At 57.6% G+C, this 57,671-nt stretch carries 47 protein-coding genes and 2 pseudogenes (2 of these 49 running past the window's edge); 23 read left to right on the top strand and 26 right to left on the bottom strand.

What is annotated here, in order from left to right; genetic code table 11:
* The 3 genes from ACOYW2_RS12470 to ACOYW2_RS12460 all read right to left on the bottom strand — a co-directional run.
* Positions 1-845, bottom strand: the 5' portion of a protein-coding gene (locus ACOYW2_RS12470) for a transporter (protein WP_482771023.1). 238 nt of this gene lie to the left of the window's left edge; the window shows 845 of its 1,083 coding nt (coding positions 1-845); its start codon is at positions 843-845; its stop codon lies beyond the left edge, outside the window.
* A 94-nt stretch (positions 846-939) separates the two neighbouring features.
* Positions 940-1,689, bottom strand: coding sequence for a C39 family peptidase (locus tag ACOYW2_RS12465; protein ID WP_482416066.1), 750 nt, complete (start codon positions 1,687-1,689; stop codon positions 940-942).
* Between the two features lie 716 nt (positions 1,690-2,405).
* On the bottom strand, positions 2,406-2,999 hold the full coding sequence (locus tag ACOYW2_RS12460; RefSeq protein ID WP_482770613.1) for a hypothetical protein: 594 nt from the start codon (positions 2,997-2,999) through the stop codon (positions 2,406-2,408).
* Between the two features lie 378 nt (positions 3,000-3,377).
* Here ACOYW2_RS12460 and ACOYW2_RS12455 point away from each other — a divergent pair, with 378 nt between their 5' ends.
* On the top strand, positions 3,378-3,935 hold the full coding sequence (locus ACOYW2_RS12455) for a DUF6160 family protein (protein ID WP_482770612.1): 558 nt from the start codon (positions 3,378-3,380) through the stop codon (positions 3,933-3,935).
* Positions 3,936-4,279: 344 nt separating this feature from the next.
* On the opposite strand, the gene cuyB is transcribed toward ACOYW2_RS12455, so the two are convergent.
* Positions 4,280-4,978, bottom strand: coding sequence for a cysteate racemase (gene cuyB / locus ACOYW2_RS12450; protein WP_482770611.1), 699 nt, complete (start codon positions 4,976-4,978; stop codon positions 4,280-4,282).
* Positions 4,979-5,405: 427 nt separating this feature from the next.
* On the bottom strand, positions 5,406-5,843 hold the full coding sequence (locus ACOYW2_RS12445) for a universal stress protein (RefSeq protein WP_482770610.1): 438 nt from the start codon (positions 5,841-5,843) through the stop codon (positions 5,406-5,408).
* A 571-nt stretch (positions 5,844-6,414) separates the two neighbouring features.
* Here ACOYW2_RS12445 and ACOYW2_RS12440 point away from each other — a divergent pair.
* Positions 6,415-6,615, top strand: a complete 201-nt coding sequence (locus ACOYW2_RS12440) for a cold-shock protein (RefSeq protein ID WP_180141557.1) — start codon at positions 6,415-6,417, stop codon at positions 6,613-6,615.
* A gap of 201 nt (positions 6,616-6,816) precedes the next feature.
* Positions 6,817-7,047 carry a hypothetical protein gene (locus ACOYW2_RS12435; protein ID WP_482416070.1) on the top strand — a complete coding sequence of 77 codons (231 nt, stop codon included), beginning with the start codon at positions 6,817-6,819 and terminating at the stop codon, positions 7,045-7,047.
* Between the two features lie 38 nt (positions 7,048-7,085).
* Here ACOYW2_RS12435 and ACOYW2_RS12430 read toward each other — a convergent pair whose 3' ends face one another.
* From ACOYW2_RS12430 to ACOYW2_RS12415, 4 genes are all read right to left on the bottom strand, one after another.
* Entirely contained in the window at positions 7,086-7,604 is a 519-nt protein-coding gene (locus tag ACOYW2_RS12430; RefSeq protein WP_482770609.1) for a hypothetical protein, read from the bottom strand.
* A gap of 110 nt (positions 7,605-7,714) precedes the next feature.
* A complete protein-coding gene (locus ACOYW2_RS12425) occupies positions 7,715-8,653 on the bottom strand; it encodes a DUF2156 domain-containing protein (RefSeq protein WP_482770608.1) in 939 nt (312 codons plus the stop codon).
* A gap of 115 nt (positions 8,654-8,768) precedes the next feature.
* The gene (locus ACOYW2_RS12420) at positions 8,769-9,194 is read right to left on the bottom strand and encodes a GNAT family N-acetyltransferase (protein WP_482770607.1); all 426 of its coding nucleotides are present in this window, start codon (positions 9,192-9,194) and stop codon (positions 8,769-8,771) included.
* Positions 9,195-9,209: 15 nt separating this feature from the next.
* Positions 9,210-10,124: a GGDEF domain-containing protein gene (locus ACOYW2_RS12415; protein WP_482416074.1), complete on the bottom strand. Its 915-nt coding sequence runs from the start codon at positions 10,122-10,124 to the stop codon at positions 9,210-9,212.
* 485 nt (positions 10,125-10,609) lie between these two features.
* On the opposite strand from ACOYW2_RS12415, the gene lepA reads away from it, so the two are divergent.
* Positions 10,610-12,442 carry a translation elongation factor 4 gene (gene lepA, locus ACOYW2_RS12410; RefSeq protein WP_482770606.1) on the top strand — a complete coding sequence of 611 codons (1,833 nt, stop codon included), beginning with the start codon at positions 10,610-10,612 and terminating at the stop codon, positions 12,440-12,442.
* Between the two features lie 258 nt (positions 12,443-12,700).
* Here the strand turns inward: lepA and ACOYW2_RS12405 are convergent, their stop codons facing one another.
* Positions 12,701-13,432 (bottom strand): RNA methyltransferase, encoded by a 732-nt coding sequence (locus ACOYW2_RS12405; RefSeq protein ID WP_482423184.1) that lies wholly within the window; start codon positions 13,430-13,432, stop codon positions 12,701-12,703.
* A 122-nt stretch (positions 13,433-13,554) separates the two neighbouring features.
* Positions 13,555-13,968: pseudogene (gene ndk / locus ACOYW2_RS12400) on the bottom strand (nucleoside-diphosphate kinase).
* Between the two features lie 438 nt (positions 13,969-14,406).
* Here ndk and ACOYW2_RS12395 point away from each other — a divergent pair.
* The gene (locus ACOYW2_RS12395; RefSeq protein WP_180141533.1) at positions 14,407-14,604 is read left to right on the top strand and encodes a hypothetical protein; all 198 of its coding nucleotides are present in this window, start codon (positions 14,407-14,409) and stop codon (positions 14,602-14,604) included.
* Between the two features lie 326 nt (positions 14,605-14,930).
* On the opposite strand, the gene ACOYW2_RS12390 is transcribed toward ACOYW2_RS12395, so the two are convergent.
* The 8 genes from ACOYW2_RS12390 to ACOYW2_RS12355 all read right to left on the bottom strand — a co-directional run bounded on the left by ACOYW2_RS12390 (position 14,931) and on the right by ACOYW2_RS12355 (position 24,842).
* A complete protein-coding gene (locus ACOYW2_RS12390) occupies positions 14,931-15,389 on the bottom strand; it encodes an ATP-binding protein (RefSeq protein ID WP_482423181.1) in 459 nt (152 codons plus the stop codon).
* Positions 15,332-15,709 (bottom strand): nucleotide-binding protein, encoded by a 378-nt coding sequence (locus tag ACOYW2_RS12385; RefSeq protein ID WP_482770605.1) that lies wholly within the window; start codon positions 15,707-15,709, stop codon positions 15,332-15,334. The genes ACOYW2_RS12390 and ACOYW2_RS12385 overlap by 58 nt, the downstream gene beginning before the upstream one ends.
* 217 nt (positions 15,710-15,926) lie before the next feature.
* Positions 15,927-16,244 carry a hypothetical protein gene (locus ACOYW2_RS12380; protein ID WP_482770604.1) on the bottom strand — a complete coding sequence of 106 codons (318 nt, stop codon included), beginning with the start codon at positions 16,242-16,244 and terminating at the stop codon, positions 15,927-15,929.
* Positions 16,245-16,408: 164 nt separating this feature from the next.
* The gene (locus ACOYW2_RS12375; RefSeq protein ID WP_180141527.1) at positions 16,409-17,296 is read right to left on the bottom strand and encodes a dihydropteroate synthase; all 888 of its coding nucleotides are present in this window, start codon (positions 17,294-17,296) and stop codon (positions 16,409-16,411) included.
* Between the two features lie 117 nt (positions 17,297-17,413).
* Positions 17,414-18,766, bottom strand: coding sequence for an acetyl-CoA decarbonylase/synthase complex subunit gamma (acsC, locus tag ACOYW2_RS12370; protein WP_482770603.1), 1,353 nt, complete (start codon positions 18,764-18,766; stop codon positions 17,414-17,416).
* Between the two features lie 99 nt (positions 18,767-18,865).
* The gene (gene acsB / locus ACOYW2_RS12365; RefSeq protein WP_482416082.1) at positions 18,866-21,079 is read right to left on the bottom strand and encodes an acetyl-CoA decarbonylase/synthase complex subunit alpha/beta; all 2,214 of its coding nucleotides are present in this window, start codon (positions 21,077-21,079) and stop codon (positions 18,866-18,868) included.
* Between the two features lie 81 nt (positions 21,080-21,160).
* A complete protein-coding gene (cooS, locus tag ACOYW2_RS12360) occupies positions 21,161-23,179 on the bottom strand; it encodes an anaerobic carbon-monoxide dehydrogenase catalytic subunit (protein ID WP_482423177.1) in 2,019 nt (672 codons plus the stop codon).
* Positions 23,180-23,270: 91 nt separating this feature from the next.
* Positions 23,271-24,842 (bottom strand): acetyl-CoA decarbonylase/synthase complex subunit delta, encoded by a 1,572-nt coding sequence (locus ACOYW2_RS12355; RefSeq protein WP_482770602.1) that lies wholly within the window; start codon positions 24,840-24,842, stop codon positions 23,271-23,273.
* A gap of 963 nt (positions 24,843-25,805) precedes the next feature.
* On the opposite strand from ACOYW2_RS12355, the gene ACOYW2_RS12350 reads away from it, so the two are divergent.
* The 6 genes from ACOYW2_RS12350 to panB all read left to right on the top strand — a co-directional run bounded on the left by ACOYW2_RS12350 (position 25,806) and on the right by panB (position 33,067).
* Positions 25,806-27,581, top strand: coding sequence for a formate--tetrahydrofolate ligase (locus tag ACOYW2_RS12350; RefSeq protein WP_180141517.1), 1,776 nt, complete (start codon positions 25,806-25,808; stop codon positions 27,579-27,581).
* Between the two features lie 215 nt (positions 27,582-27,796).
* Positions 27,797-29,611: an ASKHA domain-containing protein gene (locus tag ACOYW2_RS12345; RefSeq protein ID WP_482770601.1), complete on the top strand. Its 1,815-nt coding sequence runs from the start codon at positions 27,797-27,799 to the stop codon at positions 29,609-29,611.
* On the top strand, positions 29,611-29,748 hold the full coding sequence (locus ACOYW2_RS12340) for a hypothetical protein (RefSeq protein ID WP_482423174.1): 138 nt from the start codon (positions 29,611-29,613) through the stop codon (positions 29,746-29,748). Before ACOYW2_RS12345 ends, ACOYW2_RS12340 begins: the two co-directional genes overlap by 1 nt.
* A gap of 111 nt (positions 29,749-29,859) precedes the next feature.
* Complete coding sequence (locus tag ACOYW2_RS12335; RefSeq protein ID WP_482770600.1) at positions 29,860-30,549, top strand: ATP-binding protein; 690 nt, start codon at positions 29,860-29,862, stop codon at positions 30,547-30,549.
* A 288-nt stretch (positions 30,550-30,837) separates the two neighbouring features.
* Positions 30,838-32,253, top strand: coding sequence for an FAD-dependent thymidylate synthase (gene thyX / locus ACOYW2_RS12330; RefSeq protein WP_482770599.1), 1,416 nt, complete (start codon positions 30,838-30,840; stop codon positions 32,251-32,253).
* Positions 32,254-32,275: 22 nt separating this feature from the next.
* Positions 32,276-33,067, top strand: coding sequence for a 3-methyl-2-oxobutanoate hydroxymethyltransferase (panB, locus tag ACOYW2_RS12325; protein ID WP_482416089.1), 792 nt, complete (start codon positions 32,276-32,278; stop codon positions 33,065-33,067).
* Positions 33,068-33,468: 401 nt separating this feature from the next.
* Here panB and ACOYW2_RS12320 read toward each other — a convergent pair whose 3' ends face one another.
* Genes ACOYW2_RS12320 through ACOYW2_RS12305 form a run of 4 tightly spaced genes read right to left on the bottom strand, consistent with a single transcriptional unit; the run spans position 33,469 to position 36,623 of the window.
* Complete coding sequence (locus tag ACOYW2_RS12320; RefSeq protein ID WP_482770598.1) at positions 33,469-33,699, bottom strand: hypothetical protein; 231 nt, start codon at positions 33,697-33,699, stop codon at positions 33,469-33,471.
* A gap of 33 nt (positions 33,700-33,732) precedes the next feature.
* Entirely contained in the window at positions 33,733-34,566 is an 834-nt protein-coding gene (locus ACOYW2_RS12315; RefSeq protein ID WP_482770597.1) for a lipid-A-disaccharide synthase, read from the bottom strand.
* 48 nt (positions 34,567-34,614) lie between these two features.
* On the bottom strand, positions 34,615-35,544 hold the full coding sequence (locus ACOYW2_RS12310) for a Gfo/Idh/MocA family protein (RefSeq protein WP_482770596.1): 930 nt from the start codon (positions 35,542-35,544) through the stop codon (positions 34,615-34,617).
* A complete protein-coding gene (locus tag ACOYW2_RS12305) occupies positions 35,541-36,623 on the bottom strand; it encodes a DegT/DnrJ/EryC1/StrS family aminotransferase (protein WP_482770595.1) in 1,083 nt (360 codons plus the stop codon). Before ACOYW2_RS12305 ends, ACOYW2_RS12310 begins: the two co-directional genes overlap by 4 nt.
* A gap of 562 nt (positions 36,624-37,185) precedes the next feature.
* Here ACOYW2_RS12305 and ACOYW2_RS12300 point away from each other — a divergent pair.
* Positions 37,186-37,851, top strand: coding sequence for a TetR/AcrR family transcriptional regulator (locus ACOYW2_RS12300; protein ID WP_482423167.1), 666 nt, complete (start codon positions 37,186-37,188; stop codon positions 37,849-37,851).
* A gap of 103 nt (positions 37,852-37,954) precedes the next feature.
* The gene (locus ACOYW2_RS12295) at positions 37,955-39,037 is read left to right on the top strand and encodes a 4Fe-4S dicluster-binding protein (protein WP_482770594.1); all 1,083 of its coding nucleotides are present in this window, start codon (positions 37,955-37,957) and stop codon (positions 39,035-39,037) included.
* 157 nt (positions 39,038-39,194) lie between these two features.
* On the opposite strand, the gene ACOYW2_RS12290 is transcribed toward ACOYW2_RS12295, so the two are convergent.
* A complete protein-coding gene (locus tag ACOYW2_RS12290; RefSeq protein ID WP_482770593.1) occupies positions 39,195-39,623 on the bottom strand; it encodes a hypothetical protein in 429 nt (142 codons plus the stop codon).
* 329 nt (positions 39,624-39,952) lie between these two features.
* Between ACOYW2_RS12290 and ACOYW2_RS12285 the strand changes: the two genes are divergently transcribed.
* From ACOYW2_RS12285 to ACOYW2_RS12260, 6 genes and pseudogenes are all read left to right on the top strand, one after another.
* Positions 39,953-41,701, top strand: coding sequence for a hypothetical protein (locus ACOYW2_RS12285; protein WP_482770592.1), 1,749 nt, complete (start codon positions 39,953-39,955; stop codon positions 41,699-41,701).
* Between the two features lie 248 nt (positions 41,702-41,949).
* Positions 41,950-44,613, top strand: a complete 2,664-nt coding sequence (locus ACOYW2_RS12280; protein WP_482770591.1) for a valine--tRNA ligase — start codon at positions 41,950-41,952, stop codon at positions 44,611-44,613.
* Positions 44,614-44,818: 205 nt separating this feature from the next.
* On the top strand, positions 44,819-45,565 hold the full coding sequence (gene nadC, locus ACOYW2_RS12275; RefSeq protein WP_482770590.1) for a carboxylating nicotinate-nucleotide diphosphorylase: 747 nt from the start codon (positions 44,819-44,821) through the stop codon (positions 45,563-45,565).
* Positions 45,566-46,102: 537 nt separating this feature from the next.
* Entirely contained in the window at positions 46,103-46,609 is a 507-nt protein-coding gene (locus ACOYW2_RS12270) for a hypothetical protein (RefSeq protein WP_482423161.1), read from the top strand.
* Positions 46,610-46,846: 237 nt separating this feature from the next.
* Positions 46,847-47,647, top strand: coding sequence for a pseudouridine synthase (locus ACOYW2_RS12265; protein ID WP_482770589.1), 801 nt, complete (start codon positions 46,847-46,849; stop codon positions 47,645-47,647).
* Positions 47,592-48,665 (top strand): annotated as a pseudogene (locus tag ACOYW2_RS12260) (DUF933 domain-containing protein). Before ACOYW2_RS12265 ends, ACOYW2_RS12260 begins: the two are co-directional and overlap by 56 nt.
* Before the next feature lie 200 nt (positions 48,666-48,865).
* Here ACOYW2_RS12260 and ACOYW2_RS12255 read toward each other — a convergent pair.
* Both ACOYW2_RS12255 and ACOYW2_RS12250 read right to left on the bottom strand, forming a co-directional pair.
* Positions 48,866-49,339, bottom strand: coding sequence for a hypothetical protein (locus tag ACOYW2_RS12255; protein WP_482770588.1), 474 nt, complete (start codon positions 49,337-49,339; stop codon positions 48,866-48,868).
* A 557-nt stretch (positions 49,340-49,896) separates the two neighbouring features.
* Positions 49,897-51,501, bottom strand: coding sequence for a B12-binding domain-containing radical SAM protein (locus tag ACOYW2_RS12250; protein ID WP_482770587.1), 1,605 nt, complete (start codon positions 51,499-51,501; stop codon positions 49,897-49,899).
* Between the two features lie 324 nt (positions 51,502-51,825).
* Here ACOYW2_RS12250 and ACOYW2_RS12245 point away from each other — a divergent pair, with 324 nt between their 5' ends.
* The 4 genes from ACOYW2_RS12245 to ACOYW2_RS12230 form a co-directional block, all read left to right on the top strand.
* Positions 51,826-52,824 (top strand): fumarylacetoacetate hydrolase family protein, encoded by a 999-nt coding sequence (locus tag ACOYW2_RS12245; RefSeq protein WP_482770586.1) that lies wholly within the window; start codon positions 51,826-51,828, stop codon positions 52,822-52,824.
* A gap of 244 nt (positions 52,825-53,068) precedes the next feature.
* Positions 53,069-53,794, top strand: a complete 726-nt coding sequence (locus ACOYW2_RS12240) for a DUF2760 domain-containing protein (RefSeq protein ID WP_482770585.1) — start codon at positions 53,069-53,071, stop codon at positions 53,792-53,794.
* Positions 53,795-53,802: 8 nt separating this feature from the next.
* Complete coding sequence (locus ACOYW2_RS12235; RefSeq protein WP_482770584.1) at positions 53,803-55,617, top strand: Hsp70 family protein; 1,815 nt, start codon at positions 53,803-53,805, stop codon at positions 55,615-55,617.
* A protein-coding gene (locus ACOYW2_RS12230; RefSeq protein ID WP_482770583.1) for an Hsp70 family protein crosses the window boundary here: on the top strand, positions 55,601-57,671 show its 5' portion. Its footprint extends 704 nt past the window's final position; only the first 2,071 of its 2,775 coding nucleotides appear in the window; the start codon lies at positions 55,601-55,603; the stop codon falls past the right edge of the window. Before ACOYW2_RS12235 ends, ACOYW2_RS12230 begins: the two co-directional genes overlap by 17 nt.

Below are 57,671 nucleotides of genomic sequence, written 5' to 3'. Positions count from 1 at the left end.
GAGAGGGCATAGGCGATACCCAGGGAGCCGCCGAAGGTATCGCCAGGAGAGACCTCTTTAAGGGCCGTAGCCCCGTTGGGGCCGTTGCGGGTCTGGTTGAGGTCTGTCACGTCATGGGCGTAGCGGTAGGAGAGGCTGCCGAAGGCCATGATGGGGTCGATGGGTTTGCTGATGGAGAGCTCCGCAAGAACGGAGTAATATCCCGAGCCGGTGGACAGAGCGTTGTCCACATCGATTTCGTAGGGGCTGGTGCCGGAGGGCACGATGAGGGAGGTGTTGAGAATGTATGAAGCGCGGCCTGTGGATGTGGGCAGGGGCTGCCACTGGAGCCCGAAGCTGATGTCTCCGATGTCGGTGGCGTTGCGTTCCGATGCGGTGGATTGCTGGTCCCATTTGTAGACAAAGGGAATGGCTCCGTTGACGGTGAGGTTGTTTTTCAGGCCGTACTGCACGCTCACGCTGCTGTAAAGGGTGTGGTTGTTGGTGGTAGGGGTGATTGTTGTTGGTCTGCGACATTCGAGGATATCCGTGGAGTTGAAGGCGTAGCTGGCCCCGTAAGTGACCCCCAGGGAGCCCTCCCGGCGAAGGATATACTCCAGGCCGATGGCCGTGAGGATCCGTTCGGTCTCTTCGGCCTTCTCCTCTGTGGTGGCTTCGAGTTGTTCGCGGACCTGAGCCGCCTGCTTCATGGCAGCCATCTCTTTTTTCAGCTGTTCAAGCTCGGTGGCAATGGATTCGAGGGCTGCCTGATCCGTACCTGCTGCCTCCTCCGCCCAGGTCAACGCCGGGAGAATAAGGATTCCCATGGCCACGATCCATGTAAGCAGTATGCCGGCTCTTCTCATCAAAACCGCCTCCTTCATCAGGGGTGAACACGCTGGGGTCGTTGGGGGAAACAAACCTGCCTGCCGTTCTGGGTTAATATCACATTGGAATCGATTAATTTTTGAAGTAGAGCGTGTCTCCACTGGACTGGTTGAGCTCCCGCTGGATATCGAGCTGTCGTTCCACCTTGTCCTGTTCGAACAGTGCAAAGCGGGTGATCTCTTCATCGATGAACCGCAGGTCATCCCGGATCAGGGCCAAATTGCCCAGTGGCCGGGAGTCTTTGTCCGATACGATGAACATGACGTTCTTGAACCAGATGTTTTTGAATTGGGGGACGGTGTAGCTGCTGTGACCGCGCCAGGGATCCGCAACAAAGACGTGGCCCCTGTGGATCCCCTTGACCACCACGAAGTGGCGGTACCCGAAGAATTTGATGGGCACGATACAGGGCCAGTATTCGGCGGAAGCCAAATCCTCGATGGATGCCGTGTAGCCGTTTGCTTCATAGCCCAGCACCGTGACGAATTTTTTCATGTCCAGAAGGGAAAAAGCCCGGCGTTCCTTGATGCGTTTGACATCTCCGTATTTCAACAGGCCCCAGATGACCTGTTGCTCGGTAAACTGCTCGCCGAAGTGAAATTTCAGCAGGGTCGCAAGGGCTGCGGATCCACAACTGTAATCGTAATTCTGTTTGACAATCCGTCGTTTTTCGATCTCCGTAATGGACTCCACGGGGTGGCTGATACCGAACTGGGGTCTCTCCAGATCGAGAACCGTCACCTGGTTTTCCGGGGTCTTGGCCAGGGGATGGTAGATGGTGAAAAAACCGACACCGATAAGAAAAGCAGCAAGAATATGCATGCGTCCATCCTTGGGAATTTAAATTTGCAGTGGGGGGCGAGCCTGGCCTGATTCCATTATCGTAACGGAGTCTGTTGTTCTGAATGGCTGCATTCCACCCCATCGGACTGTTTTGTGATATGAGTATTCAGTTTTTAAGACTCGTGATTAAATAGATAAACAATGTTTCTATCAAGCGGAAAAAAAACTGTAAAGCATTATTTACAGTGTCCTGAGCCCGGTTGTGGGTAGATGAATAGTCCGCGGCACAGTCGTCAAAAGGATTTCGATATCACAAACGGGCAGGCTCAGTGATGTCCGTGGCTGGGAGAGGTTCTGTAGTTGCGTCTCCCCGTGGTCAATATCAAAGTGCTATCCTGTTTGTGGGCCTTCGCCGGTATGGTTTGCCCGGGAGTTTCAGGGTTACTGGGTCGTGGTGATGACAACGGTTCCACCTTCAACCAGCGTTTCCCCTGAGAAATAAAGGGTCCCCAAGGTCCCCGAGTAATCCCCGGGTGCTCCTCCGATATCCCCTGCGTTGAGACCGGCCGAATTATTGGACAGCTTAACGGTGTAAGCACCACTGTTTCGTGTAATAAGGCGGTTGATGTCAACCTGTATGAAGCTCGTATCTGCGGGGATGGTTGTAAACACGCGCCATTGGGTCGTATCGCCTTCTCCGTGGGGGATCATGAGATACAGGGGCCGTTCGCCGGTTCGGGCAACCGTCTGGGCCGTTATCCCGGATAGGCACGGAATGAGGTTTCAGTGGTGATATCGCTTTCCGTATAGGTATTCCCCTGGTAGCTGAGAAGGGTGTCTCCGTTGGGGGGGGGGGCTTCCATATGTGCTTTTGATACACGGATGGTTTTGTAGCGTGAGCCGTCCTCAAACGTGGAAGGGACGATAAACTGACCGAAAAAGGTTCCGTGGAGGTGGACATAGGTTCCGGTGTCTTCTTCAAGGTAGAAGATATTTCCCACCTCAACATCCCCGTTGAAATCTTCGGCTTCGATGCCGAGGCGCTCATTTGCCTCAACACCCAAAAAGTCGAGAATAACGGTGTTTGTGTTGTCGCCGTTCAGGGTGGACGGGGTAAGGGTGGGTTTGGGCTGGAGGGGGTGAAGGGTATCGTCTTCGGGGTAAACCTCCGTGGCAACGATGTAGGCTGTTTCACGTGCCTCGTTGGATTGCTGAGCGGTTGCCTGGCCTGTGATACTCTCCATGGCATGGTTGGTGAGGGTCTCCATGGCAGACGGTACGGAGGCGCCCGTCAGGGCAACGGTGGCCCATAAAAATATAAAAAAGATCCGCAGAACTCGATATGCCATGCATCTCCCCCCGTGATGTGCATACGATACGTGGTGCTGGGTTTGTTGGTGTCTATAAACAACGTTTATAGTATGAAAGAAACGTTACCAGATGCCTAAATGCGGGTCAAGGGAAACTTGAATCAGCCCATTTGACAGGTAGCTATCTATAAACACTGAAAAAATGTGTTGACAGTCAGGGTGGGGTGGAGGATAACTGTTTTACGTAGGTGAACGTTGTTTATTTTAAAGTACGTCGAAATATCAAGGTGTTTATGGCCTGTGTCCGGCAGATTCCCTGTCGGGCTCTTATGTGCAGGAGCCGGGCCACACGGGAATCCGTCACAGCTGATGGGCGGATTTTTGGCAACTAACCTAAATTTTGAGGAGGGTGATTGAATGAAGAAGATTCTTTTGGTGGCTGTGTTGGTACTGCTCCCCCTGTCTGCCTTTGCAGACCTGAAAACCATGGATGCCGAGGCCCTGGATGAGATCACGGCACAGGAAGGGGTAAAGATTGAAATTGGCGGAGCTTCAGACTCTGGCTTTGCAGGTGTTGATGCTGCCATGAAAATTACCAAGTCAAATGCTTCTTCGGCATGGCAGAACGGTGATGCAGGTGACGCTACCGCAGGTGCCATTCTGATGGTTGAGGGATTGTCCCAGGAAATTTTCGTTCAAGGTGAAATCAGTATCCTTGCCGAAACGGATGCGACAGATAACAGTTACGTTCAGATTCAGATCGGTAAAGAAAATACCGCTTCAGGGAGTGACCCCTCGAATGAAGACGCCCTTGATATCGTTCAAACGGCCAAGGCTACGAAAATATACATTCAAAATCAAGCCATTACAGGCGGTAAGATAGTCGGGGAAGCCGGGCATTGCCTTGGTACCAGTTATGCTGCCGGTGGGTTGACAACGGTCCTTGGAAACATCAAGATTTCTGCACTTCCGTAAATATCCTTCCTGAGTGTATTGATTGCGATAAAGCCCTGCCGATTGGCGGGGCTTTTTTCGTCCTTTTGATAAAGAAATGATTCGTTCGTCTTATCGTCGGAGGTTTCCCCGTTAAACCTGATGACTCACAATGCACGGTAACGTCATCCAAATGCTTCGAAGCCTGTGAATCATTCTCAAGTGGAGCCTGGTCCTGATACAGGGTGTTGTTCCTTGCCTTCAATATTTTGCACGGGTGAAGCTCGTCAGCAAATGTGTCGGGCGAGGAACGAGCCCCGGAGCATTTGCGAACCTGGGGTGCAGGGGCTGAAGCCCCTGCCCGGCGGAGGCTGATTTTTGATGATTTAAATCGTGTGCTTTCCAGCAAAGCGGATGGCGGCCTCTGCGATGACGGTCAAAGGGTCCACAAAGGGGCCGGAGAATCCGTAGAGTTTCTGTGCCACGGAGAGTTCGGTGCAGCCCAGGACAAAGCAGGTGGCGCCTTGGGCTTTGAGGGCGGCAACAGCCTCCATGAATCCGTCGATGGGAACGGTTTCCCCAGCCTTGATGCCGTAGATAAGGTCGGTGACGTGCTGTTGCATGGCGGGGTCGGGCATCAGGGGAGTGAGGCCGTTGGCGGAAAGGGCTTTGGTGTAGACCCCGGCCTTGCAGGTGCCCTCGGTGGCAAGGACGCCCACGTGTCGGGTGTCGGGGTAGTGGGTGCCGATGTAGGAGGCGGTTTCGTTGACCATATGGAGAAAGGGAATGGAGATCCCTTTGGTGATGTCCTCGTAGAAGTAGTGGGCGGTGTTGCAGGGCATGATGAGGAAGTCGGCGCCCATGGCTTCCAGGTGGGTCGCGGTGGCGGTTAATTCCGGGCGCGGGTCTTCGCCGCCTGCCACGATGTGGGCGGTTCGGTCCGGGATCCCGGGGTTGCTGTCGATGAGGACACGGATGTGGTCCTGATCCTTGGATACGCGGGTGAGGGTGGCGACTTTCTCAAAGAGCATGGCGGTGGCCAGCGGGCCCATGCCGCCGACAATTCCTAACGTTTTCGAAGACATCTGTTGCTGCAACTCCTGTAATCGGTTTTGTATAAGCAAAAAAGCCTTTGCCGACGAGGGTGGAAACACCACTGCCTGCCTGAGGGCTTAGGTCGGCAATCTTCTTTTTGGCATCTTATACACCAGATGTGGTGAGGTTGCATGGAAAATTGTCATTCATGGGGAAGGCCCTTGGGGGGCACCGGGGGTGGTTGTCTTTTCCGAACGGGTTTGGGGGATCGGCGGGCGCATGGGAATGGGCGGCGGAAAAGGCAATCGCGCCGTTGTTCACAACCATACCTCTGGGGGGGACCCGGGGCACCTGGCTTTGTCCGTGATGGCACACCCTGCCGCGCACCCCTCCCGGGCGAAGCCCGGGAGGAAGGTGTGGGCCTTCACGTCATGGCACACTGCTGATGACGGGTCCTAAATCTGTACGCCCCCTGTTTCAGGTGGAGATGACCTCCACGGGTACGGACGCCATGCGCTTTACTTTTTCCAGGGTGGGCTCACCGATATCCGGGATATGGGGCTCGTGGCCTGCCATGACCACCATGTCCATGCCCTCTTTGTCGATGAGCTTCAGGATCTCGTCTGCGGGTTCACCCACGGCGGTGTGCCGGGTGAACAGGGCGCATCCGTCCAGGTATTTGGAGCAGAGCTGGTTGAGCCGCTTGGCTGCGGACTCCTCCTCCCGTTTGGTGAGGCGCTTGACGTGCTGTTCGTCGTACTCACCGTACCAGGGCTCATGCCGGGCGATGTCCGGAATGACATAAAGAATGTGGACATCGGCTTTTTTTTCACGGATCAGGTTGGCGATATAGGGGAGAGCTTTTTTTGCACGCCGTGAAAAGTCTGTGGGCCAGAGAACTTTGGGGTTGTTCATATGTTACCTTCCTCGGGCAGATGCGACGGCACCGCCCTTGTCTGTGAAAGGGTGTGGTTTTGGTGGGGTTGCACGGGGTGCGGATTGTGGTGGGGTGGGGAGGGCATGGGGATGAATGAAGGGTGCAACCGGATTATTAAGATTATACCACAATGTGGTATGGACGTGCTCTTTTTTTCCCGTTTTGTGCAGGGACAGGCGGTGGGGATGCGAAGACCGGCCGGTGGCGCCTGTTTGCCTTGCCTGCATGGGGTGCGGTACCCGGTGGTACCCCCATGGGGGAGGAAATAGGTACAGCAAGTCGAATGATTTCTATGGCGCACAGACTTTCCGGTGATTGCGGGATGTTTTTAGATTGATTTGCAGGCAAGAGTATGAGAGAGTTTCAGTAAGATGTGTGTGTGTAGCACGGATCAAATCTTTTAAGACTTCCCGTTTTAAGTGGGCAACGTGGCCTGCGCAAGGGGGGAGTTGTTGCGCTCTCAGGAAAAAGAAAAACGTGTCATCGTGACATCTACCTTAGGAATGAGAATGCATGAAAACACTAGAACAATGATGAGGAGATCGTCACATGGCAAACGGTATTGTAAAATGGTTCAATGAGCAGAAGGGTTATGGCTTTATCGAGCAGGAAAACGGACCCGATGTTTTCGTTCACCATTCAGGTATCAATGCAACCGGCTTCAAAACCCTCAACGAAGGCGACCGAGTGACCTTCGATGTTGAGCAGGGTCAGAAAGGTCCTGCAGCTGTGAACGTTACCGTTCAGTAGCACCAGCTTTTCATACGGCTTTTACAGAGCGCGGCTTCCCGACCCAGGGAGGCCGCGCTTTTTTTTTGCTTTTTTCCTTCTGGCATGTTGCTTGCGGTGTTTGCTATATATAGACATCATGGGCACGGATGGGGTCATCCTCTCGGATTCCCCCGGACGCTGTCTGCGGATTTGCCAGCGTACCCGACGACGGAGGACACCATGCTGATTTCCGAACCGACGTTTGTCCAGATTGCCGATGCCATCGAAAACGGGGTACGTATCGAACTGGGAACCACGGCACATGACAACTCCCTTGCGCGGGCATACCACGAAACCGAGCTTATTGCCGAGTGCAAGGGCTCCTACACGGACCTCAACGAGGTGTTAACCGAGCTGGACAACCTGCTTTACGATTGGAACGCAGCCATCCAGGCGGACAGGATCGATTAGAACGCATTCATGGGGTGTGTCAGGGAGTTCCCGGAGCCTTACCACCGCTCTGCGTGACGTTTGTCCTGCTCGGTGGGTTGGGGGGGATGGGAGGTGGGTCGGATATCGGTCCAGGCGACCATCACGTACTCCTTTTCCGCCCGATAGAGCCTCTGGAAGAGCTGGTCCAGAAAGGTGGCCATGTCGCGGGGGGAGACCTTGGGGCCTGAAAGGGTAAAGTGGTCGTGTCGCTTCCAGTGGGTGAGGACGAACCCGTCCGGGAGGTGGATCCCGATGGTCTTCAGGCGTTCTGCCGGAGAGAAGGGCGGGCTGTAACGAACCATGAGGTGGGTTGTGGTGTCGCCCGGGACAAGGCGAACAAAGGGGCCCTGGACATGCTCCAAGGAAAAGCAGGCCGCAAGATCAATATGGTGCCGGTAGCTCATGAGGATCCAGGTCACCAGGGAGACGGGATCCGGAAACTCCGGCGTTGAACTGACCCCGGAGAGGAGGTCCTCCCGGTGTTCACGGGCGAAGAGTCTTCTCAGCCAGCGTTTGATTGTGGGGACGATGGGCATGGTTCCAACTCTCCAAAGTGGCGGAGACGATGTGTTTGTCCGGCATCCGTTCGGGATGCCGGGGTCCTTTTCTTATGTATACCAGAGCCTTGCCCGTCGGTCGCCCATTTTTATGGGTTGAGCTCCAACGTATAGGATTTAAACCGAAGATGGGGGTGGTAGGAACGCTTGGCATGGCGCAGGCCGGGGTCATCCATATCGCACTCCTTGTTGATGAGGGGGGTGTCCGGGAAGAGCATGCGGGCGCATTGCCGGTCGAAGAATTGATACAGCCCTTTGATCCCCGGGTCCGCCTTCTCAAAGTTGAAGTCGGCCATGTCACTGGTGAGGTCCGTTGCCATGCCGAAGGCTTTGACTTCCCCGTCCACCCTTAGGAGGATGCCCCGGAGCCCCTGGAGAGAGTCCATGAGATCCAGGCCATGGGTACAGGCCACCTTTTCGCCCAGGCCATCCTCATCGGTGTGAGCTTCCGGGGGCTTAAGGCTCCACCAGTAGGCCAGGAAGGCCTTGCACTCGTCCCGGTTTTCTTCGGTGATGGCCTCCACCTTCACCCGTCCTTTTTCCACATACTCCCGTAAAAACTGGTTGATGAGGTTTCTTTTCTTGCTGAATTTGTTGCCCTTGAGTTCGGCGAGGTCCTCTTTTTGATAGACGTAATCCTCGTAGTCGGTCTGCTCCTTGACGGTGAAGAGTCGTTCCACGGCATCCCGGCCCCAGGTTTCCAGGTACGCTTCATGGACAAAGCTGATGCGGGGGATTCCATGGGTACGGCAAAGGGCTGCGAGCCGTTCCGGACCCCAGTCGATGCCGTTTGGGACCGGCAGGATCAGATAGTCCTGATCGGGCTTTGCGGGAAAGAGGCGGGCGACGATGACGTCGCTTTTATCCACGGCAAAGGCCGGGTAATAGACGTGGGTCTTCCAGATGATGAGGGCGCCAAGGGAGTACCCGCACAGGGGATTGGACTGACCGTTGAAGTAGGGAAAGAGGTCGGCGTGGTGTTCGGGAAGAAGCGGCGCCATGCCGCACTGGTCGTGTCGTTTTGTCATGATTGAGTCTTGCCGTGTGATGGGAGGTGGTGGGTTAAAGGGCGCGGTCCATGCTGAGACGGAGCGGCGTCCGGCGGCCAAAGGTCCGAGGGACTGTTTCCATGAACTGTCCGGGTCAGGTGCAGGTTGTATCGAACCGGTACATGGGAACCGCCCCTTCAAGGGCGGCAAAGCCGAATTTCCGGTAGAGGGGCGGGGAGCCGTTTTCCCCGATGAGCCCGATCCATGTGATGCCGTCCTGCTCAAGGCGCCTGAGGATCATTTGAACGATGCGCCGCGCGATTCCCCGGAGCCTGTGGCTCTCCACCACGGTGATGTCGTGGAGGTAGGCGTCCCCCACGCCGTCGCTCAGGGCCCTTCCGATGCCGATGATGTGCCCGTCGTCCCAGGCTGCAACGTAGCAGTGGCTTCCCTGGATTACCCGGTCGATTCGCGCGGGGTCGGAGACAGACTCCGGCCACCAGTTCTGGCGATGGTAGATGCCTAAAATTCGGTTTTTTTCCTCGGAAGTGGGGTGCGTGAGAAAGTCGACGGTAATCATCCTGATCCAGCGTGTCTATTCGGTGTTGTCTTTGTTTAAAAGGGAGATGAGATCTTTTCCCCGTGCCTTGGAAAGGTACATGGCCCGGTCTGTCCTGCGGACAAACTCTTTCAGGGGTTCCCCCGAGGCGTATTCGGTGAGGCCGATGCTGAGCGTCGTGATGACGGGTTCAGGGGCCGACACCGGAGAAAAAGAGCTGTCCCGCATGGCTTTCTGGATCCGTTCTGCGACCACCAGCCCTTCGTTGACAGTGGTCTCCGGTAAAATGATGGTGAACTCCTCCCCGCCGAAACGGTAGCCGGAGTCCATGGTTCGCAGGCATTCCCGGATCACTTTGCCCAGGTTGACCAGAATGCGGTCCCCCTCAAGGTGTCCATAGGTATCGTTGAAAATTTTGAAATTGTCAATATCGAGGAGCATCAGGGACAGGGGCCGGTTGTACCGGTTGAAGCGATCGATCTCTTTTTCGAGCTGGTTGTAGAAATAACGCAGGTTGAAGAGTCGCGTAAGGGGGTCGGTGACGGCCATGCGTTTTAGCCGGTTGAGCATCTCGTTGCGCTCACAGGTCAGGCGCCGTTCGTGGAGCACCCGCTTGATGCGCAGAAGAAGCTCCTCAAAGCGGACCGGTTTGAACACAAAATCACTGGCCCCCTTGTTGATGGCCTCCTCATAGGAGTAGCCAGTGCTGTACCCGGTGAGGATGATGACGTCGGTGGCAAAATTTTTCTTGATGGTATCGGTGAGTTCAAACCCGTTGGTCCCCTTGAGAGGGATATCGGTGATGACGATGTCCAGGGGAGATATTTCAAGGTGGGTCAGGGCTTCGCTTGCCGAGGCAAAGGCGATGACATCAAAGCCTGCAAGGGTAAGGTAATCGGCAACGGAGTCCCGAACGCTTTTGTCCTCATCGACGATGGCTATAGAACTCATGGCAACCCTTGTTGTCGGGGTGAGTGGTTGGCATCATCTGCAGCTCTGATGCCTTGAATTATGGGTGCACTCGACGCGTGAAATATCCGGGTTCGGTTCACAGGGGCCGTCCGGGCCTGACTGGCCGGGACACCATGGACGACGTGTGATGTGATAGATTATGCATATCCCCCGGTGCGTAGAAAATGATCCGGGGGAGGAACCCATGGAAAGGTCCGGTTTGCAGGCCTTTGGGTGACGCGACCTTGCGGGGGGGTGACCCATGGCTTGACAGGGCAAAAGCCGATTTGATAGATAATGATGTTTTTATTTGAAAACTATAGCGGTTCGGTTTGCTTATGTCAACCGTATACACCGTCACTTTTCTTTTATATATCTGAAATTTCACAGTATTCACGCGTCGGGCTTGGTGGCTTTTCCCCATGGGGAGATAGCCGGGCGAGCCTGTCTGTGAAGAATCGCTCAGGAGCATCAGTCGAAACGGCATGAAACATATTCGTAACTTCAGCATCATCGCCCACATTGACCATGGAAAATCCACGTTGTCGGATCGCCTGATTCAGGAGACCGGCATCATTTCCGATCGCGACTTCAAAGATCAGATCCTGGATACCATGGACATCGAACGGGAGAGGGGAATTACCATCAAGAGCCAGACCGTTTCCCTTCCCTACACCGCCAAGGACGGGAAGGAGTACGTGCTGAACCTCATCGACACCCCCGGGCACGTGGATTTCACCTATGAGGTTTCACGGGCCCTGGCTTCCTGCGAAGGTGCCCTGCTCATTGTGGACGCCAGCCAGGGCGTGGAGGCCCAGACCCTGGCCAACCTCTACCTCGCACTGGAACATGACCTGGAGATCATCCCCATCATCAACAAGATCGACCTGCCCAGTGCGGAGATCGAGTGGGTCAAAGGGCAGATCGAAGAGGACCTCGGCCTGGATTCCGAGACAGCCATTCTAACCTCGGCCAAGAACGGTATCGGCATTGCCGACGTGCTTGAAGGGGCCGTGGAGATGCTCCCGGCGCCGGAAGGGGACCCGGACGCCCCCTTGAAGGCCCTGATCTTCGACTCCCATTACGATCCTTACCGGGGCACCATTGTGCATTTCCGAGTCATCGACGGCAAAATCAAGGCCGGTGACAACATCAAGTTCATGAGCAACGATGCCTCCTATAAAGTGGAAGAAGTGGGCGTGTTCCAGATCGTGCGGGTGCCCAGAAAAGAGCTCTCCGCAGGGGAGGTGGGGTACCTTATCGCCGGGATCAAGACCGTGAGCGACACCCGCTGCGGTGACACCATCACCCACGTCAAGGGTGGCTGCCCGGAACCGGTGGCAGGCTTCAAGGACCCCACACCCGTGGTGTTCTCCTCCATCTACCCCGTGGCCTCCGACGACTACGAAGAGCTCACCGTGGCCATGGAGAAACTCCAGCTCAACGACGCGTCCCTGATTTACGAGAAAGATTCGTCCGCGGCCCTCGGCTTCGGGTTCCGTTGCGGGTTTCTGGGCCTGTTGCATCTGGAGGTGGTCCAGGAACGCCTGGAGCGCGAGTACGGCCTCTCCCTTATCCTGACGGCCCCTTCGGTTCAGTACGAAGTGGAGTTCAACACCGGTGAGGTGGAGATCATCGACAACCCTGCCCTCTACCCGGACCCCACCACCATCAGCCGCACCAGTGAGCCCTTCATCAAAGCGTCCATCATTGTGCCGGAACGGTACATGGGGGCGGTGATGAAGCTGTGCCTGGATCGTCGCGGCATCAGTGTCAACTACCAGTACCTCACCAACGGCCGCATGGATATGATCTTCGAGCTGCCCCTGGCCGAGGTGGTCTACGACTTTTACGACAAGCTCAAGAGCATCACCCAGGGTTACGGGTCCTTTGACTACGAGATCATCGGGTACAAGGAGACCGACCTGGTGAAGCTTGATTTCCTCATCAACGGTGAGAAGGTGGACGCCCTTTCCCAGCTGGTCCACAAGGACATCCCGCAGGGCCGGGTGGCCTGTGAAAAGCTGAAGGAGGAGATCCCCCGCCAGATGTTCAAGGTGGCCATCCAGGGGGCCATCGGCGCCAAGATTGTCTCCCGGGAGACCATCTCCGCCTACCGCAAAGACGTCACCGCCAAGTGCTACGGCGGGGACATCAGCCGAAAACGAAAGCTTCTGGAAAAGCAGAAAAAGGGCAAGAAGCGCATGAAGATGGTTGACAGGTGCGTCCGCTTGTTGCCGTGCTCAAGTCCGACGATTAAAAGCGATGCCTTCTGGTTCGCAAATGCTCCGGGGCCAAAGCCCCTGCACATTTGCTGACGGGCTTCGCCCGTAAGTAACAGCTTTTCTCTTGTAAAAGGCGACGCATAACGACAAAGGGCCATGATTCCGCAAAGAATCATGGCCCTTTTTTTAATCAATAGTGTGCGCAACGGCTTGCTTTCCGGGCAAGGCCATGCAATCCAGCCCTTAGCCCTTAGCCCTTAGCCCTTAGCCCTTAGCCCTTAGCCCTTAGCCCTTAGCCCTTAGCCCTTAGCCCTTAGCCCTTAGCCCTTAGCCCTTAGTCCTTAAGCCCTTTCATCCCCTCAATTTTTTCAGGGTTTTCCCGATGAAATCCAGAACCAGGGCGGTATCACCCGCACGGAGTCCGGCCCTGGACAAGAGGTTGCGGAAGCGGGCCGGCCAGTGATCCGGGTTTTCCGGGTTGTGGAGCTCAATGGCCATGAGGAGCTCTTCAATGGCCTCATGCACCTTGCCGACCTCCTGTTTGTTGGCCAGGCGCAGAGCGCTTTTTTCTCCTGTGGGCTGTCTTCTGGAGAGCTCGTAGCAGAGGATCATGACGGACTGGGCCAGGTTGATGGAGGAGAAGTCCATGGTGGGGATGGAGACGAGGGCATCAGCCAGGCGGAGTTCGTCGTTGGTCAGGCCCTTGTCTTCGGAGCCGAAGAGGATGGCCACCTTGTCGTCCGGAGAGAGGCCGCCCACACGTTCCACCAGGCTCTGGGGGGTGATGAGGCCCTGGCGTTTTTTTCCCTTCCGCGTGGTGGTGGCGGCCACGAAGGTAAAGGGCTTGAGGGCATCATCCAGGTTGTCGTGGACGGTGAGGGTGTCGATGATGCCCGCCGCGTGGTGGGTGGCGGTTTTCCGCATGCGCTCCTGGTCCGGCTCCAGGGGATTAACAAGGATCAGCTCGGAAAAGCCCATGTTCATCATGGCTCGGGCAGCAGATCCGATGTTTTCCGGGTAGCGGGGCCGCACCAGGACGATCGGGACTACTTCAAGCCGGGTTGGGATGGGGGCGTTGCTCATGGTCGTGTCTGACATCTCCTGACTGGGTCGGAAAATAAGGGCTATGCCCTAAAAAAACGAGAGCACCGGAATCGTCGGTGCTCTCGAAGGTTTTTTTGTCGGCGGGGGAAAATATGCTTTAATCAGGCCATGATGTCAAGGGATGAGAAGAAGTAGGCGATTTCCGTTTTTGCCGTCTCCGGCGCGTCGGAGCCGTGGACCACGTTGCTTTCGATGGATGATGCAAAATCTTTTCGGATGGTTCCCTCTTCGGCCTCTTCATAATTGGTAGCCCCCATGATCTTTCGGTTCAGGGCGATGGCATCTGGCCCCTCAAGGACCATCACCACCACGGGGCCGGAGCACATGAAGTCGGTGAGGCTGTCGAAGAAGGGGCGCTCCTTGTGGACGGCGTAAAATCCCTGGGCCTCCTGCTTCGTCATCTGCAGCATGTGCATCGACTAACGGTCAAGCCCAGGATCAAAGCGCCGGATCACGTCTCCTATGATGTTTTTTCTGACACCGTCGGGTTTGATGATGGATAGCGTCTGTTCCATTGGGATGAATGCTCCTTGGGTTGTGTGGTTGGTGAGGGAATATGACAATGCCGGAGGCCTGTCTTGTCTCCGTCCGTTTTATCCTGTTGATATCTATGGCCTTGGGATGACAACCTGATGACGCCGGGCCGGGCCTTTGAGGCTGCCGTTGCCGATGCGGCACAACGGTGTAACGGTATTGATGAAACCACATGGGGGATGGGTTTTCCATAGCTTTTCTTTATTGACAAGGGTAAATCGAATGTTTACATTGTGCCAAGCCCGATAGACGAAACGAAAGTTTCATTTTTCTTATATATTTACAGCTTCTATGGAGGTCCCATGTTAGAGGTGACTGCGGCTGCAACGCAACAGATTGCAGAATATTTCAAGGGCAGGGAAGTGATGCCCATTCGTATTTTTCTCAACTCCGGTGGCTGAGGGGGCCCCTCCCTTGCCATGGCTCTGGATGAGTCTAAAGACACCGATGAAAAATTTGAAGTGGATGGTTATGTCTACATCGTAGACAAAGAGTTCCTGGCCCAGGCCCAGCCCATCAAGGTCGATTTCCTTGAAGTGGGTTTTAAAGTGACCTCAAGCCTCAAGCTTGAGTCCGCTTGCGGCAGCTGCAGCTCCACCGGCTCCTGCTGCTCCTAATCGCGTTTGCCCGCCATGGCGGGTGACCTGATTACGAAGACGTCCATAACGCCCCCTTTCTTTTTCGAAAGAAAGGGGGCGTTTTTTTTGTGTGTAACTATTCAGCTTATGCCTCCGGCGGCCCTGCCGGGGGCTAAACGTTTGCCTGATTTTATAAAGGCGGGTTTAACAAACAGGTTTTAAAGAATCTTTTTGAGTGAATTTTTACTTTAAAGGCGGATGTGATTTGACCCGAGGAACGAGGGGCAAAACACATCCGCAACCTGCTTTCAAGGTGGTACACCTTGCCGCCGGAGGCTGTTTTTTAGCGGAATAGTTACGTTTTTTTATGCCAGGGCAATGAGCTTTCTGGCGATATCCATAAGGGCCTCGGGGGCGGTTTCAATGCGTTCGTAAGGACGCTCCCCGGAGCGGTCGGAGTCCGCCACTTCATCGAGTTCCGGCACAAACCCCAGGATCTCGAAATCACTTAAGCTCTCCTCGATCATCTTTCGATCCTCATCGGTGCGGATCCTGTTGCCGATGATCATGACCCGTTTGATGCCCAGCTCCTCGGCCAGTTTGCGGATCTGAAGGGCCGCCACCCGGCTTCTCTTGCCGGGGTTCACCACGGTGACCAGGGCGTTCACCGATGAGGTGGTCGCCCGGCCCAGGTGCTCTACTCCGGCCTCCATGTCCATGACCACCACCTCGTCGCGCTGAAGCACCAGGTGCATCATCAGGGCTTTCAGGATGGTGCTCTCCGGGCAGATGCAGCCGGATCCGCCCTTTTGAACCGTTCCCATAGCGAGCGGCTTGCCGAGCGCCAGTCCCGTTCCAGGGAAAACCGGTCGGGGATGTCGTCCACCTTGGGGTTGAGGGTGAAAAACCCTCCCATGGTTCCGGGTTTTGCCCCGGTCCTCTCGGCAATGAGGTCGGAGAGCTGGGCGATGGGGGTGATCTCCATGTCTTCGGAGATACCCAGGGCCGATGCCAGGTTGGAGACAGGGTCTGCGTCAATGGCGATGACCTTTTTCTCCTCCTGGGCGATGATGCGTGCGATAAGAGCGGTAAGGGTTGTCTTGCCGACTCCTCCTTTGCCTCCAAAAGCCAGTTTCAAACTCACAGATTCATCTCCCGTCGTGGGGCAGGCGCTCCGTCACAGAGCGCTCCCCGGATATGTCAAAAACTCGCGGAAGGACTCGCGTTCCCGCTGGTTCGTTTCTTTTATTTTACTATGGGCCATAAGCCCCTGTGGCGCAAGGGTTGAGGGGGCCTTTACACAGATCAATGGGGGATTGTGACGAGGCCGCTCTTTTTTTGTTTGCCAGGCGCGTCTTTTTTCAGGCATCGCCTGCGGCGGAAAAGGGGCTGATCTTTTCAAGGATGGCCCCTGTTTTGCTACCTGCCAGCATGAAGATAAGAAAGCGCTGCTCGGCAGCGTAGCGGTTCAGGTCGTCACGGTGGATGGCCTGGGCCTCGAAGACGGCATGCCGTTCCATAAAGTGGGCGGAGCACATCAGGGCGCTCTCTTTGTCGTGAAAGGCTGGGATGAAGCGAATCCCCAGCTCCTGATCGTCGAACCCGGCAAAGGACTCGTCTTTTCCGGGGTTGTTGACGTAGATGTAGACCCAGTTGGTGTCGTGTTTGGTCTTGTCCATGGTTGTTGCCTGTTGCTCCTTCCGTCTCGTCGGAAGATGAGAAAAGCCCCGCAGGGGCTGCGGGGCTTCGGGTTCATGGGGGGACGGTGCGTCGTTGGGGGCATTCTCCCGGTTTTCAACAAAAATAAAGGGTACCATCAAACCGGCCCGTCCCATGGCAATGGTTAGACTTCCAGCCAGGAATCTGAAAAGAGGGTGTGGCCCAGGATGACGTTGCAGGTCTTCACATAGCCGCGGAGCTCTTCACTCAGGGAATCCAGGGCAGGCGGGTTGCCGTCCATGGTGTTTTGGATCACCTCATAGATGTCGGGGCGATTGCCTTTGCTCAGGCCCATGGTGGCGTCGTCCTTGGCGTCGGCGATAAAAGATTCCATGCCCTTGATGTTCAGCATGGAGGTAAAGGTGATGTTGATGATGTGCCGCAGGTGATCGGGTACGCCGTTGGAGATGTTGGAGACCCCACAGGTGCTCCGGGCGCCCGGGGCGATGTCCTGGAGCATGTCCATGAAGTTGAGGAGGCTCACGGCCTGGGGCTGCTGGATGTTGACGGGGGTGACGATGCCGTCCACCCAGATCTTTTCGTTGGGGATCCCCGCTTCGTTGGCTGCGTAGAGGAGCTCCACGCACAGGGCGGCGCGTTCGTTTTCATCCCTGGGCAGGCCTTCCGGTCCCCACATCAGGGCACAGAAGTGGGCGCCGCTTTCGGCGGCCAGGGGGATCATACGCTCATAGCGTTCGGGCACGGCCATGATGGAGTTGATCATGGGCGGCAGTTTGCACTTGGGAAGGGCGGCTGCGATGGCGTCGATGTTGGAGGTGTCGAGGACCAGGGGAATGTCATCCACCACTTCCTGCACGGTTTCCACAACCCAGGGCATCAGCTCTACGCCGTCTTTCTTGGCGGGACCGAGGTTGATGTCGATCCAGTCCACGCCCTTGGATTTCTGGAAGAGGGCCTCTTCCTGAATCGGCTTGGGATCTCTCTCTCTGAATCCGCGTCCGATCTCTTTGCCGATAACGTTCAAGCTTTCTCCGATGACTTGAAAACCCATAAAATTCCCTCCGGATCTGAGTTGATGTTGCAAGAACAGAAAAACGTGCGTGAGTTGGAAAATAAGCCCGTCCCGCCCCGGTAACCGGGCGGGACGGGCGACAAGGGCGCCGTTGGATCAGGCGGCACCGACCTTGGCCTTCAGGAAGGCGGGCAGGTGCGCAGCTTCTCGGGGACCGACGGTGATGCTCCAGTCGGGGAGCTCTTCTTCCACATCCCCTGCGATGGCTGCGGCGTAGCCGGGGATGATCAGCTCGTTGTGCTTGATCTTCTCGGAAATGCCGCTTTTCTTCACAAAGACCCCCACATCATCGCCGCTGAACTTGCCAGCGGCCCAGGCCGTGAGGACCGAGAGGCCCTCGGCTTCCTTGATGAGGAGCCAGCAGGGGACCCTGCTGCCCTCGGCTTCGCCGGAGACGATGAAGTAGGTGAGGGCAAAGTTGGTGGTGACCATCACCGGTGAGTTCTCGTCGGGGTTGCCGATTTCGTAGATGCCTTCGGTGACCGTCATGGGGCGCTGCGGGTCGGTGAAGATGTTGAGGCGTTCCAGCAAAAGCGGGAAGAGGGTCTCGGTGTTGAACTCGGAGAGCACCACGATGCCGCCGTACTTGGCCACGAACATCCCGGCGATGAGGGCTTCCATGTCGGCGTTTCCGGCCATTTCGCAGGGAAAGGTGATGGTGGGAAAGCCCAGGGAGCGGTTGCCGCCCTTGAGGGCTGCCCGCCGGATGGCGACCTGATCGGCAAAGGAGCCTTTGAGGTCCCGGCTGCCGGAGTCGATGACGATGTCCTTGATCCCCATGGCCGTCAGTTTGTCGGTCAGGGGGATAAGGGCTTCGACACCGTCGGCCTTGACAGCCACGGGAAGCTCCGCCGCCTTGGCGATCTCACCGAAGGCCTCCACGGTGGCCTCTGTGGCGCCGTAGATGAGGGGCCGCTTAAAGGCCGTGGCCTCCACGCCGGCTTTCATCACTTCGGGGTCTTCGCTCATGAGGATGAGGTTGAACTCCGAGGTTTCGGCGATGGTTTTTGCGGTTTTGGCAAAGGCATCAGGGCCTGCGCCGTCGTCCTTGACCGCGATGAGCTCGGGCCGGAGATTAAGGCCCACGCGCTCGTACTGGAAGGCGTTCCAGGCCGTCAGGCGGGCCGCAAGGTCGGCTTCAGCCATGGAAGAGGGAATGGTGGCGGCCAGGGTGGTGGGGTTGTAGAAGGTCTTTTCGTGACGGTACATCACGGTTTCGCCGCCTGCGGTGGCTTCACGGACCCCTTTGCCCAGCTTCACTGGGCGAATGGGAGGGGCCGAGGCTTCGGCGAGCTTTTCCCTGGCTTCGTCCGAGACGTAGGGGCAGTTGTCCAGCTCCGCCTTTCCGGATGCCAGGTTCATGGCAAAGGCGAGGCAGGTGGGCACCCCGCACTCTTTGCAGTTTGTTTTGGGCAGCAGTTTGAAGATCTGTATACCGGTAAGAGCCATGTGTATCTCCTTGTCTGGGTCCTGTCTGGATGACGCTCGATAACAATGCCGGACAGCAGGGCCTCCGGGCGGCAGGGCGGCCGCCCGGAGGCCGTGGCATTATCCGATGAGCGGGTCCATGGACATGGCGGGGTGACCTTTTTCCTCGAGGAAGGGCAGAATTTCCTCTTCGGTGGTGCCCACCGTTTCATCGGCGATCATGTTGTAGAAATCGGGATAGCCGTTTTCTTCACCGTACTTATCAAGGCGATCCTTAATCTCTTCTTTCAGCATCTTGGGCATCCAGACCATGCGGAGCAGTCCGCCGTCGCCCTTGATGAACTTTCTCTGGGTGATGTTGTACTTGGAGTGGCCCACAAAGCCCGGGGAGGAAGCACCGCCGCCCATGACGCCTGCAAGGGTGGTGAACTTCATGCCCGAGGGGGTGTCTCCGGCAAATTCCCGGTTGACGGTCATGACCCCGTTGCAACTGGGGAGCATGGCGGCGATACACTCACAGCAACCGCAGGTGGTCATGGGGTCGATGACCATGGAGTAGAAGTTGTAGTGGGTGACGGCACCGCGGGAGGCTTTTTCAACAAACTCGTTGACACCTTTCCACTGACCGAGGACCGGGTCGAGGCACTCGCCCTTTTCGATGGGCTGGTTGGGGCCGGTGGGGTTGATCTCAAAGGCTGCCCGGCAGTCCATCCAGTTGTAAGCGCCGCACAGGCCGGTACGCTCGGGGCTCACCGTGCAGACGTGGTTGGGGGCAAAGGACTGGCAGAGGGAGCATGAGTAGAAGATCTCCACATCCTCGTCCGTCATTTTGTCCACACGCTCGTCACGGGTCTTGTACTCGGCACGGGCCGTTGCCGTGAGCTTGGCCACGTCTTCTTTGCCTGTGTAAAGGGTCACTTGGACCTTGTCGACGATCTTCTGGAACTCCTGATGGAACTTGGCGTGGAGGACTACACCGATGTCCTTCAGGGTAAAGCCTTTGTCCACGGCGGACTTGCTGACGCGGACCCAGGAGATGTCGCGCTGGCCGATGTGCATGATGCCCTGGATGTAGTTGACCAGGTGGTGGATCTGGCGCTCCATGATGGGCTCAAAGTCTTCCTGGAACTCACGGCCGGCGATCTGGATAAAGATGCCCAGGTCCAGGGTGTCCCCTTCGGAGAGGTCGGGGATGTCCTTGCCCACCACGATGACCTTGCCGTCTTCGATCTCGCTCATTTCCGCGCGCTTCACCAGTTCGGTGCACTGGGTCTTGCCACCGCCCATCTGGCTGTGCAGGTCGGCACCACGGACACGCTCGCCTTCGTAGGCGGGGCCAAAGGAGCAGGGGATGTTGATGTCGGAGACGGTGACCTTGAGGCCGCGCACTTCCACGGACTTCTGGCAGATCTCCTCGTGGGGGACGTTGGCCACCACGTGCTCGTAGGTACAGATACCCGTGGGCAGGATCTCGGGGATGTCGGTGTCGGCAAGGGTGGGGAAACCCCAGTTGACGCAGCCGGCGGCCGCCACGCCCCACTCGGTGCCCACATCGCCCAGGGCGTTGACAAAGGCGAAGATCCGCTCTTTGTTGTACATGAGCATCTTGCGGTGATCCCCGGGCTGAACGCCGCCGAAGGCCATGGCCGCACGGTTGGCAAAACCGAGGGCGAAGACGGCAGACGAGATGTCCGGGCCAAAGGGCACGATACGGGTGTTCCAGCCCACCTGCACATCCTGCTCCACGAGCTGCTGGATGACGCTGGTGTTGTTGTGGTTGGCCGCGCAGAAGATATAGAGGCTCTTCTTCTGGTAGTCTTCCACAATGTCCTTGGCGATTTCAGAGTTGGGGGCGGCGCCCACGATGGCTGCAAAGCCCGGGGCGCTGCCGTCTACGAACTCCACGCCGCGCTTTCGCAGGATGGTGTCGTCGGCGGGGCCGAGCCAGATGCTGCCTGCTTCCACGTCCGGGTCTTCCGTAAAGGAGTAGAACTCGGGCTCGTTCAGGATGCGTAGGGCTTCCTTGATTTCATAGGCGAAGATGGCTGCCATGCCGGCGTCGAGCAGGGGCCCCAGGTAGGGCAGGTGGTTCTTGCCCTTGACGTGGGGAGGGAGAAGGCCGCGGGCAAAATCCAGCGGTTTTTTCATATCTTCCAGGGTCTCTACCTTGATACCCAGAAGGGAGTAGATGACCGGCAGGTAATAGGCGGTGTTGCCGAAGCTTACCTTGGTGCTCGCGTCAAATGTTTCAAGTGCTTTCTTGTACTCACCTTCCACCTGGGAGACCACTTTATAACCACCCTGTATGGCGGCGAATGCGACTAATTTGGACATGCTCTTCCTCCTTCGTTGAGGATATTCTTAAAGGTTGATGATCAAGCATGTGGATGGCGGCCGGACCGGGCCGCCGACCCGCTATCCGTCGATGGCCTGACGGGCGGCCATATCCATGAGGACACGTTCTCTTGCCTTGTCGATACCCAGCTCCTGGCGCTTTTTGTCGATATGGGCGATCATCTTCTGGGCGTGTTTGACAGGGTCGGGCTCGCAGTCCCACATGCCGCCGTAGAGACCTTCGAGGTCGGTGTAGAGATGGTCCTTGAAGACAGGGGCGCCGTCCACGGGCAGGGTAACGCCAAAGACCGTGTAGACACCGGAGGTTACGAAGTAGTGGCCGATGGAGATGGCTTTCTCGCTCATCCACTCCGGGGCGCTGCCGGCCACGGGAAGGTCCTTGATCTCTTTGCCGAGTCCGCCGGCCTTGACCACTTCGGTGGCGGCCAGGAGGATACGGGAGTTGTCCACGCAGGATCCCAGGTGGAGGACAGGGGGGATCCCCACGGTTTCACAGACCTCGGCAAGGCCGGGGCCGCAATGGACGGCTGCACACTCGGGGCTGAGGAGGCCGGCCATGCCCGCTGCGATGGCGCTGCAGCCGGTGGTGAGGACGATGACGTCGTTTTTGATGAGTTCCTTGATGACGGTGATGTGGTCGTTGTTGTGCTTGGTCCGCGCGTTGTTACAGCCCACGACCCCGGCGATGCCCCGGATGCGGCCGTTGATGATGTTGTCGTTCAGGGTGTAGTAAGAGCCCCTGAAGGAGCCGCCCAGATGGTACTCAATGGATTCCACGCCGAAACCGACCACCTGGGTCTCTTTCTGTACGGGAATCATCACCTCGGCCTTGCGGTTTTCGAAGTTGTCGATGGCCATCTTGACGATGCGCTTGGCGTCTTCCATGGCATGGTGCTCGTCGAACTCAATGTGGATGACGTTGTTTTGCTCCATGCGGGCGATGGGGTGGGTGGTGATGAGCTTGGTGTGGAAGCACTTGGCCACGTTGGCCAGGTTCTGGAAGATACACTGCACGTCCACGACCATGGCGTCGCAGGCGCCGGTGATGATGGCAAGCTCCTGCTGCAGGAAGGTCCCCACGATGGGCACGCCGTGGCGCTGGGCCAGTTCGTTGGCCGTACAGCAGATACCGCCGAGCTGGATGCCCTTGGCACCTTTTTCCGCTGCGTAATCCATCATCTCCTTGGACTGGCTGGCGGCCACGATCATTTCCGAGAGGATGGGCTCATGGCCATGGACGACCAGGTTGACGTGGTCCGCCTTCATGATGCCCAGGTTCACTTCGGACTGCACGGGGCTGGGGGTGCCGAACATGACGTCCTGGAGGTCGGTGGCGATCATGGAACCAACCCAGCCGTCGGCCAGGGCCGCACGGGTGGACTGCTTGATGAGGTTTTTGTAGTCCTGGTCCACGCCCATGTGGGTGCGGTGCATGATCTCGACGATCTCGCGGTCAACGTTTCGGGGAAGGACGCCGAGCTCTTTCCAGCGGTTGTAGGTGGCCTCGGGGGCACGCTTGATATAGAGGCACTCACTGTCGGGCTTGCCCCATTCGTTCATGGCCTTTTCGGCCACTTCGAGGGCGATCTCGTCCATGTCGCGGTCTTTGACTTCGCCGTCCACGGTGACGGTGGTGTCCACGTCAAAGTGGGGAGCGATGGCAAGAAGCTTGTGGTAATCCTTGATCTGGTAGTCTTCGGTCTCTTTTCTCGCAACGGAGAGGAATACTTCAGCAACGCCGCGTCCGTGGTCGGAGTGGGCGGAAGCGCCGCCTGCGACCATGCGGGCGAAGTTACGCGCCGCAATGGTGTTGGCAGTGGCTCCGCAGAGGCCTTTTCGTGTGTCTTCGCCTTCGATGCCGCCCTTGGGAAGGGGGAGGCGGCAGGGACCCATGGCACAGTTTTTACAGCAGATGCCCTGGATACCGATGTTACAGGGCTTCATGTTTTCAGCCCGGTCGAACACGGTCTCGACGCCGAGTTCCTGGGCTCGTCTGATCATTTGCTGAGTCGCTGGATCAATGGAGGCATTGAGCGGATCTGCCAGCTTCATTGCCTTTGCTTTTTTTTCGTCTGCCATCAGAGGTTCCTCCTCTTGTTGTAGGGTCATCCTTTGCCTTGCACTCAAAGCGCGCTTCGATGCGGCTTCGTGAATGAACGTACCTTAAGGCTTACGCTACGCGACGGTGGATCATGTTGAGGCGATCGATGAGCTTGTCCAGCTGGCTCTTTTGTTCTGCTGCCGCGGTGAGTGTCCTCAGGGCTTCAGGCTGGGTTCCACGGGTCTTGGCCATCTCGGCACGGGCCTTGGCTCGCTCCGCGCGGATGGCTTCTTCGGCTTCTTCCCGCTTGGCCTTGGCGTCGATTTCAGCCTGCTTCTTGGCCTCTGCTTCGGCTTGTGCTTTGGCTTCCGCATCTGCCTTTGCTTTGGCTTCGGCTTCTGCCTTGGCCTTTGCGTCCGCCTCGGCTTTGGCCTTGGCTTCGGCTTCCGCCTTGGCTTTGGCCTCTGCGTCCGCTTTGGCCTGGGCTTCAGGATCTACCTTCGGTTCTTCAACCTTGGCAGGTTCAGCGGCCTTGGCGGGCTCGGGGGTGGCCGGGGCAGGCTTGGCTTCCGTCTTGGGAGCGGCAGGGGCTGCCGGAGCTTCTGCAGCGGCTTTGGGTGCCTCTTTTTTCGCGGGTTGGGGGGCTGCTTTTTTCTCTTCTGCGATGGCGGTATCCGGGGCGGGGGCAAGGCTTGCGAAGTCGACATCCACGTCGTCAAGCTGTTTGGTGATGCCTGCCACGTCGGTGGCCATGCCTCCCTCGATCATCAGGTCGATGAAGGAGCGGACGAGCCGGGCGGCTTCGGGGTGGCGCATAATCAGGATATCGCCGCCGGCGACAAGGTAGGAAACGGCGCAGACGGCCTCCATGAGGATGCCGCGTTTTTCAGGGTCGCCGAGGATGGGGGCCTCTTCAACGCTCTGCTTGGCTTCCTTGCACTTCCAGATTTCGTTGCCGAGGTTGTTGATGATGGGGAACTGGAGTTTGTCGTCGCCCTGCTGCATGGCTGCCATGCGCAGGCGCTCCATGACGGAGTAGGAGTACTCCATGCCGTAGCCGAGGCCACCGGTGGTGGGGTCGACAATGACCCTGTCCATGGGCATGCCCAGGTTTTCCAGAAGGATGTTGACCTGTTTGGCCAGGTTGACGTCGATGGGGGATGAGGAGATCAGGGCGTGGCCGTAGCCCATGGCCGAGGCGCCGATGCCTTTGTGGTTGGCGTCTTCAACCGGGCCCAAGGTGAGCTTGAATTCCTGGCACTCTTCCGAGACGGCTTTAAGGACCTCTTCATCCTTGCCCGGGTTCGAACAGCCCCAGACAATGAGGGGCACGTCGATGGCTGAGGCCACCTTTTTTACTGTGGCGGCGGCTTCGGCGGGGCTGGCGTCTTTGTCGTTGGGATCGATACTTTTGAGTTGCAGTACGATGAGTTCTGCGCCGAATTTCTCCACGCAGAGTTTTGCCCAGGCCGCGGGATCGCTAACGACATCTTTAAACGGCGCCAGGCAGGCTTCGGGCCAGTCTTCAGGTGCCATGTCCCAGACTTCCATGGCGATTTTGGGTTTGTGCGGCATGTCCCCTTCAAACTGATAGAAAGGGTAGCATGAGGCACCACCGACGGAGATGGCGTTGTCGCCTGCTCCGATGGCAATTTCCTTGATGCTTCCTGCATAGGACTCTTTAATGATTTCGAAACCCAATGTTACCTCCTTGTCGTTGACTAATTATATGGATGAAGGCGTCCATTCGTTTATTCGTGTCGATCACGCCCGTCGGATTGTGACGATCCTTTGGGCGCTTCGAGGAGAAACCTGAAGTTTTTAAAGAGCGGAGTTGGAAGGTAACGCAAGAGAGCGTGTTAAGAGATCGTGCTGGGCACGGCGTTTACTCTTCTATTTATATGATTCTGAATTGTGATTCTTTTTTTTATTTTAGGATAGCTAAACCATGAAATTTCTAACAACTGCCTTGGGTGCTGTCAATATTAAATATCATATGATTCGAATTATTTTTCCCGGGATGATCTTTGAGAAGTAATATACGGTTTTTGACAGTGAGCGTCAGTTAAATATTGAAGGTGTTGCGCCATGATAGTTCGGGGTTAAGTCGACGCTGCGAACCTTATAAGTGAGGGGCTCTGAAGGATATTCTTTCTGTTGGAGTCAATGGATGACAACTGTCATTGATGAGTAACATTAAAAATACTAATTAAGCCGAAAAAGTGCTTGACTGGTATGGGGTATTGAGAGATAGTTCCGAATAATAAACAAAGGATAGAAGGCAATCCGTTCTGTTGTCATGGCGTTTGGAACGGCGTTTACGATCAATGCAGACGTTATACGACATGATGGTGGTTTCTTCCGGGGGAATGCAAAGAAGAGCTGCCAGGAAGTAGTGAAAACAAACATGAGGGACCTGCCTCGGCGTTGTTGTGTTCGCACCAGGGGCCGAACACAGCGGCGTGATGCAATGTGGCCCGGAAAGACTTCGGGCCGGGCGCATGTGCGCCAAGCAATTCTGAACAACCGGATAATTCCTGCTGGTGGATGCTTTTTTATGGTACACGTGCAGGCACTGATTATTGGGACGTACAGACCAGGAATTTGTTTTCATCACCATGCTACCGGCTCTTTCTGTGGGCCAATTCTTGAAAGGAGTAATGAATGGCTTTAGATCCAAAGAAGCACGCTGATTGGGAAATTGCTCAGGATTCTGAGAAATCCATGAAAACCATTTATGAGATTGCGGAAGAGTTCGGGCTGACCAAGGAAGAACTGCTGCCCCAGGGCCACTACATCGGCAAGATTGACTATCGCAAGGTTCTTGAACGCCTGAAGGACAAGCCCAACGGCAAATACGTCGATGTTACCGCCATCACTCCCACGCCCCTTGGGGAGGGCAAATCCACCTCCACCATGGGCCTTGTCCAGGGCCTCGGCAAACGCGGCAAGCGCGTGTCCGCCGCCATCCGCCAGCCTTCCGGCGGCCCCACCATGAACATCAAGGGTTCTGCCGCCGGCGGCGGCCTGGCCCAGTGCATTCCCCTGACTCCTTTTTCCCTGGGATTCACCGGCGACATCAACGCCATCATGAATGCCCACAACCTCGCCATGGTCGCCCTGACCTCCCGCATGCAGCATGAGCGCAACTACACCGACGAGCAGCTTGACCGCCTCACCAAGATGCCTCGCCTCGACGTGGATCCCACCAACGTGGAGATGGGCTGGGTCATCGATTACTGCTGCCAGTCCCTGCGTAACATCGTTATCGGTATGGACGGGGTCAACGGCAAGCGAGACGGCTTCATGATGCGTTCCAAGTTCGGCATTGCCGTCTCCTCCGAGGTCATGGCGATCCTGTCGGTTGCCACCAGCCTCAAGGACATGCGTGACCGCATGGGCAAGATCGTTGTGGCCTACGACAAGAAGGGCAAGCCCGTCACCACCGAGGATCTGGAAGTGGCCGGTGCCATGACAGCCTGGATGGTGGACGCCCTGAACCCCAACCTCATGCAGACCCTGGAAGGCCAGCCCGTTATTGTCCACGCCGGCCCCTTTGCCAACATCGCCATCGGTCAGAGCTCCATCATCGCCGACCAGGTTGGCCTCAAGCTTGCCGATTTCCACGTCACCGAGTCGGGCTTCGGCGCCGACATCGGCTTTGAAAAGTTCTGGAACCTGAAGTGCCGTTACAGCGGCCTGGTTCCCGACGCAGCCGTTGTCGTGGCCACCATCCGGGCCCTCAAGTGCCACGGCGGCGCCCCGGTTCCCGTTCCCGGCAAGGCCATGCCCAAGGAGTACAGCGAAGAGAGCGTGGAGTGGGTCGAGAAGGGATGTGCCAACCTGATCCACCACATCCGCAACGTCCGCAAAGCCGGTATCAGCCCCGTGGTCTGCCTCAACGCCTTTGTTACCGACACCAAGGCCGAGTGTGAGAAGGTCCGTGAGCTGGTGGAGGCCGAAGGGGCCAAGTTCGCCATCTCCGAGCACTGGGAGAAGGGCGGTGACGGCGCCCTGGAGCTGGCAGATGCCGTTATCGCAGCGTGTGACGAGCCCACGGATTTCAAATTCCTCTACGACCTGGACATGCCGGTCAAGGAGCGTATCGAACTCATCGCCACCGAGGTGTACGGTGCCGACGGCGTGGACTTCTCCGCCGATGCAGCGGCTTCTCTGGCGCGCATCCAGGCCGACCCCGAACTTGCCAAACTGGGGCTCTGCATGGTCAAGACCCACCTCTCCCTCTCCGACAACCCCGCCCTTAAAGGGGTGCCCACGGGTTGGCGACTCCAGATCCGTGAGGTGCTGACTTATGGCGGCGCCGGGTTTATCGTGCCTGTGGCCGGTACCATCAGCCTGATGCCCGGCACCGGCTCCAACCCCTCCTTCCGCCGGGTGGATGTGGATGTTGAGACCGGCAAGGTCCAGGGTATTTTCTAGGACCCCTGGTGCAGGTTTGACACGCGACAGATAATAAAAAAAAGGCCGGCTTGCCGGCCTTTTTTTGTCTTTAATGAGCAAAAGCTGGATTACTTAACGTGCGTGGGTTAAGATAGCTTTCGCGTCACCGTTTCATGTCCCGCCTCTATCGTATCGCAATTGTATCGCGCCGACCCGTTGGAACGGATCTGGTGATAACCCAATCGGGAGAGAGTATGGAAAAATTTACGGTGCAGTTCATTCCCCATGAAGTCTCCATCGAAGTCGCGGCCGGAGAGTCCCTGCTGGCAGCCGCCATGGAAGCAGGCGTGCACATCAACGCCTCCTGCGGCGGGGGCGGTGTCTGCGGCAAATGCCGCGTGGTGGTGGAAGAGGGGGCGTCGGCTTGCGAACAGACCGACAAGTTGACCCAGGAAGATTACGACGGGGGCTGGCGCCTCGCCTGCATGACCGAAGTCAGGGACAACCTGACCGTACGCGTGCCCATGGAATCCTCGGCCCTTCTGGGGGGCGAGTTGCCCCAGGCCACGCCTCGGGCAACGGCCCATATCCGCAAAATGGACTTTGAGGCGCTAAAGGAGGAGGGGCTCTTTATTCCTCCCATGGAGAAGATCTTTGTGGAACTGCCCGTTCCCGATGCATCGGATCACAGCGCCGATGTGACCCGCCTTTTTCAGTACCTGAAAACCGTCAGGGGGGAAGGGGGGCTGGACATCGACCTCTCGGTGATCCGAAAGATGCCCAAGGTGCTCCGGGACGGGGAGTTCAAAGCCACGGTGACCCTGGAACGGCCGGTGAAAAGCGGCAACAAGTCCCGCATCGTCAATATCCAGTCCGGCGACCGCACCGACTGCAACTATGCCATCGCCCTGGATATCGGCACCACCACCATCTACGGCCAGCTCTTCAACCTGAAGGATGCCGCGGTGCTGGAGCAGTGCGGCAAGGTCAACGGCCAGGTGAGCTACGGGGAGGACGTGATCTCCCGGATTATCTATGCGGAAAAGGAAGGGGGGCTGGAGCGGCTCCGCCAGGTGGTGGTGGAGACCATCAACGAGATCGTGGGGCGTCTTTTGTCCCGCAGCGGTGTGGACATGGAAGAGGTCTCCACCGTGGCCATCGCGGGCAACACCACCATGACCCAGCTCCTGTTGGGGGTGGATCCCCGCAACATCCGACGGGCGCCGTACGTGCCTGCGGCCAACGTCTATCCCCCGCTTTTGGCCCAAAGCCTGGGCATCACCCTTGCCGAGCACACCACGGCCCTTATTTACCCGCTCATCTCCAGTTATGTGGGGGGAGATATCGTGGCAGGCGTCATGGGCAGCGGCCTCTATCGGAGCGACAAGCTGACCCTTTTTATCGACATCGGCACCAACGCCGAGATCGTGGTGGGCAACAAGGAGTGGCTGGCCTGCACCGCCTGTTCCGCAGGCCCTGCCTTTGAAGGCGGGGGCATCAAGTTCGGCATGCGCGCAGCCCCGGGGGCCATTGAGGACTTCTCCCTCGACCCGGTGAGCTGGGAGCCCATGCTGCGGACCGTGGGGGGCGCCAGGCCCCGCGGGATCTGCGGGTCCGGTCTCATCACCACCGTTGCCGTTCTCTTTGAAAACCGCATCATCGACAGCCGCGGCAAGTTCAATACGGATCAGGCCAACCCGAGGCTGCGGGAAAACGAAGGCATCACCGAATATGTCCTGGTCTGGGCGGACCAGACGGACATCGGCCGGGACATCACCTTGACCGAGCCGGATATCGACAACCTCATCCGTGCCAAAGGGGCCGTCTACAGCGGGTGCGAGACCCTGCTCAACGAGGTGGGACTCTCCATTTCCGAGATTGAGGAGATCATCCTGGCCGGCGGGTTCGGCAGTTACATTGATCTGCAGCGCGCCTTTACCATCGGGTTTCTTCCCGAGATCGACCCTGCCAAGGTGACCTTCATCGGCAACGGGTCCCTCATGGGGGCGAAGATGAGCGCCCTGACCAACACCCTGCGCCAGGATGTGGTCCAGGTGGTGGGGCGCTGATGACCGACTTTGGACTCAAGCCCTCCTACATGGATCACTACATCGCGGCACTCTTTCTGCCCCATACCGACCTGAACCTGTTTCCCCGCCTGAAGGCGAGGCTCTCTGAAAAGCAGGGGGCGGTGGATACGCCGTGAGGAGAATGTGTTATGATGCGGGGTGCTGCTGGCGACCGCATCATGAACGCACCGCAGGCGGTATAGGATTGTTTATCACGTCATAATTTTGGACCCTGATTGAGGACGACCATGGGAAAAGTAATTGCAGTAGCAGGCAAGGGCGGTACCGGAAAGACCACCACGGCATCCCAGGTGGTACGGTACCTTGCGGCAAGCGGTGTTTCACCGGTACTGGCCGTGGACGCAGACCCGAACAGCAACCTCGGGGAAACCCTGGGGATCGAGGTGGAAAAGACCGTCGGGGATATCCGTGAAGGGTTCATGAAGGACCCGCAAGGGGTGCCCTCGGGCATGGACAAGGTCAACTACCTGGAGCTCCTCATGAACCAGGTCATCATCGAGCGCAGGGATTTTGATCTCCTCGTCATGGGGCGCCAGGAGGGGCAGGGGTGCTACTGCATGGTGAACAACATCCTGAACCGGTTCACCGAAGAGCTTGCCAGAACCTACAAATACCTTGTGGTGGACAACGAAGCGGGCATGGAGCACCTGAGCCGGCGCACCAGCGGCCGGGTAGACTACCTGCTGCTCATTACGGATTACTCATTGCGTGGCCTGCGGGCGGTCAAGAGAATCCACGACATGCTCGACGACCTCAAGCTCGATGTCAGGCACAAGGGGCTTGTGGTGACCCGGGCTCCGGAAAACCTCAACGGAACGTTTCTTGCCGAAGTCAAGGAGATCGGGGTGCAGATGGTCAAGATCTGCGTCCGGATGATCCGGAACTGGCGGTTTTGGACATGGAGAAACGGTCCATGATGGAGCTTGGTGATGACTCTGCATCGGCAAAGGCCGTGGGTGGGGTCATGGAGAGGGTGCTGGCCGACCTTTCCTGAGGTTGGGATCCGGTGTGCTCCCATGCCGGGAACTTCGCTTTTTCGGAAGTAAGTCGGGAGCTCACGGGGAACGTCTAATTCATATCGATCTGTGAAAGCGGGGCGTTGACAGCGCCCCGCTTTTTTAGCTCTTGCCCTGCCTTCCCTCTTTATTATATGGGAAATAGACATCCTTCATTTATCATCAACCATTGAGGAGCAGATCATCCATATGGAAAAAGCAAGAGCAGTCATACTTGCCTTTACACCGGAACCTGAACGTATATGCGCTTCTGCGGCGCGTATTTCATCCACCAAAGGGGCGGCCACCGAGATTTACGAGAACACGGATCAGAGCAACATCGGCCAGTTGATCAAACGGGTCGTGGCCCTGGGCCATGTGACCATCACGGAGCACGCCGTTTTCAACATCGCCTTTGAAAACGTTTCCGCCTTTTTCGAGCAGTTTCTTATTGAGTTCCGTCTGGCCGCGTACACGATCAAATCCCGCCGTTACGTGGACTACTCCGAGATGGGGGGGCTCTCCCCTGAGTTTCGTTTGAAAAAGGGGGGGCTGGCTGATGCGTCCTTCGGCGAACGCTTCGAGACACTGTCCAGGGAGCTGTTTGAGGACTACCACAAGCTTCTGGAGGCAGGCATCCCCAAGGAAGATGCCCGGTTTGTGCTGCCCTACTGCCTGAGGAGCCATATTTACTGCACGGTCAACGCCCGTGAGCTGCTTCATATCCTCCACTCCTGTCTCAACGGCCGCGGGGCCGCGTACCCCGAGATCCGCCAGATCGGTGAAAGCCTCCTGGCCCAGGCCAAAGAGATCCTTCCCGATGTGTTTGATGATCTTGACAAGGTGGAGAAAGGGCGCGAGGACAAGGAGAGCAGACTCCGCGAGCTGGTTGCCGACAAGGGCGTCCAGCGGCGTGCCGACGGGGACAGCGCCCTGGTGGAGCTGTTGACCCACTCCGGCGAACCCGACCTCATGGTGGCCGTCTCCGCCCTTGTTTCCCATTCCGGGTGCTCCTCGTCCGATGCCCTGGGCATGCTGCGTGACGACGACGAGCTCACCGCGGGAATCATCGACATCGTGACCTCGGATCGGCGCAGGCGAGAGCTTGAGCAGGTGAACGTCACTTTTCGCCTGAACGACATGAGCCTCTCCTGCCTGACCCACCTGGCACGCCATCGTATCCAGTCCCTGGTGGTGCCCTCCTTTACGGAGTTCGGCAAGAGCCGCACCTGTGTGATGCCCGAAACCATCACCGAAAATGAAGCCGCCAAAGAGATCTACATGGGCTGCTTCGAAAAGAGCATGGACCTGTACGAGGCCTTCCGCGATGCGGGTGTCATGGAAGAGGACCTTGTCTATCTGTACCTGAGCGGCAACGTGATGGACGTGGTGACCACCATGAACGGCCGGGAGCTCTACCATTTTCTCAAGCTGCGCTGCTGCGACCGGGCCCAGTGGGAGATCCGAAACTACGCCGTGGGCATGCTTTCTGCCGTGCGGGGAATCTCTCCGGTGCTCTTCGGCAAGGTCGGCCCCGGATGCTTCATGGACGGGGTGTGCCCGGAAGGCAAGATGAGTTGCGGTAAACAAGTTGAAATGAAGAAGCTTTTTTCTAATATGGAATAATATAAGGAAAGGTGTCATTGTCATGAAGAAGGTTACCGTCACAACGTTGTACAACAAGAAGAAGGAAGGGGAGAAGATCACGGCCATGACCGCCTATGATTTTCCCTTTGCCACCCTCATGGATGAGACCGGGGTGGACATGATTCTCGTGGGGGATTCCCTGGGCATGGTCATTCAAGGGGGCAACAGCACCCTTCACGTGACCATGGACGAGATGATTTACCACACTCGCATTGTCTCACGGGCCTGCAAGCGCACCATGGTGGTGGGGGATATGCCCTTTATGGCGTATCAGGCCAGCGTGGAAGAGGCCGTGCGAAACGCCGGTCGTTTTTTAAAGGAGACCGACTGCTCTGCCGTGAAGCTCGAAGGCGGCGCTTCGGTGTGCGAGGTGATAAAGGCTATTTCCTCGGCAGGCATCCCCGTTCAGGCCCACATCGGCCTCACCCCTCAGTCCGTTCACCAGATGGGCGGATTCAAGGTACAGCGTGACGAAGACCGACTCATGGCAGACGCCCTGGCCGTTCAGGAGGCCGGAGCCTTCTCCGTGGTTCTGGAAGGCATTCCCAACCACATCGCCAGGGCCATCACCGAAAAGCTCTCCATCCCCACCATCGGTATCGGCGCAGGCCCCGACTGCGACGGCCAGATCATCGTCATGCACGATACCCTGGGCATCAATTCCGGCCATATCCCTAAGTTTGTGAAGAAGTACGCGAACTTAGGGGATGAGGCCAGAAAGGGTATCAAAGGGTTCATCGATGAGGTGAAAAGCGGTGAGTTCCCCGCACCCGAGCACTGCTACAGTAAATAGTAGCGCGTATTGCCGCCTTCTATGGTGGCCCATCGGGTTATGATGGCATGATCCCAGAGGATCAATAAAAAAAGCCTGTGCAATTGCACAGGCTTTTTTTTGTTGTTTTGTAACGATTCGGGTTGCCCCTGTTCGTTATTCTTAACGTGCTGCAAGAAAAAATAAAAGCACAAAAAATAGCCTCCGGCGGCAAGGTGTGCCACCTTGAAAGCAAATTACCGCCGGGCTTTGCCCTCGTTCCCCGGGTCAAATCTCAGCGGTATTCTGGCGAACCATTGTGTGATTATTTGTTTCCGACAGCCAAACAATTGGCTCGTCGATACCTTCCGACCGGCTGTTTGTCACACTTTTCAAACGTTTGGCCCCCGGCAGGGCCGCCGGAGGCTTTTTTGAACCCCGAATCAGGGCCTTTCCGTCAGGGAGAATATTTCCCGGGCGGCGTAGTCTGCGTCAAAGGCTTTGACCAGGGTGCGGAACCGGCCCAGTTCACTTCGGATGCGCCCCAGGCGGTCCGAATCGCCCAGGATAGCCACCACCTCGTCGGCGATGCCCTCGGGGGTTGCTGCGTCCTGGATCAGCTCAGGGAACACATGGTGCCCTAAGATGAGGTTGGGGATGGAGATGGCGTCCACTTCACCCAGCGTTCCGCAGCATCAGGTAGGTGATCAGATCATGCGGTAGAGCACCACGGTGGGGACCCCGGAGAGGGCCAGTTCAAAGGTGACGGTACCGGAGCAGGCGATGGCCAGGTCCACGTTCTGGAATTCGTCGTGGGGGTTGCCCTCGTACACCCGGATACCCGCTTCATGGGCGCTGTCGAACAGGGCCGCATCGAGGCTGGGGTGCTTGAGGACGGAGAAGCGTGCGTCCATGCGGGCGTCAATGCTTTTTTTGGCTTCGCACATGGTGGCCAGGTTGGATTTGACCTCCTTGCGGCGGGATCCGGGAAGGAGCAGGATGCGTCGGGGCCCTGTTTCCCCAGTTGTGTCTTTTTTCATGGCCGTGATGGTGTTGACCAGGGGGTTGCCCACAAAGGCGGCCTCCACGCCGTTGTCCCTGTAAAAGGTCTCCTCAAAGGGAAAGAGCACCAGCATCTTGTCGATGTATTGTTTCACCAGCTTCAGGCGGCCCTTGCGCCAGGCCCAGAGCTGGGGGCTGATGAAGTAGACGAGCTTTCGGCCCGGTTTGGCAACACGTTTGGCCATGCGGAAGTTAAAGTCCGGGTAGTCGGTGAAGATAACCACATCGGGATCGATCTCTTCAATTTTTTCGGCGATGCGGTTAAAGATCCGGATGAGGGTAGGAAGGTAACTGATTACCTCAAAAAATCCGGTGACGGCGTGGCTGGCCAGGTCCGCCACCTGGGTGGAGCAGGCGGCAAGGCCGGGGCCGCCTGCCGAATAGACATCGATGTCGGGTGACGCGTTTTTCAGGGCGTGAACCAGTTCGGTGGCATGCATGTCACCTGAGGGTTCACCTGCAACGATAAAAAGTTTCACAACCTTGCCTTTGTGTTCGTGGTATCTGAAAACCGGAGCCCCATGCTTTCACTGTGACGGGATCCGGAGCTGTGTCTGACGGTTGGCCAGATCTTCGTCGATTTTCAGGGCAAGGTCAAGGGCCATGGCCGCATTTTTTGCAATGGTGTAGTCTCGCCGTTTTGCTGTGATACCGGCATGAAAATGCAGGATCTCCCGTTTCAGGGGCTCTTCCTTTTCAATGGTGATGACCTTTTTTTCGATACCGTTCTCTCCGTTTTTGAACGCCTTGATGGTGTGCCCGGCAAAGTCCAGGGAGATGTAGTTGTGGTTGAAAAAGACCCGGGTCCTGCGCATCTGCTCTTCGGAAATCCTTGAGGCCGTGATGTTGGCGATGCAGCCGCCCTTGAAGTGAACCCGGGCATTGGCGATGTCTGCCTTGTCCGTAAGGGCCTTGACCCCCACGCCTTCCACCGAGGCCACCTCGTCGTTTACCAGATCGAGGATGATGTCCAGGTCATGGATCATCAGGTCCAGCACCACGCTGATGTCTAAAGACCGGTTGGGGAAAGGGCCCAGCCGGTGGGATTCGATGAACATGGGGGCGGTGATCATTTTACGGGCCTCGGCATAGGCCTTGTTGAACCGTTCCACCATGCCCACCATGAGAAAGGCGTTTTTTCGTGACGCGGTTTCAAGGAGGTCTTCGGCCTCGACCATGGTGACGGCGATGGGCTTTTCAATGAGGCAGTGCACCCCGTGGTCAAGAAAAAATCTCGCCACCTCGTGGTGATTCACTGTGGGGGTGGCCACGGTCACCGCTTCGACGCCGAGGTTCAGGAGCTCTCTGTAGTCCCGGGTCCAGACGGCCCCGTGGAGGTGTTCCTGGCCCGGATGGTGCGGGTCAGCCACCCCCACCAGCTCAAATGCATCCAGTTCGTCATAGATCCGTGCATGGATTTTTCCCAGTTTTCCCACGCCGATCACACCTGCTTTCATACGGTCTCCAAAACAGCGGTCGCCACGCGTCGGATCTGCTCATCGCTGAGATACGGGTGCATGGGCAGGCTGAGGACATGGGCGGCCACCTCATCGCTGACGGGGAGGTGGGCGTCCGGTTGGAGGAAGACCGGCTGGTGGTGCAAGGGGACGGGATAATGAACGGCGGTGGGGATGTCTTGCCGCTTGAGGGCCTGCTGCAGGGCGTTTCGGTCGTCAACGCGGATGGTGAGCTGGGCGTAGACCGAGGTGTTGTGGGAGCGGATCACCGGAGGGACGATGCGGTCATGGGCAAGGGCCTCGGTGTATTGCCTGCCGATGGCCCGGCGTTTTTTAATTTCCTCTGGAAACAGGGGCAGTTTGGCAAGGAGTACCGCTGCCTGGATGCTGTCCAGCCGGCCGTTGATGCCCAGTCGGGGGTGGTGGTAGCGTCGGTCCTGTCCGTGCTCCCGGATTTCCCGCATGCGCGTTGCCAGGATCTCGTCTGAGGTGAAGCAGGCCCCGCCGTCTCCGTAACACCCCAGGGGCTTGGAAGGGAAAAACGAGGTGCAGCCGATGGTGGAGAGGTTGCAGGACTGCTTTCCTTTGTAGGTTGCCCCGAAGCTCTGGGCCGCGTCTTCGATGACAGGGAGCCCGTGGCGCCGGGCGACGTCGTTGATGGTGTCGAAGTCGGCGCATTGCCCGAAGAGGCTGACGGCCATGATGGCCTTTGTTTTTTCCGTTATGGCGGCCTCGATGAGGGCGGGGTCGATGTTGCAGGTGTCGGGCTCGATATCCACGAACACGGGTACGGCGCCCAGCAGGGCGATGGTTTCCGCTGTGGCGACAAAGCTGAAGGGCGAGGTGATCACCTCGTCTCCTGGCGAGATGCCCAGGGCCATCATGGCCATGATCAGGGCACCGGTTCCGCTGGCCGCTCCGATGCAGTGCAGGGCACCCGTATATTCTGCGAGGCGGCCTTCCAACTCCCGGACCTCCGGCCCGTTAATGTATTGTCCGTGTTGGAGGACAGCATGGATTCGTTCGTTTACATCCCTTTCAATCTGGTCGTACTGCGCTTTGAGATCGATAAATTGCATGGCGTCTCCTTGGCTTTCTAAGGCGTTGGGGGGCGTCGTCAATTTGGGTGATGCTTTCTCGGCATGTTGCCCCGTCGGTGGGAGGGGTGCCTCCTGACCGATTGTGTCGGTAGCTCAGGTGTTGGTTATTTTGGTTTTGTCGAAGTATCGCTGTTTACGGTGGTGTGATATGTTTTGTGGTTAGATAATGAGTAAAAAAAATGCGGGAAAATGTCAAAGCTTCTTCTGGTCTCCAGGGTTTTAGAGTCTGGGGGGCTCATGGTGCCGCCGTGCCCTCAGGGTGCCGCATCGACGGCATCTGAAGATGGCTTCACCATGTATTTCGAAGGGTTGCCAGGTGTGGCGACCCAAAAGGCACAGCAGTCGAAACATCCATTGCAGCATGGGGGTTGTCTCCATCCGGGTGTTTTTATTCTCGGGCTACCCGGTTTCCGGGTGGCTTATTGAACACCGACGGGGGAACGGTGTCAATGGGCCAGAGATATGGTGTCCGTATTGTCCCGGGATGTCGGGCGGTTCTTTGATGTTGACGCTGTCAACATCGCCGTGTATGCTACCCGACATGATGAAAAATACCACTGAAGAAACCGTAACCTATCATCACGGGAACCTCAGGCACCGGCTCATTGAAGTGGCCCTTGAGGCCATTGAAGAGGCGGGGGCTGCCGAGCTGACCCTTCGCGGTATTGCAAAGCGGGCCGGGGTGAGCCATTCGGCCCCCTATCGCCATTTTCCGGATAAAGAGGCCCTTCTTGTGGCCGTGGCCCGGGAGGGGGTTGGCCTCATGCTTTCCGAGATCAAGCTTCGGCTGGAGCGGGCCAAGGGCGATCCCCTGGCGCGGTTTATGGTGTGCGGCCTGTCCTACATCGATTTTGCCATTGCCCACCCAGCCCATTTTCGGGTGATGTTTGCATCGCCCCGGATGGGGGTGCCCGTGCCCGAGGACTTGAAGCCGGAGTCCACGCCTTTTTTCCACCTGTTCATCGATGAGATCACCGAGTGCTGGAAGCTGGGGCTCCTTAAGGGGGAGAGCCCGCACGCCATCGCCCTTTCCGCGTGGTCCATCGTCCATGGGTTTTCCCTTCTCGTCATCGACGGGCATCTCCAGGGAGGAGCCCTGGACGAAGGCTCCCGGGAGTCCATGAAGCGGGGGCTGCTGTACGCTTTTTATTCGGGGGTTCGCGGTGAGAACGGCCCTGAGGTGGTGCCGCCCGCCCCACGGGGCTGACGGGTCGGTTTGTGACGGGCCCTGAGGCGCCTGCACGTGTCAATAAGGCTGCTTCGGCAACGCAGAGATGATAACAGGCAACACAAGATTGAGGGAGGAGAGTATGGTTGAGACGATTTACAGGCGGTTGCAACAGGTGCTGGATACCCTGCCCAACGGGTTTCCGGCCGCGGACGACGGGGTGGAGATCAAGATTCTTAAGCGGATCTTCACCGAGGAGGAGGCGGAGATTTTCTGCGACCTGCGTCTGACCTACGAAACCGCCGAGCAGATCGCCGAAAGATCGGGTCGTTCCCTGGAAGGGCTCGACGACAAGCTCAAGACCATGTGGGGGAAAGGCCAGGTCTTCGGCATCGATTTCGGCGGTGTCCATGTCTTTCGCATGGCCCCCTGGATCTTCGGGATCTACGAGTTCCAGCTCAAGGGCCTCGACCGGGAGCTGGCGGAGATCTGCAAGGCATACGAGACCTGCTTTGCCGAGCAGTTTTTTACCCACGATCCCCCCATGATGCATGTGGTGCCCGTGGAAGAGGAGCTGGGCAGCGACAGCCAGGCACTTCCCTTTGATCAGGTTTCGGCCATTATTGAAAAGGGAAAGTCCTTTGCCGTAACCGAGTGCATCTGTAAGACAGAGCAAGGGCTCATGGACAACCCCTGCACCAAGCCCACAGAGGTGTGTCTCTCCATTGCACCGGTTCCCGGTTTTTTCGACAACCACCCCTTGAAGCTGCGTCCTATTTCCAAGGAGGAGGCCTACGGTGTCCTGAAAATGTCCGAAGAGGCCGGGTTGGTCCACATGACCAACAATTTCGAGAAGGGGCATTTTTACATCTGCAACTGCTGCGGTTGCTGTTGCGGGGTTTTAAGGGCCAAAAACGAGCTGGGGCTGACCAATGCGGTCCATTGCAATTACACGGCGGTGATAGACGAGGAGGCATGTGTCGGGTGCGGCCTCTGCGCCGATGAACGCTGCCAGGTCTCCGCCATAGAGGAGGACGATGGCGGATACCGGGTTTTAGAGGACGTGTGCATCGGCTGCGGCCTGTGTATCTCCACCTGTCCCGCCGAGGCTGTGTCCCTGGTACGAAAGCCTGAATCGAGTCTTGTGGCGCCTCCGAAAAATGAGGCGGAGTGGTATGCCAGGCGAGGGGAAAACCGGGGGGTTGATTTCTCGTCTTTTGCCTGATGGGCTCATCTTTGGAAGGGGGGGCACCAAACGGAGCGCCCACGGTGTTGCCGTGGGCGTTTTGTGATTGTTTTGACCCGGTGGGTTTCCCATGACGTATCCGGGCGCCCCAACCCGGATATTTCACGAGTCGAGTGCACCCATTTTTATGTTGGGATCAGCCCTCGCCGGGAAAGTTCAGGGTGAGCTGTTCCTGCTTTTTTTCTTTTTTGACTTTGATTTTCAATTCCATGCTGTTTCCGCGAAACCCAAGGGCCAGGGCTGTTTTTCCCTTGTCTTCTTCAATGTGGGTAATGGCTCGTACCATATCGAGGATGCGCGTGCCGGTCTCTTGTCCCGGGGTAGGCAGGGGCGTGGTTCTGTAGGTGGCTTTGACTTCCACCGTCCCTGAAGCCTCCTGCGTCAGGCTGATTTTTTCCGCGTTGCTGTTGACGCCGTGGAGAACGGCCAGGGCGATCCATTTCAGGGCGGTCTCTTCGGTTGCCGGTTCCCGGCTAAGGGTGGACATCTCTTTCAAGGGGTCGGTCTCCGCATAGCAATCGCAGAGCTCCTGAACCTTCAGGTGGGGGTTGGCGGACTCTTTCATGGTGTCTCCAGATTAGTGGGTTGGCGGGCGGGGCGGTGAGGATGGTCTGCGGGGACGGGGCCCGATGCGGGGTGATGGCCTATGTTATGGTTAAAACTGATTTTATCATACTTGACTACGGGGTCAATAGGCCGAAGGCCTCCGGGCCTGTCCCGGCAGCATGGTGGCGGTGCAAGAGGAAATGCCTTGGAACGGATTTTGTGAGCGGATAAGGCGCTTGACACTGTTTTTTCGGTATGATACCGTGATTAAGATAAGCTATTTTTTAATAAAATCATGGTGTTGCATTAAACACGTCATTGCCTACTCACCTCCAGGAGATGCCGATTATGACCGATTCCACTAGTAAAATCCCCATGGATAAAACACCTCCGGATGCATTGGACAACCATTGGTTGGAAGACGATGACGAACCCATTGAGCTGACGGAGCTTGCCGGCGAGAACGGGGACGTTCCCAAGGACGGCGACCGTGGAGTGAATGGTGACGATGGATCTGTTGACGCCATGGAGGTGGACTCGGAGGACGAGGAGGATATACTCGAACTCACCGAGGAATTCAGGCTGGATGATACTGGCATGCCGCAGGAGGGTGCTTCCTCTGACTCCGGTGAAGAGGCTTCTGATCTCGGCGAGGAGACCATTGACCTGACGGAGATGGCAGGCCTTGTGGAAGAGCCCCTGGAAGGTCAGGCGCCGGACCTCGGCGAGGAAACCATCGATCTGACGGAGATGGCAGGCTTTGTGGAAGAGCCCCTGGAAGGCCAGGCGCCGGACCTCGGCGAGGAAACCATTGATCTGACGGAAATGGCGGGCCTTCTGGAAGAGGTGCGGGACGGCCAGGCCCCTGACCTTGGCGAGGAGACCATCGATTTAACGGAGATGGCGGTTCTTGTGGAGGAAATCCCGGAAGAGCAGCTCCCCGACCTTGGTGAAGAGACCCTTGATTTGACGGAAATGGCAGGCCTCACCGAAGACGTTCAGGTAAAGGCGTCACCTGAGTCCGAAGAGGACGTCATTGATTTAACGGATATGGCGAGCCTTGTGGATGGGACTTCTGAAGAGGCCGCTCCGGATCGTGGGGACGAGACCATTGATCTGACGGAAATTTCGTCCCTCCTTGAAGAGGACCCTGTTTCCCAAGGGGAAGAGGTTACCGAATTCGGAGGCGAGAGTCTGGATCTCTCCTTCAGCCTGGACGATCTGGATATGTCGCAGCGCAGTGACGTGGTGGAGGCGGACGCCGCCCTTGACGTCGCAAGCGGCGATGACGATGGTTTTGTGGATATCGACCTGCTTCTTGCCGACAGCGAGGATGGGGACGGCGGGATGGACTCCATGGCCGGTGAAGGGCTGTTGGGCGAGCTTCCCGATGAAACCGTTGTCCTGCCGGTTGATGATGACCCCTTTGTCGAAAAGACCGTGGTTTTACCCGTGGATGACGAGCCTCTGCTGGACCTGGGAATGCCCCTGGACGGGGAGGGCGCTGCCTCGGAGGACGGGCTGCTGGATGCGCTTTCCGAAGAGACCGTGGTGCTCAGTGACGACGAACCCCTTCTGGATCTCGGCATGCCCCTGGAAGAAGATCCGTCTGCAGCCGAAGAGGCCCCGGCAGGGGACGGGTTGCTGGGCGATCTCCCCGATGAAACCGTGATGCTGGCCGACGACGAGGACCCCCTTCTGGACCTGGGCATGCCCCTGGATGAGGAGCCTGCCGCTGCAACCGGTGACCGGGAGGGCGGCGGGGTGCTGGACCTTTCGGATCTGGTGGATGAACAGGGGCGTCGAGCCCAGGAGGCTGAAAAGCCCGAGAGGCGCCCTCCGGGTTTTCCTGAGGGGACCTTTGACCTGGCCGGGATCAACGACGACCCAACCGCGGATCGCGGAGATGAGCAGGTTCCGGTTTCCATGGCCGGATTGGCCGATATCCCCGAGGAGCAGCTTGAGCGGGTGGTGGAGCGTGTGATCCGGACCATGTTCAAAGAGCGGATCGAAGAGCTGATTGTCGATGCCATCGGCAAAAACCTCTCGGAAGATATTGAGAAAATGAAAAAGATGATCCGGGAAAATTTTTCCTGATTTCCCTGGGTCGTTAATAAATGGTTGCAAGAAGACTGGAGATTATTTAATAATTTCCAGTTTTTCTTTTTGGGTGGTTTCGCAGGCGTGGCCCGGCTGCTGAAATCGTCGAAGGAAATAGTGCGTGGTTCCGACATCTTGGGGCAGAATGCCCCGGTGCCTGCACCCTTGAACATACAGGCAGGGTGCCCTTGCTCGTCTTGAGCAGACATGAAGGGTGCGCGCCCATCAACATATGAGGTTTGAATATGAGTGGAGAATTGCTGGCAAAGGGGTATGAGCCCCATGAAGTAGAGAAACGCTGCTATGCGTCCTGGATCGAGCAGGGGCTCTTTTCAGCGGAGGAGACAAGCGACAAAAAGCCTTATTCCATCGTGATCCCTCCCCCCAACGTCACCGGTGTGCTCCACATGGGCCATGCGTTGAACAACACCCTGCAGGATCTCCTCTGCCGCTACCGGCGCCTCAAAGGGGACAACGTCCTCTGGATGCCCGGTACCGACCACGCAGGCATCGCCACCCAGAACGTCGTGGAAAAGAAGCTGGCCGCCGAGGGCAAGACCCGTCAGGATGTGGGCCGGGAGGCGTTCATCGACGAAGTCTGGAAGTGGAAAGAAGAGTCCGGCAACGCCATCTTCAAGCAGCTCAAGCGCATGGGTGCATCCTGCGACTGGGATCGTCAGCGCTTTACCATGGACGATGGGCTCTCCGAGGCCGTCCGCAAGGTGTTTGTGGACCTCTACAAAAAAGGGCTCATCTACCGCGGTAACTACATCATCAACTGGTGCCCCCGCTGCAACACCGCCCTGGCGGATCTTGAGGTGGAACACGAAGATAAGCCGGGTAAGCTCTATCATATCAAGTACCCCTTTGCCGACGGCTCCGGTCACTTTGTCGTTGCCACCACCCGTCCCGAGACGATGTTCGGCGACACCGCCGTGGCCGTGAACCCCGAGGACGATCGCTACAAGGGGATCACCGCCACCCACGTAAAGCTTCCCCTCACGGACCGCGAGATTCCCATCATCCGTGATGAGTACGTTGATCTGGAGTTCGGCACCGGTGCCCTTAAGGTCACCCCCGCCCACGACCCCAACGACTTTGAGCTGGGCAAAAAGCACGACCTTGAATTTCTCAAGGTGATGACCGACGAAGGGATCATGAACGACGGCGCCGGTGCCTTTGAAGGCCTCACCCGCGAAGCGTGCCGGGAAGCTGCTGTCAAGGCCCTGGATGAGCAGGGATACCTTGTGAAGGTTGAGGAGCACCCCCACAGCGTGGGGCACTGCTACCGCTGCAAGACCGTCATCGAGCCCAACCTGTCCCAGCAGTGGTTTGTCAAGGTCAAGCCCCTGGCGGAGAAAGCCATTGCCGCCGTGGAAGACGGGCGAACCCGCATCATCCCCGAGCACTGGACCAAGACTTACTACGAGTGGATGTACAACATCCGCGACTGGTGCATCTCCCGCCAGATCTGGTGGGGGCATCGCATCCCGGTCTGGACCTGCGACGAGTGTGGCATGGACATCGTGGAAGAGACCGATCCCACGGTTTGCCCCGGCTGCGGAAGCTCCAAGCTGACACAGGATTCCGACGTGCTGGATACCTGGTTCAGCTCGGCCCTCTGGCCCTTCTCCACCATGGGGTGGCCCGAGAACACCGATCTCCTCAAGACCTTCTACCCCACGGCGACCCTGGTGACCGGTTTCGACATCCTCTTTTTTTGGGTGGCGCGCATGATGATGATGGGCCTCCACTTCATGGACGAGGTGCCCTTTAAGGATGTCTACATCCACGCCCTGGTCCGCGACGAAGAGGGCAAGAAGATGAGTAAGTCCAAGGGCAACGTCATCGACCCCCTCACCGTCAGCGACGAGTACGGCACCGACGCCTTCCGTTTTACCCTCACCGCCTTTGCGGCCCAGGGACGCGACGTGAAGATGTCCCTGGCGCGGGTGGAAGGCTACCGCCACTTCATCAACAAGATCTGGAACGCGGCCCGCTTCTCCTTCATGCATCTGGAGAAACCCTACACCGAGATCGACTACGCCAACATCAGCCTTGCCGATCGCTGGATCCTTGCACGACTTGCCGAGACCACGGCCAAGGTGGAAGAGGCCATCGACACCTACAAGTTCAACGAAGCGGCTGCCGCCCTCTACAGCTTTGTGTGGCACAGCTTCTGCGACTGGTATCTGGAGGCATCCAAGCCCGCCCTTTACGGCAAGATGGGTGATGCGGCCATGGAGTCCACCCGCTCCGTGCTCTATCGGGTTCTCCATGACACCCTGATTCTCCTGCACCCCATCATTCCCTTTGTCTCCGAGGAGATCTACAGCAAGCTTCCCGGAACCGAAGGCTCCATCATGAAGGCATCCTGGCCCGTATGCGACGAGTTTGCCGCCCATGGTGCCGATGCCGTGGCCGAAAAGGAGATGGAATCCGTCATTGCCGTGATCTCCGGTCTCCGAAACATCCGGTCCGAGATGAACATCGCTCCGTCCCTGGAGCTCACCGTGGAAGTACAGGCCGAGACCGAAGAGATGGCGGCCCTGGTGAACCGCGAGAAGAGCACCATCATGACCCTGTCCCGCCTGGCGGCCTGTGAGGTGAAGCTCACCGGCGAGCGTCCCAAGGGCGTGGGGACAGCCATTGTGGAAGGCGCGGCCGTCTATGTGTTTCTGGAAGGGGTCGTGGATTTCGACCGGGAGATTGAGCGTCTGGAAAAGAGCATCGCCAAAAGCGAGAAGGCAGTGGCCGGTCTCGAAGGCAAGCTGAACAACCAGGGCTTTATCTCCAAGGCTCCTGCCGATGTGGTGGCCAAATTCCAGGCCCAGCATGACGAAGCCAAGGACAAGCTGAGCAAGCTGGAGTTCACCCTTGCCAAGCTCAAGGAAGTTCAGAGCAACTAAGGCATACATGTCATAACAGGGTCCGGGGCGCATGCCGTCCCGGGCCCGCTTTTTTCGATCCATCCGCCTTCCTTATATCTTGGGGTGCGCCTTTGATGCGCGGCCCGACGCAAAGCCACACTACCAGGGACAGCAACATGACCATGATGACAGAGCAATTGATTCGCCTGGCCCTTGCCGAGGATATCGGCACCGGGACTGCGCGATGATCCCGGAACATGAGACGGGCCAGGGAGTTCTGGTGGCCAAAGAGCGGCTGCTGGTCGCGGGAACTGCCACGGCAGCGGCCTGTTTTACCGAGCTTGACCCCCACTGCCGTGTTGAGGTGGTGGCCGGTGACGGAAGCTGGGTCGACAAAGGCGATGTGATCCTGAAGGTGGCGGGGACATTAAGGGCCCTTCTGAAAGGCGAGCGCACAGCGCTCAATTTTCTGCAGCGCCTCTCCGGCATCGCCACCCATGTGAGCCGATACGCCGAGATGGTCGAGGGGCTTCCCGTGCGGCTGGTGGATACCCGGAAGACCACCCCGGGTTGGCGGGTACTTGAAAAGGAAGCGGTTCGCGTGGGCGGTGCCTTTAACCATCGCATGGCCCTTTACGATGGGGTCATGATCAAGGACAACCACATCGCTGTGTCCGGGGGGATCCGGGCCGCCGTGGAAAAGGTACGACGATCCATCTCCCATCTGGTCAAGGTGGAGGTGGAGGTGACCAATTTTGAGGAGCTTCACGAGGCCTTGAGTGCAGGAGCCGATGTGATCATGCTGGATAACATGGCCATGGAAGACGTGAAAAAAGCGGTGGCCCTTGTGGACGGGCGAGCCATGACCGAAGTCTCCGGCAACATCACGGAGGCAAACCTTCGCGCTTATGCCGAGTCCGGTGTGGATGTCGTTTCTTCGGGGGCGTTGACCCACCAGGCCCGTTCCGTGGATATCAGCATGAGGATGTAGGCACGTGTTTTTTTAGCGCCGTGCCGCGATGACTTACAAAACCTCTTCGGTGTGATCGGAAGGGGTTTTTTTATGTCCGGCGCCTGGTGGCCGGCAAGAAGGTGGCACCGGAGTGGATTGTCTTGCTCACCTCTGCCGGTCTTTGGGTAACTATCTGCGATGAAATTCGCGAAAAAGTTATACAATATGAAGTAATTTTTAAGGATTTATCCTTTTTTCGGAATAAGATGACCCGCATCTCGTGAAACCTGTGAGATGATAAATCAACGGATTTTCTCGCCTGTCCTGAAATGGTTTAATACTTTGCTGAACGCCTGGGAGAAAAAATGCTGTGAAGCTTGTGGTATGGCGTTAGGTATTGTGACATGTGTTTCATCCTTTATAAATGAATGAGTTAAACATGCGAGGTAAAGCGTGTTCAATGTTTATTGAGAAATGAATTAGGCAATAAAATACTTGACCATGTTAGGATTTCTAATTATCATCTTTGCCTGTGGGTTGTTAAACTATTAACGGGAAAGGTTTGGAGATTCGTCAATGGCAGCAGGATACGATCTTGAAAGCGCTTTTTCGCATGTGATTGAAACCATGCGCGGTGATTTTGTTCCGAGAGTTCATTACAACAAACTTCAACGACAAGTAGACAGGCTTGAAGACCAGATGAGGATCCTGAGTCGCCAGCTTGCCCGGGTGGAGAGAAAACTACCCGGAGGTGGGCGGCGAAAGGGTACGGCGGCGGCCTCGAAAGAGAAAAACAAGCCGACCAAGCGGACGTACAGAGCAGATTATCTTAAAATGATGGAGCTGCTCCAGAGTAACCCGGACAAGGAGTTTACCTTGAAAGAGCTCATTGACGGGACAGGTTTTAATGAGAAAAAAGTCCGCAACATGGTGTTTATCTACAGCCGGGAAAAATTCGGCTACGTTCAGGTCATCCGACGGGGAGTCTACAAAGCCGGTAAACCGGTGGTGGCATCCACGGATGAGAAAGCATTTCCAAAGGAGTTGTTAAAAGAAGAGCCGGCAGTTGAGGTGGAGGAGTAGAAGGGGGCCGTTTGGTTGACGGCCTCTCCACAGGTTTTTTGTCCGGTTGGAACATCGTGCGGCGTGCGGCTTTTTCTCTAAGCTGCACGCCGTTTTTTTTTATGGGCCGTTGACCCCGCAAGCGGGCTTGGGTATGACTCGGCCATGAACGATCAAACAGGTTTCTATTCTGTCAGTGACATGGAGGCCGGGACAACGGCATTTTCCCGGCCGGGGCTTTATGCGAAAGGGGCACCCGTGGATGACGAGCCGCTGCTGACCGAGGCAGACATTGTGTACATGGACGATGCGGTGGTGGCGGTGAACAAGCCCTGCGGCATGCTGGTGCACCGGAGCAATCTGGACAGGCGCTCTCCCACGGTCATGCGGGAGCTCAGGCGCCTTACCGGGAAAATGGTGTGGCCTGTCCACCGGCTGGATCGCCCCACTTCGGGCCTGCTGCTCATGGCCTTCAGCCCGGAGCTGGCAGCTATTCTTAACGAGGGGTTTCGGTATCACCGTGTGCAAAAGGAGTACCTTGCCGTTGTGCGGGGCTACGCCGAGGACCAGGGCACCGTGGACCATCCGGTGAAAAACAGCCGGGGAAACCCGAAGCCCGCGGTGAGCCATTACCGGCGCCTGGCCACGGTGGAACTTCCCATTCCGGTGGGGCGCTACGAGACGGCCCGGTACAGCCTGGTAAAGGTGGCCCTCGAAACCGGGAGATACCACCAGATCCGGCAGCATTTTCACCACCTCTCTCATCCCATTGTCGGCGATACGGTTTACGGGGACGGGCGGCACAACCGCCTCTTTCGCGAAAACCTTGCCTGCCGGAGGCTCCTTCTTTTTTCTGTTTCCTTAACCTTTCCCCATCCTGTGGACGGTCGGCTTCTTTCGTTAAGCTGCGGGCTGGGGGATCAGGAGAGGGCTCTTTTTGAAGGCTTCGGCTGGGCAGCTGAGGTCCCGGAGACGTGTTGCGGTGACGATCTGAAAGGAGGCAATGATGAAAATCGGTATAGTCGGCCTGCCCCAGAGCGGCAAGATGACCCTTTTTGAAACATTGACGGGCAACCAGAGGCGGGAGGGGGTACCGCTGACCAAGGCCGTGCACGGGTCTGCCGATATCCTGGATGCACGCTTCAATGCCCTGGTCTCCATGTACGACCCGGCTAAAGAGGCCAGGGCACGCATGGACTTGATGCTCCTGCCGAAGATGGAACACGAGACCATCGCAAAGGGAGACATTTTTCGGGACATCGCCGATGTGGATGCCATCTGCCATGTGGTGAGGGCCTTTGACGACGAGTCCGTCTACCACGTGGACGGATCGGTGGACCCTGTCAGGGACATGGACATGGTCAATGCGGAGCTTTTGCTCCACGACCAGATCTTTGTGGAAAAACGGGTGGAACGCCTGGAAAAATCTCTGAAGAAGATCAAGGATGAGGCCCAGCAGCGGGAGTTGGCCCTGATGCATCGCATGCTGACGCACCTGGAGGGGGAGCACCCTTTGCGGATGATGGCCATGGACATCGATGACGAGGCCTTGATCCGCAGCTACCCGCTTATCACGCGCAAGGAGATGGTGCTGGCCCTGAACATCGGCGAAGACGATATCGGCAAGGCCCTCATGCCGGAGGAGATTACGGCCCGGTGTAACGATGTGCAGATGAAGGCCATGCAGGTCTCGGCCAAGGTGGAGTCTGAGATCGCCATGCTGGATACCGAGGAGGAGAAACGGGAGTTCATGGACGACCTCGGCATCGGCGACATGGCCTTGGAGACCCTGACACGGCTCTGCCTGGAAGCCCTAGGTCTGATCTCCTTTTTTACCGTGGGCAAAGACGAGGTGCGCCAGTGGCTGGTGCGGAAAAATTCCCCGGCCCCGGTGGCCGCCGGGGTGATTCATTCGGACCTTTAGCGCGGGTTTATCCGGGCAGAGGTGATGACGTACGACGAGCTGATGGCATACGGTGACGAAGCCGCCTTGAAAAAAGCAGGCAAAATGCACCTCAACGGAAAAGAGTACATCGTGGAGGACGGGGATATCCTGAATATCCGTTTTAAGGTGTGACGATATTGGGGTTGGAGGCCGGACAACAGTAAAACATACAAGAAAGATACCTCAGGCGGCATGGTGAGCCACCTTCAAAGATGTTTGCCGCTGCGCCTAACTCCTCTTTCAGGTTAAAGCGCAACGGCATTTTTTTGTACATCTTCTGTGTCTGAGCCTTGTTGATGCGCTGATCTGGCATGCTCACTTTCTGATACGGTTTATCTTGATGCCTGCAAAATGTCTTCACGAGTTACGGAGTGGGCATCGACGTTTTGAGTGAGGGGGAGGACGATATATCCTGTAATGTGAGTCTGTCCGGAACCATAATTCGAGTATACGGCCAGTTCCGTGTTCTCTTGGCCACCAGAAACTTTTAAAATGAGAAAGTTTTTGCTCTTGTCTACATCAACTCCGATATTCAGGCCAATCTCAGATTCATCTGACCCCTTGGGCAGGGCGGCATTGTAGAAAATTTCGGAGGAGCTGATTCTTATTCCATTGAAACTAGTCAGGGGGGCTCCCTTGGATGTCATCGTTATGGTCCCGACTTCGCCGCCCCAGGTTCCCCCAGAGTATGGCTCATCGTTGCGGATCGTAAAGGTGGCGCCTTCTTGCAGGGAAACCATATAGTTTTTTTGAGAGTCCGTCGGGCCAGTCATGGTGATTTGGATTCCAATATTCCTTGTTTCCATAATGCCTCCTTACTCGTTGTATGAGTGTGCTATATTTGTTTTGGTACAGAGTAAAAGTTGTTTTGTTGTATTTATGTACTGAACCACCTCCATATTGATAATAAGTGATGGGGGATTTACGTCTGGGCTTGTTGAGCACAGACTGTCATTACCTTAGGAAAGGTTATCGTGAAACTCTGTGTCGGTAGGTTGAGACATACGGTTTTGCAGTATTATAAAAAGCGTGGACTGGAAGGTGTGGGAGACGTCGAGCTGTGTTGAAAGGTGAGATGAATGGCTTTGAAATCATTATGAATACATTTAAAATATAACCGAATGACACTGTTGCGTCAAATATTTTATGATGATAATTCGTTGATGGGCTGTTGGCCGGCAATGGCGTTTACAGGGTATGTGACGCAGCCCGGGGTGCCTTGGTAAACCCGAGGCTTGTAATTCCCCGTTCATGGGGTTCAGCAGTCCACCCGACTGCTGTTTTGGCACGGGCTGCACGTGTCAGAAAAGTGGCATGGACCCAGTTTTTTAAGTTGAAAATCTGAAGGCCCTTTTACAGACATTTACCCCGCCTTTTTCCGGTGGCTGATTTCAGGACACGGTGTTTCGTCCGCCCAACCGAACTGCCCGGTGCCCTGATCCGCATGGAACGTAACCCACCCCCTCTCAACGAGATCCTTCAGGGTGAACTCCGCGAAGTCAGGGGTCTCACCGGTGAGGCCTGCAAGGGCTTTGGCGGCAGAGTGCAACGCCTTTTTAAGCCCCTCGGGAAGGGGGCTGAGCGTATCCAGAAGATCGCGGCGAAGCAGTTTGAAGATAAGGTGCATGCGCCGGTTGCCCAGCACCATCATCTCATCGTCTTTGCTTGCGGTTCCGTTTTGGCATCGGGTTTTGGCCGCTTCCCAGGCCCTGTGGATGGGCTCGGCATCTTTTCTGACAAAGGCGTCAAGTTCGGCGGATGTGAGATCTGAGGTGGAGACAATGGCCTGGTCCGCGTCGTAGAGGTTCCAGTCATCGGTGTGGAGGGTGAGGTCGTAGTCGGCCATGTGCTCCCGCACCGTGGTGCCCGGGAAGGGGGCCAGGTGGTGGAATCCGTACTCGATTTTGAGGCGGTCTTTTAAGGCCGCGCTCTCTTTAAGGGTCTCTCTGGTTTCGCCGGGCAGCCCGGCGATAAAGGAGGCGTGGGCCCGGATTCCCACCTTGCGGCAGAGGGCAGCGGCCTCTTCGGCCTGGGCAACGGTGATGCCTTTTCTCACGCGCTTGAGCATGTCGGTGTTGCCGGATTCGATGCCGAAGCTCACCGAGGTGCACCCCGTCTCCATCATGGTACGGAGTAGCTCTTCGTCCACGGTGTTGACCCGTGCGAAAACGCTCCAGCTAAAACGGAGCCCTCTTTTGTTAATCTCCCGGCAAAAGGCGAAAACCCGTTTTCTGCTGGCCGTGAACAGGTCGTCTGCGATGTTGATGGTGGTAAAGCCCATGGAAAGGAGTGACTCGATCTCATCGGCCACACGCTCGGGGGATCTCTGACGCACATGGAATCCCACCATTTTCCGGCCCAGGCAGAAGATGCACCGGTTGGGACAGCCCCGTCCGGTGATGATGCTCACGGGAAACCCCAGGGCTTTGTAGCGGGCCAGGGGCAGGAGGTGGCGTGCGGGCAGGGGAAGGGCGTCCAGGTCTTGGAGGAAGTCCCGCTTCGGGGTGCGAACGATTGTCGAACCATGGCGAAACGCCAGCCCGGCAATGGTTTTCCATGACTCCCTTTTGTGAAAGAGCTTCGCGAATTCATTGAGTGTCTCTTCGGCCTCGCCCACCACGATGCCGTCGATGGCAGGGTAGGTGGCCAGGGTGTTGTCAATATCAAAGGACGCGTGGGGCCCTCCCATGAGGATCACGGCATCCGGGCAGATGGCCCTGGCCTCCGTGAGGATGGCCGCCGCCCCTTTGAAATTCATGGTGACGCAGGAAGTGCCGATGATATCGGGCGACATGGCGGTGAGTTCGTCTCTCAGCTTTTCCGGGGTGTACTCCCGGACGATGTAATCGAGCAGGAGCACCTCAGCCCCGGCGGACTCAAAGGCGGCGGCTGCGTAGCAGAGGCCAAGGGGTGGTGAAGGGCATTCATCAAGGGGGTAGGGCGGGGCGATAAGGGCGACACGTGTCATGGGATGCCTGTGATTGGGGTTGGTGGTTTTCCGTCAGCATTCCGGAGAAAGGGGCTGCCGGGTGGTAATCGCTGAGTGTATCACACCGCCGGGATTTGGCTGGGCGATGGTTTATGGTGCTGAACGAATGTCTCATTTTTTCTATCGGGGTGATATCGGTTTGTCAAGATCGCGACAGGCAGGGGCCTTCGCCGATGGGTGTTTCAGCCACTGCCTCAGCCCGTTTTTTTGAGCTTTTGAGTGATGAGGAATTGGTGTATGTTCAATGGTTATGGATTGTTGATAGGAGACTTCAGATAAAATCCGTCTGACAAGGAGCCGAGCATGAAGCTGGTGACGTGGTTGAAAAACGGTGATGAAGCAGCCCTTGGGGCATTGACCGGAGACGATGACATCGTGGACCTGAAGGCCGCGGCACGCCTCTTCGGCATATCCGATGAATCCTTTGGGAGTATGCTCTCCCTTATCCGGGGCGGGGAGGGTGCCCTTGACGCGGCGCGCCGGATCATGGTGCGGGTCAGCGAAGAGGGGGAAAAGACGCTGTGCACCCCCATGGCGACGGCCAGTCTTCTGGCCCCCCTGCCGGTGCCCGAGTCTGTTCGGGATGCCATGGCTTTTGAAGACCATATTATCAACTGCATCCGGGTCCAGGGCCTGAAAAAGCTGGCCGGGATCGACGAAGCCATCGAAAAAAAATGGGGTCGGCGTTTTACCCTTGCCCGGTTCATCAACAGGGCCTGGTACGAGCGGCCCGTGTACTATAAAAGCAATCGGTTTTCCGTGGTGGGGCACGACGCAGAGGTGCCCATTCCGTCCTATTGCCGCAGGTTCGATTACGAGCTTGAGCTCGGGGTTGTTATCGGGAAGGCCGGTGCCAATATCCCGGCGGCCCGGGCAAGGGAGCACATTTTCGGATACACCCTGTTCAATGATTTTTCCGCCCGGGACGAACAGATGCGGGAGATGAAAGGGCGTCTGGGCCCTGCCAAGGGAAAGGATTTCAACGGCGGCAACGCCATGGGGCCGGTGCTGGTGACCCGGGACGAAATACCCGACCCTTTGAACATTACCCTTACTGCCCGAGTCAACGGCCGGGAGTGGTCCAGGGGCTCCACCGCGGACATGCACTGGAGCTTTGAAGAGATCATCCAGGCCATCTCCCGGGATGAGACCCTGTATCCCGGTGAGTTTATCGGCTCCGGCACCTGCTCGGGACGTCAGGGCAGGGGGTGTGGCCTGGAGATGGGGCGGTTCCTCTCCTCCGGGGACACGGTGGAGCTCGTTGCCGAAGGGATCGGGACCTTGAGGAACCGGGTGATCTGATGGCCGAAGGGGGGCATGCACCCGGAATCAAAGGGGCACAAGGGGGCTGGCTGCGGTTTCCCTCTTGACACCCATCCTTTTATAATGAATAAATCCAAGCGTCGTGCCTTGATTGACGCGGGATTCTGCACTATCTTGCGTTCGAGCTGCGGCTTTTAAACGACTGAAACAGGTGACCGGAGGGGCACCTTGGTGGTCATAATTTTCTCATGTGTATTGTGGATACTGATTAAAAGGAGAGACTATGGATTCCGCGAAAACCTTTTCCAAGCGGGCTTTTTTATGGATTTTTCTGGTGATGGCCCTTGTTGTCCTTGCCGTGGACGTGGCCATCTACTTTGGTGCCAGCGTGGCAGCCATGAAGGCCGTTCACACCGCCGCCGATCCTGAAGCGGCCAAGGCTTTCTCCTTTGTGCTCGAAAATTTTTCCCGGGTGGTGGTTCCCGTCTCCGTGGGAGCAGGCCTTGTGTTTGCCCTGCTGCTCTGGATGATCATTCGCGGCCTCTACGTCAACGCCGGGGTTCCCGAAGTGGAAACGGCCCCCAAGGATGAAGGGCCTGTCATCGACCCCGAGGTGGAGAAGCGAAACACCCGTCGAACCTTTCTCCACCTTGTCTCCGCCCTTCAGAAAGAGGGCCGCCTCATTGACTTTTTCAATGAAGACCTCTCCCTTTACAGCGACGACCAGATCGGAGCGGCCGTGCGGGGTATCCATGAAAACTGCGTGAAGACCCTGGACAAGTACGTCACCTGCGGGCCGGTGGTGGACACCCCCGAAGGGGAGACAATCACCGTGGAAGCCGGGTTCAACCCCGAGGAGATTCGCCTCACAGGCAATGTTGCGGGCGAGCCTCCCTTCACCGGCACGGTTCGCCACAAAGGCTGGAAAGCCACCAAGACCGAAGTCCCCACCCTCTCTGAAGAGTCCAACCCCGATGTGCTGGCTCCTGCTGAGGTGGAGCTGGGCTGATGGAGAGCATGATGAGTTCATACATTGTCGGTATCGACCTGGGCACCACCAACAGCGTGGTGGCCTACACCGAACGACCCGAAGACGGGGCTACCGAAGCGTCGGATATCCGTCTGTTCCGCATCCCACAGCTCGTGGATGCCGGTGTGGTGGAGAAGCGCGAGATGCTTCCCTCCTTTATCTTTCTGCCCGAGGCCCACGACGTGGGGCGCGGGGCCACGGCCCTGCCATGGGATGCCGAACCCGACGCCGTGGTGGGTGAGTTTGCACGGAAAAGGGGCGGCGAGCTGCCCCAGCGCCTTATCTCCTCGGCCAAGAGCTGGCTCTGCAACACCATGGTGGATCGCAAGGCCGACAACCTGCCGTGGAAAGGGCCCCAGGAAGTCTCCAAGATGTCTGCGGTGACGGCTTCCGCCGCCATCCTGCGCCACATGCGCGACGCCTGGAACCACGAGATGGCAGCCGATGACTCGTCTCTTCGCCTGGAAAATCAGGAAATTTACCTGACGGTGCCCGCCTCCTTTGACGCCGTGGCCCGGGAGCTTACGGTCCAGGCCGCAGCCGCTGCGGGCCTTGCCGATGCCACCGTGGAAGAGCCCCAGGCCGCCCTGTACGCCTGGATCGAGTCCATGGGGGACGACTGGCGAAGCAAGGTGAAAAAGGGCGAGACCCTTCTGGTGTGCGATATCGGCGGGGGCACCTCGGACTTCAGCCTCATCGGCATCTCCGAAGAAGACGGTGAGCTTGCCCTGGAGCGCATCGCCGTGGGCGATCACCTCCTCGTGGGCGGGGACAACATGGACCTGGCCCTGGCCTGGTACGTGAAGTCCAAGATGGACGCCAAAGGCCAGAAACTCGACGACTGGCAGATGCGGGGCCTGGGCCACTCCATCCGCAGCGTCAAGGAGAAGATCCTGGCCGGGGGCTCCAACGGCCCCGAGCCCGTGACCATCCTGGGGCGTGGTTCCGGCCTCATCGGCGGGACCCTCAAAAGCGAGATGGACGAAAAAGAGGTGGACCAGGTGATCCTGGAGGGTTTTTTGCCTCTGTGCTCCGTGGGCGATCGCCCGGTGCAGAGGCGCCGAAGCGGCCTTCGCGAGATGGGCCTGGTCTACGAGCAGGACCCCTCCATCTCCCGTCACATGGCATGGTTCCTGGCCCGCCAGGGTGGCGACGGCTGGCAGAACGCCCACATTCCGGACGCCGTTCTCTTTAACGGCGGCATCATGAAATCCGCCTCGGTCCGGGAGCGCATCCTGAGCGTGGTGGACTATTTCCGTGAAGAGGTGGGGGACGACACCCCGGTGCGTGAAGTGGAAGCAGGGGATTACGATCTCTCCGTTGCCCGGGGCGCTGCCTACTACGGCCTGGCCCGTCTGGGCAGGGGCATCCGCATCCGCGGCGGCCTCTCCCGCTCCTACTACGTCTCCGTGGAAGCGGCCATGCCGGCCATTCCCGGGATGCCCGCCCCCATGAAGGCACTCTGCGTGGCCCCCATGGGCATGGAAGAGGGCACGGAAGAGCGGGTGGACTCCGAAGAGTTCGTCCTTTATGTGGGCGAGCCCGTAGCCTTTGACATCATGGCCTCGTCGTCCAGAAGGGACGCCGACCTCGCCATCGAGTCCTGGTCCGAGGGGGAGATGGAAGACCTCACCTCCATTGAGACCACCCTGGAAGGGGAGTGGGGCACCGCCATTCCCGTTCAGTTCGAGATCCGGGTCACGGAGATCGGCACCCTGGAGTTCTGGTGCGTCGCCATAGAGGGCGACAAGCGATGGAAACTCGAATTCAACGTACGCGAGAGGGATGATGCGGGACACTGAAACACTGAGATACATCATCGGGATTGACTTAGGGACCACCAACTCTGCCATGTCCTACGTGGACCTGGAGCAGCCGGAGACGGCCAAGGGGCGCAAGAACATCCAACTGTTTCGGGTGCCCCAGCTCACCCGGGAAGGGGAGGTGTCGCCCATGTCGGTGCTGCCCTCCTTTCTTTATATCCCAGGAACCTACGACATTCCCGATGAGTCGGTGATTCAGCCGTGGAACCCCATGGAAAAACGGTTTGCCGGGCTTTTTGCCCGGGAGCACGGCAGCAAGGTCCCCTCGCGCCTGGTGGTCTCGGCCAAGAGCTGGCTCTGCCACGACAAGGCGGACCGCAAGGCCAAGATCCTGCCCTGGGGGGCGGGAAACGATGTGGGCAAGGTCTCCCCGGTGGAAGCCACGGCTTTTTACCTGGAGCACCTCCGCAAGGCGTGGAACAAACAGATTGGGGGCGACGACGAGGGCGCCTTTCTTGAGAATCAGTTTGTGGTGATCACGGTGCCCGCCTCTTTTGACGAGGTGGCCCGGGACCTCACCGTGGAAGCTGCGTCCCTTGCGGGCTTCAAGAACGTGACCTTGCTGGAAGAGCCCCTGGCCGCCTTCTACAGCTGGCTGATCCGCCACGAGAAGAGCTGGGTTGAGCACGTCAAGCCCGGGGAGCTGATCCTCGTCTGCGACGTAGGCGGCGGCACCACAGACTTTACCCTCATCACCCTGAAGGAGAGCAAGGGCACCCCGCGCTTTGAGCGCCTCGCCGTGGGGGATCATCTGATCCTGGGTGGGGACAACATCGACCTGGCCCTGGCCAGAAAGGCCGAATCCCTGTTTGGGGGCAACACCAAAAACCTGTCGTCGGACAAGTGGAAAACCCTCTGCCACCTCTCACGCAAAGCCAAGGAGAAGATCCTGGGGGAGGGCGAGGAGTCCGAGCGCATCATCATGACAGGCTCCGGCAGCAGCCTCATCGGCGGCACCCTGTCGGCCACCCTGACCCGGGAGATGGTGGAAAAGATCGTTCTGGACGGTTTTTTCCCGGACGTCACCAAGGAAGAGGCCAGGAAGATGGGCCGCCGCAAGGGGATCAGCGAGTTTGGTCTCCCTTACGAGCAGGAACCGGCCATCACCCGACATATCGGGTGGTTTCTGGAAAATCACAAAGAGGCCGTGGCAGACCTCCTGGGCACGGACCACGCCCCGGACCATATCCTTTTTAACGGCGGTTCGTTAAAACCCACCGCCATCCGGCGCAAGATCAAGGGCGCTGTCCGCCACTGGTTCAACGAGCCCGATGCCTCCTTTCCCCGGGAGATGGACAACCCCGACCCGGACCTTGCCGTGGCCCTGGGCGCATCCTATTACGGCCTGGCCAAGATCGGTAAAGGCGTGCGCGTGGGAAGCGGCAGCCCCCGCAGCTACTACCTCGGCGTGGGATCCACCAACGGGGATGAGCACAAGGCGGTCTGCATCGTGGAGCGCGGCCTGGACGAAGGCGAAACCATCGAGCTCTCCGATAAGAAATTTACGGTCATCGCCAACCGCCCGGCAGAATTTCCCGTCTACAGCTCCAGCTTCCGTTCCGGCGATCGGGCAGGGGACGTCATCACCATCGACGACACCCTCACCGAGCTGCCCCCCATGGCCTCGGTGATCAAGTACGGCAAAAAAGGCAACGCAGAGTCCATTCCCGTTCATTTAAAGGCCCAGTACACCGAGGTGGGGACCCTGGTCATCGGGTGCCGCTCCCAGATCAGCGATCACCACTGGCGCCTGAATTTCCAGCTGCGCCGGGAGGCTGACCCCATGGCCGTGGCCGAAGGGGAGGTCCTGGACGAAGGCCTGACCCAGGCAGCCCGCAGTGTGGTGAAAGAGGTTTTTCAAGGGGACAAATCAGGGCTTACCGGGGTGGTGAAGGCCATCTCCGCTGCTGTGGATACCCAGAAGAACGCCTGGCCCCTCTCCTTTATCCGGGATCTCTCCGATACCCTTCTGGACGAGAAAAAGGTCCGGGAACGCGCCGCAGAGTTCGAAGCCCGGTGGCTCAACCTCACCG

It is taken from the genome of Desulfoluna sp. CLI2B (genome assembly GCF_056847375.1).
The sequence above is the reverse complement of the archived record's forward strand: the minus strand, read 5'-3'. Positions and strand labels throughout refer to the sequence as shown.

Excerpts from the sequence above, each read along its gene's own strand:
- ACOYW2_RS12280 (WP_482770591.1), top strand. The coding sequence starts at position 41,950 with ATGAGTGGAGAATTGCTGGCAAAGGGGTATGAGCCCCATGAAGTAGAG.
- ACOYW2_RS12335 (WP_482770600.1), top strand. The coding sequence starts at position 29,860 with ATGGGAAAAGTAATTGCAGTAGCAGGCAAGGGCGGTACCGGAAAGACC.
- ACOYW2_RS12255 (WP_482770588.1), bottom strand. The coding sequence starts at position 49,339 with ATGGAAACAAGGAATATTGGAATCCAAATCACCATGACTGGCCCGACG.
- ACOYW2_RS12415 (WP_482416074.1), bottom strand. The coding sequence starts at position 10,124 with ATGAGTTCTATAGCCATCGTCGATGAGGACAAAAGCGTTCGGGACTCC.
- ACOYW2_RS12440 (WP_180141557.1), top strand. The coding sequence starts at position 6,415 with ATGGCAAACGGTATTGTAAAATGGTTCAATGAGCAGAAGGGTTATGGC.
- cooS (WP_482423177.1), bottom strand. The coding sequence starts at position 23,179 with ATGGCAGACGAAAAAAAAGCAAAGGCAATGAAGCTGGCAGATCCGCTC.
- ACOYW2_RS12425 (WP_482770608.1), bottom strand. The coding sequence starts at position 8,653 with ATGACAAAACGACACGACCAGTGCGGCATGGCGCCGCTTCTTCCCGAA.
- ACOYW2_RS12310 (WP_482770596.1), bottom strand. The coding sequence starts at position 35,544 with ATGAAAGCAGGTGTGATCGGCGTGGGAAAACTGGGAAAAATCCATGCA.
- ACOYW2_RS12240 (WP_482770585.1), top strand. The coding sequence starts at position 53,069 with ATGGATTCCGCGAAAACCTTTTCCAAGCGGGCTTTTTTATGGATTTTT.
- cuyB (WP_482770611.1), bottom strand. The coding sequence starts at position 4,978 with ATGTCTTCGAAAACGTTAGGAATTGTCGGCGGCATGGGCCCGCTGGCC.
- ACOYW2_RS12395 (WP_180141533.1), top strand. The coding sequence starts at position 14,407 with ATGGCTCTGGATGAGTCTAAAGACACCGATGAAAAATTTGAAGTGGAT.
- ACOYW2_RS12390 (WP_482423181.1), bottom strand. The coding sequence starts at position 15,389 with ATGGGAACGGTTCAAAAGGGCGGATCCGGCTGCATCTGCCCGGAGAGC.
- ACOYW2_RS12270 (WP_482423161.1), top strand. The coding sequence starts at position 46,103 with ATGGCAGCAGGATACGATCTTGAAAGCGCTTTTTCGCATGTGATTGAA.
- ACOYW2_RS12285 (WP_482770592.1), top strand. The coding sequence starts at position 39,953 with ATGACCGATTCCACTAGTAAAATCCCCATGGATAAAACACCTCCGGAT.
- ACOYW2_RS12465 (WP_482416066.1), bottom strand. The coding sequence starts at position 1,689 with ATGCATATTCTTGCTGCTTTTCTTATCGGTGTCGGTTTTTTCACCATC.
- ACOYW2_RS12245 (WP_482770586.1), top strand. The coding sequence starts at position 51,826 with ATGAAGCTGGTGACGTGGTTGAAAAACGGTGATGAAGCAGCCCTTGGG.
- ACOYW2_RS12290 (WP_482770593.1), bottom strand. The coding sequence starts at position 39,623 with ATGAAAGAGTCCGCCAACCCCCACCTGAAGGTTCAGGAGCTCTGCGAT.
- ACOYW2_RS12460 (WP_482770613.1), bottom strand. The coding sequence starts at position 2,999 with ATGGCATATCGAGTTCTGCGGATCTTTTTTATATTTTTATGGGCCACC.
- ACOYW2_RS12430 (WP_482770609.1), bottom strand. The coding sequence starts at position 7,604 with ATGCCCATCGTCCCCACAATCAAACGCTGGCTGAGAAGACTCTTCGCC.
- ACOYW2_RS12235 (WP_482770584.1), top strand. The coding sequence starts at position 53,803 with ATGATGAGTTCATACATTGTCGGTATCGACCTGGGCACCACCAACAGC.
- ACOYW2_RS12350 (WP_180141517.1), top strand. The coding sequence starts at position 25,806 with ATGGCTTTAGATCCAAAGAAGCACGCTGATTGGGAAATTGCTCAGGAT.
- ACOYW2_RS12445 (WP_482770610.1), bottom strand. The coding sequence starts at position 5,843 with ATGAACAACCCCAAAGTTCTCTGGCCCACAGACTTTTCACGGCGTGCA.
- acsB (WP_482416082.1), bottom strand. The coding sequence starts at position 21,079 with ATGTCCAAATTAGTCGCATTCGCCGCCATACAGGGTGGTTATAAAGTG.
- acsC (WP_482770603.1), bottom strand. The coding sequence starts at position 18,766 with ATGGCTCTTACCGGTATACAGATCTTCAAACTGCTGCCCAAAACAAAC.
- ACOYW2_RS12295 (WP_482770594.1), top strand. The coding sequence starts at position 37,955 with ATGGTTGAGACGATTTACAGGCGGTTGCAACAGGTGCTGGATACCCTG.
- ACOYW2_RS12455 (WP_482770612.1), top strand. The coding sequence starts at position 3,378 with ATGAAGAAGATTCTTTTGGTGGCTGTGTTGGTACTGCTCCCCCTGTCT.
- ACOYW2_RS12380 (WP_482770604.1), bottom strand. The coding sequence starts at position 16,244 with ATGGACAAGACCAAACACGACACCAACTGGGTCTACATCTACGTCAAC.
- ACOYW2_RS12340 (WP_482423174.1), top strand. The coding sequence starts at position 29,611 with ATGACCGACTTTGGACTCAAGCCCTCCTACATGGATCACTACATCGCG.
- ACOYW2_RS12420 (WP_482770607.1), bottom strand. The coding sequence starts at position 9,194 with ATGATTACCGTCGACTTTCTCACGCACCCCACTTCCGAGGAAAAAAAC.
- nadC (WP_482770590.1), top strand. The coding sequence starts at position 44,819 with ATGATCCCGGAACATGAGACGGGCCAGGGAGTTCTGGTGGCCAAAGAG.
- ACOYW2_RS12345 (WP_482770601.1), top strand. The coding sequence starts at position 27,797 with ATGGAAAAATTTACGGTGCAGTTCATTCCCCATGAAGTCTCCATCGAA.
- ACOYW2_RS12375 (WP_180141527.1), bottom strand. The coding sequence starts at position 17,296 with ATGGGTTTTCAAGTCATCGGAGAAAGCTTGAACGTTATCGGCAAAGAG.
- ACOYW2_RS12305 (WP_482770595.1), bottom strand. The coding sequence starts at position 36,623 with ATGCAATTTATCGATCTCAAAGCGCAGTACGACCAGATTGAAAGGGAT.
- ACOYW2_RS12250 (WP_482770587.1), bottom strand. The coding sequence starts at position 51,501 with ATGACACGTGTCGCCCTTATCGCCCCGCCCTACCCCCTTGATGAATGC.
- panB (WP_482416089.1), top strand. The coding sequence starts at position 32,276 with ATGAAGAAGGTTACCGTCACAACGTTGTACAACAAGAAGAAGGAAGGG.
- ACOYW2_RS12435 (WP_482416070.1), top strand. The coding sequence starts at position 6,817 with ATGCTGATTTCCGAACCGACGTTTGTCCAGATTGCCGATGCCATCGAA.
- lepA (WP_482770606.1), top strand. The coding sequence starts at position 10,610 with ATGAAACATATTCGTAACTTCAGCATCATCGCCCACATTGACCATGGA.
- thyX (WP_482770599.1), top strand. The coding sequence starts at position 30,838 with ATGGAAAAAGCAAGAGCAGTCATACTTGCCTTTACACCGGAACCTGAA.
- ACOYW2_RS12405 (WP_482423184.1), bottom strand. The coding sequence starts at position 13,432 with ATGAGCAACGCCCCCATCCCAACCCGGCTTGAAGTAGTCCCGATCGTC.
- ACOYW2_RS12300 (WP_482423167.1), top strand. The coding sequence starts at position 37,186 with ATGATGAAAAATACCACTGAAGAAACCGTAACCTATCATCACGGGAAC.